Source organism: Streptomyces sp. A012304 (assembly GCF_026008495.1).
In the GTDB taxonomy this organism is placed as follows: Bacteria; Actinomycetota; Actinomycetes; order Streptomycetales; family Streptomycetaceae; genus Streptomyces.
Genome location: NZ_BQUN01000128.1, coordinates 59185 through 102837, shown reverse-complemented (window position 1 = coordinate 102837; position 43653 = coordinate 59185). Strand labels below are relative to the sequence as shown.

Sequence of the window (43653 nt, the reverse complement as noted above, 5' to 3'; positions counted from 1 at the left end):
CCGCGATCGGCGAACTGCCCTACCTGCTCACCCTCGCAGGCCACGGTTTCTACTGGTTCCGGCTGCGCGTGGAAGCCGTCTAGAACCCGGCGGCGGGGCGGTTTCCCCCGTCCCGCCCGGGGCACGCATCAGTAACACCCTGACCCCCCGGGTAAAGGAATGTGACGCCATGGCGGAAACGGTCACCCTTTCCGGCAAGACGAGCCCCAGCCTCCTCGCGTCACTGGCCCCCCTGCTGCGGGAGTGGCTGCCACGGCAGCGCTGGTTCGCCGGCAAGGGGAGTCCGGTCACCGGGTTCTCGCTGGTGGCGGCCACCGAGCTGCTGCCGGCCGGCTCCAGGCTCGGCCTGTACCACCTGCTGGTGCGCGCGCACCAGGGCATCGCACCCGGCGACTGCTACCAGCTGCTGGTCGGTGTCCGTGAGGCGCTGCCGCCGCGGCTGGCGCCCGCGCTGATCGGGCACGTGCCGGACGGCCCGCTCGCCGGGCGCACCGTGTACGACGCCCTGTACGACCCCCGGCCCGCCGAGGTGCTCCTGGAGGCGCTGCGCACCGGCGCCCGGATCGGCGCGCTGCGCTGCGAGCGGGACCCGGCGCAGGAGATACGGTCCGGCCTCGTGCCGCGCCGTGTGACGTCCGAACAGTCGAACTCGTCGGTCGTCTATGGAGATACGTTCATTCTGAAGCTTTTGCGCCGGGTGGTCCCCGGCGTCAATCCCGATCTCGAGCTGCCGCTGGCGCTGGCCCGCGAGGGCTGTCCCCGGGTGCCCGCGCCGACGGCGTGGATGCACGCGGACCTGGAGGAGGGCGCGGGCGAGTCGTACGTGCTGGGCGTGCTCCAGCCGTATGTGCAGGGCGCCACCGACGGGTGGGAGCTGGCCCTGCGGGAGCTGGCCAAGGGCGAGGACTTCGGGGCCGAGGCGCGGGCGCTGGGCCGCGCCACCGCCGAGGTGCACACGGCGCTCGCCCGGGCGCTGCCCACGGCGACCCTGGGGCACGCCCAGCTCGGACCGCTGGTGGACGGCATGGCCGGGCGGCTCGACACGGCCGCGCAGGCGGTGCCCGCGCTGCGCCCGTACGCGCCCGCGCTGCGCACCGCCTTCACGGCGCTGTCCGACCTCGCGGCCGAGGGCCGCACCTGGACCGCCCAGCGCGTGCACGGCGATCTGCACCTCGGACAGTGCCTGCGCGCGCCGTCCGGCGAGTGGGCGCTGATCGACTTCGAGGGCGAGCCGGCCCGTCCGCTGGCCGAGCGGCGGATGCCGCAGCCCACGGTGCGGGACGTGGCGGGCATGCTGCGGTCCTTCGACTACGCGGCCCACTCGGCCGCCCCGCCCGCGCCCGGCTGGGCCGAGGCGTGCCGGGCGGCGTACTGCTCCGGGTACGCCGAGGTGGCGGGCGCCGACCCGCGCACCGACCCGGTGCTGCTGCGGGCCTACGAGACGGACAAGGCGGTCTACGAGGTCGTCTACGAGGCCCGGCACCGTCCCGACTGGCTGCCCGTCCCGCTGTCCGCGATACACCGGCTCGCCGCGTCCGATCCCATCTGAGGAGGCCTCGTCCGTGACCCCCAGTCCTTCGTCCAGCGGTTCCGACCCGATGAACCCGAAAAAGAAGGCCGTGACGAAGAAGGCGGCAGCCAAGAAGACGACGGCAAAGGAGACGGTGGCCAAGAAGACGGTGGCCAAGAAGACGGCGGCGAAGAAAGCGACCGCGGCCGAGGAGACGACGGCGAAGAAGACGCCGGCCAAGAAGACAGCGGCGCAGAAGACAGCGGCCAAGAAGGCACCGGCGAAGAAGGCGACGGCCAAGAAGGTCGCCGCGAAGAAGGTCGCCGCGAAGAAGACCGGCGCGGCGGCCGCCCCCAGGGCCACCGAAGCCACGAAGGCCGCCGAGGCCGGCCCCCCGAGCCCGCTCCCCGCCACCTCGCCCGGGGTCTCCGCCGCCGACCGCGAGCGGCTGGTGCACGGCACCCATCACGACCCGCACTCCGTGCTCGGCGCGCACCCCGTGCCCGGCGGGGTCGCCTTCCGCGCCTTCCGGCCGTACGCGCTGTCGGTCACCGTCGTCACCGGGGAGGCGCGGGCCGAGCTGCACGACGACGGCGACGGCTTCTTCTCCGGGCTGCTGCCCCTGCGGGAGGTCCCGCCCTACCGGCTCGTCGTCACCTACGAGGGCGCGGTGCACGAGACCGAGGACGCGTACGGTTTCCTGCCCACGCTGGGCGAGCTGGACCTGCATCTGATCGGCGAGGGCCGGCACGAGCAGCTGTGGACGGTGCTCGGCGCGCACCCGATGACCCACCAGGGCGTGGCCGGCACCCGGTTCTCGGTGTGGGCGCCGAACGCGCGCGGGGTGCGGGTGGCCGGCACCTTCAACTTCTGGGACGGCACCGGGTTCCCGATGCGTTCGCTCGGCTCCTCCGGGGTCTGGGAGCTGTTCGTGCCGGGCATCGGGGAGGGCGAGCTGTACAAGTTCGACATCACCCGGCCGGACGGCTCGCGCACCCTGCGCGCCGATCCGCTGGCCCGCCGCACGGAGGTGCCGCCGGCCACCTCGTCGATCGTGCACGCCTCGGCCTATGAGTGGGGCGACGCGGAGTGGATGGCCGGCCGGGGCGCGATACCCGCGCACGAGGCGCCGTTCTCCGTCTACGAGGTCCACCTCCCCTCCTGGCGCCCAGGGCTGACGTATCGTCAGCTGGCCGAGCAGCTCCCGGCGTACGTCAAGGACCTCGGGTTCACGCATGTCGAGCTGATGCCGATCGCGGAGCATCCCTTCGGCGGCTCCTGGGGCTACCAGGTCACCGGGTTCTACGCGCCGACGGCCCGGCTCGGCACTCCCGACGACTTCAAGTACCTGGTGGACGCGCTGCACCGGGCCGGGATCGGCGTCCTCATGGACTGGGTGCCGGCGCACTTCCCGCGCGACGACTGGGCGCTCGCGGAGTTCGACGGGCGGCCCCTGTACGAGCACTCCGACCCGCTGCGGGCCGCGCACCCGGACTGGGGGACGCTGGAGTTCGACTTCGGCCGGCGCGAGGTGCGCAACTTCCTGGTGGCGAACGCCTCCTACTGGTGCGAGGAGTTCCACATCGACGGGCTGCGGGTGGACGCCGTCGCCTCGATGCTGTACCTCGACTACTCGCGCGAACCGGGCCAGTGGACGCCGAACGAGCACGGCGGGCGGGAGAACCTGGACGCGGTGGCGTTCCTCCAGGAGATGAACGCGACCGTGTACCGCAGGAATCCGGGTGTGGTGACGATCGCGGAGGAGTCCACCGCCTGGGACGGGGTCACCCGGGCCACCCACCACCGGGGCCCGAGCGGCTTCGGCGGGCTCGGTTTCGGGCTGAAGTGGAACATGGGCTGGATGCACGACTCACTCCAGTACATGAGCCACGAGCCGGTGCACCGCAGGTACCACCACCATGAGATGACCTTCTCGATGGTGTACGCCTACAGCGAGAACTACGTGCTGCCGATCTCCCACGACGAGGTCGTGCACGGCAAACGGTCGTTGGTGTCGAAGATGCCGGGCGACTGGTGGCAGCAGCGCGCCGACCTGCGGGCCTACCTCGCGTTCATGTGGGCCCATCCGGGCAAGCAGCTGCTGTTCATGGGGCAGGAGTTCGCGCAGGGCGCGGAGTGGTCGGAGGCGCACGGCCCGGACTGGTGGCTCCTCGACCCGGCCTACGGCGCGGAGGCCGACCACCGGGGGGTGCGGGACCTGGTCCGCGACCTGAACGCCGTCTACCGTTCGACGCCCGCCCTGTGGCGGCGCGACACCGAGCCCGCCGGCTTCCAGTGGGTGGTGGGCGACGCGGCCGAGGACAACGTGCTGGCCTTCCTGCGCCACGACACCGACGGCGCCGCGCTGCTCTCCGTCAGCAACTTCTCCCCGGTCGTCCGCCACGACTACCGGCTCGGCGTGCCCGACGACGTCCCCGCCTGGCACGAGGTCCTCAACACGGACGCGGCCCGCTACGGCGGCGGCGACGTCTGCCACCCCCATCCGATCAAGCCGGAACCACAGGGCCGGCACGGCCGCCCGGCCAGCATCCGCCTGACCCTGCCCCCACTGGCGACGGTGTGGCTGCGGCCGGCCTGACAAACCGAGGTGCCGAGGTATCACGCCTCCGGGACGCCCTTGCGCACACCGGACATCAGCCGTCGCAGCGCCGCCAGCAGTCCCCTGGCCTGTCCCTCACCGCTGGTGCAGCCGGTGAGGGACGGCGGCGTGGTTTCCGCGCGTCGCAGGGACAGGGCGTCGTCGGTCAGTTCGTAGCGCACCGGCAGGACCCGCAGGCCGCGCACCACCGGGCCGGACCGCCACGGCAGCTGGTCGTGCGGGAGGGTCAGTTCGACCTGGGCGAAGCGGTCGAAGACGCGGCCCACGGCGGTGGTCACGATCAGGGAGCCGAGTTCGCGGGCCGCCGTCGGACACTGGTGGGGGCCCGCGCCCCAGCCGAGGTGGGCGCGGGTGGAGACGGTGGAGCCGACCATGTGCGAGGAGCCGATCGCGAGCAGGTCGCGGTGGGCCGCCGCCACGGACGGGGAGACGGCGTCCCCGGCGCGGATCCAGACATTGCCGAGCCGTACGTCCCGCGCCGCGAACCGGAAGCACATGTTGGCGACCGGATGGTTGGCGAGGGCGACCCGGTTCACGGTCTCGCCCAGCTGCCCGGCGGAGAGGCTGCGGCGGACGGTGGCGTTGCCGCGCAACACCTCCAGCAGGGTGTTGAGGACCATGTTGCCGGTGATGTCGTTGAGGTAGACGGCGTTCATGAACAGCTCCCTGCCGAGCTGTTCGTCGCTGATGTCGGGGTCGGCGAGCAGCAGGTAGGACGTGAAGTCGTCGCCGGGACGGGCCCTGCGGTGGGCGGCGAGCCGGGTGAAGGCGGCCAGCGCGCGGGCGGTGGCGGGGCCCGCGTCGGGGCCGCCGTCCAGCATCCGCCACAGGTCCATGACCAGTTCGTCGCCCAGCTCGACCGGGCAGCCGAACAGCTTGGTGGTGACCATCAGCAGCAGCGGCCGGGTGTACTGCGCGCCGAGGTCGGCGAAGCCCGAGCGGCCGGACTCCGCCGCCAGCACCCCGACCAGTTCGTCGGCGTACCGGGCGACCGCCGCGCGCAGCTCCCAGCCCTCGGGGCTGCGGGCGTCCTGGAAGGGGCGCAGTGCCGCGTGGTGGGTGCGGCGCACCGCCCGGTGCTCCTCCTCGTCCATGAACATGGTCTGGCGCACCTCGTAGCCCGCCAGCAGCGGCCAGTCCGGCGGCAGTTCGCCCTGGGCCCTGGCCCGCCAGTACCGGATGTCGCGCCGCCACTGGCTCTCGTTGCGCAGCACCTCCAGCACCTCCCGGTACTCCAGCACCAGCCACACCGGTACGCCCATCAGACCGACCGGTGCGACGGGGCCGTAGGTGCGCCGCAGCCGCTCGTACACCGCGCCCGGGTCGGCGTCGAACTCGGCGGTGAGCAGCGGTTCGACGGGCAGCGATCCGAGCACGGGGGTGTCGACCGGGGCGGGGGTGTGGGGTTGGACGTCCATACCGCACACGCATACCGCACCGGCCGTGCACGCGCAGTAATCACAGCGCGAACTGTTACGTCCGCGTGATGCCCCGTTATGACAAGGTCTCGGCCAATGCCCTGGGCAGGTCGCGGCTGTGCACCACGCCCAGCCGCTGGGTGGCCCGGGTCAGAGCGACGTACAGGTCACTGGTGCCGTACTCGGCCGGCTCGACCACGAGGACGGAGTCGAACTCCAGACCCTTGGACTGGCGGGGGTCGAGCAGGACGACCGTGCGGGTCAGGTCGGGCTCGGCGCCGGCGGTCACCCCGTCCAGCCGGGCGGCCAGCGCGCGGTGCAGCGCGCGCGGGGCGATCACCGCGAGCCGGCCCTCGGCGGGGGTCAGCTCCTCGACCGCCTTGGCGACCGCGCCGGGCAGGTCGTCGGTGGCGCGGGCCCAGGGCCGTACGCCGGTGGAGCGCACCGAGCTGGGCGGCGCGAAGCCGGGGTCCTCGGCGCGGACGACGGCCGCCGCGACCTCCATGATCTCGGCCGGGGTGCGGTAGTTGACGCCCAGCCGGGTGTGCGCCCAGCGGTCCTCGACGTACGGCTGGAGGATCTTCGCCCAGGATCCGACGCCGGCCGCCTCCGCGGTCTGGGCGGGGTCGCCGACCAGGGTCATCGAGCGGGTGGGGCTGCGCCGCATCAGCAGCCGCCACGCCATCGGGGACAGCTCCTGCGCCTCGTCGACGATGATGTGTCCGAACGCCCAGGTCCGGTCGGCCGCCGCGCGCTCGGCGGCGCTGCGGTGGTCGTCCTCCTCGTGGCGTTCCGCGAAGCGTTCGGCGTCGATGATGTGGTGCGCCGACAGCACCTCGCTGGCTTCGGGGTCGTCGTCCTCCTTGTCCTCGAACTCGTAGGTGCGGGAGGCGTAGGAGACGTCCAGCACGCCCTGCGCGTACGCGATCTGCGTCGCGCGTTCGCGTTCGGCGCGGGCCCGCGCCGACCGGTCGTCCTCACCGAGGAGTTCGGCGGCCTCGTCGAGCAGCGGGACGTCCGCGACCGTCCAGGTGCGGGTGACCGGGCGGCGGATGGCGGCCGCGTCCTCGTCGCGGACGTACCCCTCGGGGTCGGCGAGGAAGTCCGCGACAACCCGCTGCGGGGTGAGCACCGGCCACAACTGGTCGATGGCGGACCATACTTCGGGGTTCTCGGCCAGCTCGTCGCGGATCTGGGTGATGTCGCTCGGGTCGAGGAGGCTGGTGCCGTCGTAGGGGTCGGTGCCGACGCGTTCGGCGTACAGCTCGGTGAGGGTGTTGAGGATGTGGCCCTCGAAGTGCTCACGGGCCGCGTTGTGCGGCAGTCGCGCGGCCCGGGTGCGCTCCCGGGCGACGCCCACCAGGCCGTCGTCGAGCATCAGCACCTCACGGTCGTGCTCGATCGCGATCACCGGGTCGGGCAGCGCCTGCCGGTCGCGTACGACGGCGGCGAGGACGTCGGCCATGTCTGCGCGGCCCTTCACGGCGGCCGCCTCCGGCGTGTCCGTGGCCGTCGCCCGCACGCCCGGGTAGAGCTCGCCGACGGTGGCCAGCAGCACGCCCGTCTCGCCCAGCGAGGGCAGCACCTCCCCGATGTAGCCGAGGAAGGCGGGGTTGGGGCCGACGATCAGCACGGCCCGCTTGGCGAGCAGTTCGCGGTGCTCGTACAGCAGATAGGCGGCGCGGTGCAGGGCGACCGCGGTCTTGCCGGTGCCCGGGCCGCCCTCGACGACCAGCACCCCTCGGTGCGGGGCGCGGATGATCTCGTCCTGCTCGGCCTGGATGGTCTGCACGATGTCGTGCATCCGGCCGGTGCGCGCGGAGTCCAGGGCGGCGAGCAGCACGGCGTCGCCGGCCGGGTCCTCGTACCCGGTGCGGGTGGCGTCCCCGAGGTCGAGGAACTCGTCGTGCAGGGCGGTCACCCGGCGGCCCTCGGTGGAGATGTGCCGGCGGCGGCGCAGGCCCATCGGGGTGTGGCCGGTGGCCAGGTAGAAGGGGCGGGCGACGTCGGCCCGCCAGTCGACGAGGACCGGGGTGTGCTCGGCGTCGTCCCGGCGCAGACCGATCCGGCCGATGTGGTGGCTCACGCCGGAGGACAGGTCGATGCGGCCGAAGCACAGGGAGCCGTCGACGGCGTTCAGCGCGGCGAGCAGCCCGGAGCGTTCCGCGACGAGGATGTCGCGCTCCAGCCGGGCCTGCATCGGCTTGTCGCCCTGGGCGAGCGCGTCGGCGACCGAGGCCTCGGTGTCGCCGCGCAGCGCGTCGACGCGGGCGTACAGGTCGTCGATGAATTCCTGTTCCTGCCGCAATTCGCTGTCTTCGCTGTGTGGAAAGCCGGTGTTTGACAATTCCGCTCCCGCCCGGATATACTGTGCGCATTGAACTTCTCTGCGACCCGATTGACCGGAAGTCGCGAACCATCGAATATACGCACAGAAATCCCCCGGGCGCAATGCCCGGGGGATTTCTTTGTCAGAGCGCGTCGGACAGCACGTCGGACAGCTCCTCCAGCAGCCGGCGCTTGGCCCGGGCGCCCACCATCGACCGCACGGGCTCGCCGTCACGGAAGACCATGAACGTCGGCATCGACAGCACCTTGTAGGCGTTGGTGGTCGCCGGGTTGGCGTCCACGTCCAGCTGCACCACCTTCAACCGGTCCGCCTCCTCCACCGCCAGGGCCTTGAGCACCGGCCCCATCTGCCGGCACGGCGGGCACCAGTCGGCGGTGAACTCCACCAGCACCGGCAGCTCGGAGCCGATCACCTGCGCGGCGAAGTCCGCGTCCGTCACCTCGGTCACCATGTGTGGCCTCCCAGTTCGCACCCGGGTTCCGGACCCCCCGGAACCCCCGCCTCGGCGGCCAGCCCGTCCCGCGCCCGCTCCGCTCGCTCGAGCTGCCCGGCGACCTTCCCGCGCACCGCCCGCAGCTCCCCGATGAGCTCGTCCAGCTCGTCCAGCTTGCGCCGGTAGACCGCGAGCGACGCCGGACAGGAGTCGCCCTCGGGATGCCCGGCCCGCAGACACTCCACGAAGGGCCGGGTGTCCTCCAGGTCGAACCCGACGTCCCGCAGCGTCCGTATCTGCTGCAACAACCGCAGGTCGCGCTCGTCGTACGCGCGGTGGCCGTGGTCGTCGCGCCGCGCGGGCAGCAGGCCCCGCGACTCGTAGTACCTGAGCGTCCGCGTCGTGGTCCCGGCCCGTGCGGCCAGCTCGCCGATTCGCATGTCGATGACCGTACGGCTTGACGCCGACGTCAAGGCAAGAGCGGTTTGTGCTCCACCGGCGAGGTGAGCACGATCGACGTCGTCGTGCGGCCCAGGGCGGAGACCTCCTCCAGGACCTCCTCCAGATGCACCGTGTCCCGGACCGCGACCTTGAGGATCCAGCAGTCCTCCCCGACCACGTGGTGCACCTCGATGATCTCGGAGCGCTCCATCAGCTCCAGGGTCCTCGGGTGCTTCAGGTTGTAGCCGCCATGCGGATCGACCCGGACGAACGCCTGGATGCCGTAGCCGAGCCGGGCCGGCACCACGCGGGCGCCGTAGCCGCTGATCACGCCGGCGGCCTCCAGTCGCCGCACCCGCTCGGTGACCGCGGCCGGGCTCAGCCGGACGCGGCGGCCCAGCTCGCTGAGCTTGATCCGGCCGTCCGTCTGGAGCAGCTGGAGGATCTGCCGGTCCAGCGCGTCGAAGGCCACCGAGGTTTCGTTGGCGGCGGGGCGCAGATGCCGTGGTTCTTTCGGCGTCGCGGCCGTAACTCCCATGGTTCCCCCTTCAAGATGTGCGTGTACACCGAGAGAATTATGGCCATGGAAAAGCGCGCGGAAAAGACACGCGAGGCGGACGCCGACGGGGCGAGCGCCGGTCGGGCGAAGTCCCGTGAGGTATTGGTCATCGGCGGGAACCGGTATTTCGGGAAACGGCTGATCGAACGGCTGCTGAACGCCGGGGACCGGGTCACCGTCCTCAATCGCGGATCGTCCCCGCCGCCCCCGGGCGCGTTTCACCTCGTCGCCGACCGGAATGACGAGGAATCGCTGAACGCGGCGCTCGGCACCCGCGCCTTCGACGTCGTCGTCGACCAGGTCTGCTACACCCCGCGCCAGGCCGAGCTGGCCCGCCGTGTCCTCGCCGGCCGCACCCGCCGCCATGTGATGACCTCCACGGTCGAGGTGTACGAGTACGAGGACTCGATCACGCCCGTGCGGGAGGCGGAGGTCGACCCGAGGACCGTCCACGTCGACCTGGCGCTGCCCTGGGACGACCCGGAGTTCCTGGAGGCGCACTACGGCGAGGGCAAGCGGCAGGCGGAGGCCGTCCTCGCGGCGGACCCCGCGTTCCCGTACGTCTCGGTGCGGGTGGCCCATGTGCTGGGCGGCGCCGACGACTTCACCGGCCGGCTGCGCCACTACGTGGACCGGGTCCGCGCCGGTGAGCCGATCGCCGTCCCCCCGGTGAACCGTCCGGCGACGTACATCCACGTCGAGGAGATCGCCGACTTCCTGTTCTGGGCGGTGGGCCAGGACTTCACGGGCCCCGTCAACGCGGCGTCGCACGGGCCGCTGACGACCGAGGACGTCTGCGCGGCGGTGGCCGCGCGGCTGCCCGGGGGCAAGGTCCTCTTCCAGGAGGTGGAGGTCGGCGAGCTCTCGCCCTTCGCCTTCACCCGCTCCTACGCCATGGACAACTCCCGCGCCACCGGCCTCGGCTTCGTCTTCGGCCACACCGGGCACTGGCTGCCGCGAGCGGTGGCCGAGACCCTCGGAGAGGACGACTGACATGCGTCACCGCAGCCTCGGCGGGCTCGCCGTGAGCGCGATCGGGCTCGGCGCGATGCCCCTGTCCATCGAGGGCCACCCCGACGACGCCCGTGCCCTGGCCACCGTGCGCGCCGCGCTCGACGCGGGCGTGACCCTGCTGGACACGGCCGACTCCTACCACCTGCCCGGCGCCGAGCCCGGCCACAACGAACGGCTCGTGGCCCGCGCGCTCGCCGGCCGCGGCGGCGCCACGGACGAGGTGCTCGTGGCGACCAAGGGCGGCCGGGGCCGGCCGGCCGGCGCGGACTGGACCGTGAACGGCGACCCGCGCCATCTCAAGGCCGCCGCGGAGGCCTCCCTGGAGCGGCTCGGCGTCGAGGCGATCGGCCTCTACCAGCTGCACAAGCCGGATCCGGCGGTCCCCTTCGAGGAGTCGGTGGGCGCGCTGCGGGACCTGCTCGACGAGGGCAAGATCAGACTGGCCGGCGTCTCCAACACGACCGCCGACCAGATCCTGCGGGCCCACGCGATCCTCGGCGACCGGCTCGTCTCCGTGCAGAACCGGTACTCCCCGGCCGTGGGCGACAGCGAGCCCGAGCTGCGCCTGTGCGCGGAACTGGGGCTGGCCTTCCTGCCCTGGAGCCCTCTGGGCGGCATCTCCCGCAGCTCCCTGGACGGGCCGTCCCGGCTGCACCCGGGCGAGCGGCGCCTCGCGGCGTTCCACGAGATCGCCGCCGAGCGCGGAGTGAGCCCTCAGCGGGTCTGCCTGGCCTGGCTCCTGTCCCGCTCCCCCACGGTGATCCCGATCCCGGGCGCGAGCCGCCCGGAGACGGCACGGGACTCGGCCCGGGCGGCGGACCTGGTGCTCGGGGAGGAGGAGCTGCGGCGGCTGGAGGCGGCCGTGCGGCGGGAGCGGGTCACCCGGCCGGAGCAGCCGGTGCGACCGGACGATGAGCTGCCGATGACTCCGATGGCGTGACGTTTCGCCGAGGTCGCAACCGGCACGGGCCCCGCGGCGCTCCTGTCCAGCAGATCCGCACAACACCGCAGGAGGAGAGACGTGACCGCCATCGCCGTCGAGCACAGCTCGCCCCGTACCTTCGTCGACCCCTACGCCGTGGACACCCCCGCCCCCGTCTGGCCGGCCGCCGCCGGTCAGTACCAGGACGCGGACGGCGACCACCCACTGCCGCCGCCGGACCCGGCCGAGCGTCTGAGCCTGCCCATCGACCCGCGCGACCGCCGCCGTCTCGACCTCCACGCGGCACTGACGGCGGCGGGCATCCCGCCCCGCCCCGACGACCGGGAGGCGATCGACCAGCTCAGCGCCCTTCCCGGCAGCGTCAACGCCGCCCTCCAGCGCTGGCTGCGGCACACCACCGCCTGACGGCGGCGGGGCCGGGCCGCCGGGGATGCGGCCCGGCCCCTCGTCACGCGGCGGCGGACGCCGCGTGGATCCGGGCATCCTGGATCTTCCTCATGGCATCACCTTCTTGCCCCAGGGATCGTCGCCGCCGACGCCCTGCCACTGGGGGATGGCGTCCACGATGGCCCGGTGCAGGTCCATCTCCGTCATGTCGGAGCCGTACTTGTCGTAGAGCCGGATGCCCACGTCGATGGACATGTCGTCGCCGCCCCCCTCGTCCGTCGCGCCGAAGGCGGCGCCCGTACCGTGCGAGCCGACGATCAGGGTGGCGCGGTCGAAGCCCGCGGCCCGGCCGACGTAGCCGTAGTGGATGTTCGACCAGACGTCGTAGAGGATCCGGCCGCCCTGCCCGTTCTTCAGGATGTCGGTCCGGTAGCCCGTCGCGTCCAGGCCGAACTTCTCGGCCAGCACGGGCTTGTGGTCCCACTCCCCGCCGGACTGCACGAGCCAGCCGAACTGGCTCAGGGCCGCGCCCTTCGCCGCATTCTCGTCCTGGGATCCGAAGGGAAGCCCGAAGATGAGGTTCCTCAGCATGACGGCGGACCTCTGGGCGGAGTTGCCGATCATGCCGACGGCCTGGCAGCGCTTGTAGTTGTTGTGGCACCGCATGGTCTTGACCTCGTCGCCCTCCACGTTCGTCATCATCTCCTGGAACATGAAGTGCAGGATGTCGGCGTAGACGTCGCCGAGGACCTCGACGGCCTGCCGGCTCTGCTGAAGGTAGATCGCCTGCACGCAGGCGCTGTCGCAGTAGTTGCCGGCGCTGTCCTTGTGGACCCTCTCGGGCTGGCCGAGGGTGATGCCGTTGCCGTCGTGGGTGGCGGGTTCCGGCATGGGGTCGCCGTCGTCCGGGCAGGCGGGCTCGTCCTTGCCGCCGCACAGCAGCGCCAGGCCCGAGGGGTCGGAGCGGGTCACGGGGTTCTGCGCGGCGTAGCTGTAGCCGTTCAGGGTCTGCGGCAGCTCCACCTGGAGCACCGGGTCGACGCTGATGAACTGGCCGGTGGTCGGGTCGTAGGCGCGCGCCCCGACATGGGTGAGGCCGGTGGAGGCGTCGGCGGACTTGCCGAGGAAGCCCTTGTCGTCGGGCCAGACGCCGGTGGTGGCGCCCCGGCCCGCGCCGAACGGCGTGCTGTGGCGCTTGCTGAGCGCCTGCGCGGCGTCCGCGGTCACCGCGACCGAGCCGGTGCCGTGGTGGTCGGCGCCGAGGAAGCTGAGCTTCTCCGTGCCGGACTGGTTGGTGCGCAGGGCGAGGGTGGTCCCGGCGGCGCTGTAGTACCGGTTGGCCCACTTCTGGCCGGCCTTCAGGTGCACCTCGGTGGAGCCCAGGTACAGGACGGTCTCGCCCGAGGCGGAGCCGTCGCGGCGGATGAGGAGTTCGCCGTCGGCGTCGTACAGGTAGCCGGTGCTGGTCGTGCCCTCGGTGACCGCGGCGAGCTTGCTCTCGCTGTTCCACGTCAGGCTCTGGCTCGTGGTGGAGCCGGCCTTCTCGACGCGCTTCTCGGTGTTGCCGGTGTCGTCGTAGGTGTACTGGGCGGCCACGCCCGTGCAGGTGGTGCCGGTGGTGGTGGCGGTCAGGGCGTGCGGGCGGGTGGTGTCGTTGTAGCAGAAGGTCGTGGTGACCGGCGTCGCGGTGTTCTGCCTCTCGGTCCTGCGCTGCCCGGCGCCGGTGTAGGTGTACGACGTCCAGTACGGCGCCGGCCCGCCGAGGTTCGCGACCGTCCGCCCGGAGGCCGCGCAGTCGGCGGTCTTCGGCGTCCAGGCCTCCGTCAGGCGGCGCTGGCCGTCGTAGGCGAAGCACTGGTGGTCCCGGCCGGTGCCGAGGTCGGCGGTGTCGCCGAGGGAGGTGACGTTGCCGGCCTGGTCGTAGCCGTAGGCGAGGTCCTGCACGGGGCCGCGGGTCTGGTCGTCGACCGCGGCGTTCAGCAGCCGTCCGGTGCCCTTCTCCCAGGTGTTGGTGAGGAAGACCCGCTTGGTGCCGGCCGCGGTGCCGAGCTGGAGCTGCCCGACCTGGCCGAGCGCGGTGTAGTCGGCGGCCAGCAGGTAACCGGTGGCGCCGGACAGCTCGTTGGGCAGGCCCGCGCTGTTGTACCGGGTCTCCACCGTCTCCGCGGCCAGTCCGCCCGCGGCCGGTTCCTTGGTGCTGCCGACCGTGCCGTCGAGGCGGTACGTCGTCGCGAAGGTGCTGGTGGCCGCGATCGCTCCGGAGGTGACCAGCGCGTCGTCGGAGGGCAGCGTCAGGGTGGTGGCGGTGGCCCGGCCGAGGGCGTCGTAAGCGGTGATCTCCCGGGTGTAGGCCTTGCCGCCCTCGTAGCGGGTGGATCCGGTGGGCAGGCCCTTCTGGACGCTGTCGAAGGTCCACACCGCGAGCTTGTTGGCGTCGGTGCGGTCGGTGCGCCACTTGGCGGTGGTGCGGCCGAGTTCGTCGTAGCCGTAGAGCAGCACCCGGGTCTCGGCGTCCGTGACCGTGTCGACCTGGTCGAGCGCGGTGTAGGCGGTGCGGGTGGTTCCCTTGTCGGGGTCCACGGACTTCACCTGCCGGCCGAACAGGTCGTAGGTGTAGGACCACGTGGCGTCGTCCGGACCGGTGACCGTCTCCTGCTTGCCGTCACGGGTCCAGGTCTGCTTGACCCGGGTGTACGGCGTGCCGGTGGCCGCGCCGTACTCCGTGTCGTCGGGTGAGGTGCCGGAGTAGGTCCGCGTCTCGGTGGTGCGGCCGTAGGCGTCGGTCACGGTGCGGGTGGCGTTGCCGCCCTGGACGCCCGTGACGGCCGTCGAATCGCCGGTGTGGGTGGTGGTGGTCGACCACTTCTTCACCCCGTCCACCAGCAGCGTCGAGGTGGTGGCGCGGCCGGCGCCGTCGTACTCGGTCTGGGTCTGTCTGCCGCCGCCGTAGGGCACCTGCGCGTAGGTCCCGTTGGGCGCGGTGGTGTTGTCGTAGACGTCGGCGTACGTCTCGTACGCCAGGCCCCGGCTGTCGTAGCGGGTGTCGGTCAGGATCCGGCCGCCCAGGGGCGAGGGGACCTGGGTCTGGAGCTCCCGCAGGTGCGAGTCGTACAGCGAGTACCGGGTCCGGTAGGTCGTGCCGTCGGCCTTGAGGGTGGACACCGACGTCCATGGCGCCTTGTTGCGCTGGAAGCCGTAGCCGAAGGTGGCGTTGGCGCTGTCGCCGCCCGACTTGGAGCGGTTGGGCAGCCAGGTCGCGGTGAGCCGGCCGAGGGCGTCGTAGGTGTGCTCGGTGCGCCTGAGGTTCTGGTCGAGGACGTAGCTGACGGTGCCTCGGGCCGGTTCGTGCACGGTGGTCGTCTGGTGTGCCTGGCCGTTGGAGGCCAGCTTGGGCTTGGTGACGACCATGGTGACCAGCGGGCCGGCGGCCGCCGGGAAGTAGGCGGTGGTCGTCTTGTTGCCCTTGGCGTCCGTCGCCGTCAGCGGGCGGCCGAGCTTCGCCGCGGCCGTGTCGTACGTCGTGGTGGTGACGGTCTGCCAGCCGGTCGTCGCCGACGGGTGGCGCTCGGCGGTGCCGGAGGCGGCCGGGTAGGCCTTCGCCCGGCCGGTCCAGGTGGGCAGGCCGAGGGTCGGGACCTGGTCCGGGCTCCAGCCGGTCGCGGACGGGTTGTCGAAGACGGTGGCCGTGTCGGTCAGGACGTCGCCGCGGGTCTCGGAGGTCGCGGGCAGGCTCAGCGAGGCGTCCGTCGTGGCGCAGGCCCGGGCGACCGTGCGGGTGCGAGAGACCAGCTCGGTCAGGCCCTTCGCGGCGTTGCGCGCGTACCAGGTGCGGGTGCAGGTCTCGTCCCCGGTGACCGACCAGTCGCCGTGGTTCTCGACCGACGTGACCATGCCGTACGTCGGGTCGTAGGTGGAGGAGGACGCGGTGACCCGCCACTTCCGGGCGGCCGTGAGATAGGTGTCCTCGTAGGTGCGGGCGGACCTGACGAAGTACGCCTTGATGTGGGCGTACGACTTCTGCTGGCTCGCGGTCTGCTCGGCCCACAGGTTGTTTACGACGGTCGAGATCGCGGTGGCGCCCGAGTAGACGACCTCCTGACGCAGCCGGCCCGCGTAGTGGTCGTGGTCGGTGACGTCGGCGACGTCGAGGTTGTCGGTGGTGACGGCGGTGGTGTTGTCCAGGTCGAGGCCGGCGACCGTGGCGGACCGGGTCGTTCCGTCCTTGCGCCTGTCGCCGTTCATGCCCTGGTGGAAGAGCTTCACGGTCTTGGAGCGGGTGGCTCCCGCCTCACCGGTGTAGGTGGTGACCTTCTGGTAGCCGCGCCAGACCGACCAGGTGCGCTCCTTCTCCTTGGTGAAGGGGTCGTCGTCGTAGTGCCAGCCCGGGGTGGCGTACTCGTACGACGTCTGCGTGCCCGGGTTGCCCGCGGCGGGGTCGTTGGCGGTGACCGCGGTGACCCGGTACTTGTGGAACCAGTCCAGCTGGGGGTCGCCGCCGTTGATCCCCCAGTACACCGGGTAGCAGGACAGGTCGTTGTCGTCCTCGGCGGCCGGCATGCGGCTGCCGCGCACGCACTCCGGCTCCGAGAAGGTGACGGAGGTGATCGCGCCCGTCTCGGAGACGATCGAGGCGATGCGCGGGCGGGTCAGCGCCAGGATGTCGTCGCTGGTGGAGTCGACGCGGTTGGGGCGCTGCTGGTAGGTGAAGTCGACCGGCGGGACGGTGATGTCCGTGCCGTTCTTCCCGGTGCGCTGCACCGACTTCAGCACCAGGACCTGGTCGGAGCTGTTGCCGATGTCCTGCCCGTCGAAGAACTCCTGCTCCAGCGTGTAGGCGTCGACCGGCTGGAAGGCGTCCGGCTCGGCCGCCCGGGACCAGAAGTACGTGTTGACCGCGGTCAGGCGCTTGCGGGTGAAGAACCCCGGCCCGGTGGCCTTGCAGTCGTCCTCGTCCGCCGTGCACAGGGCGTCGAAGGGGACGTCGGGCCAGTTGTCGGCGGTGTCCGCGGTCAGCGAGGAGCAGTCGGAGGCGGTGCAGCGCTCCTTGTGGGTGAAGGTCACCTTGTGGGAGGCGGGGGCGGTGAAGAGCGTGTCGGCGCGCTGGCCGTAGCGGATCTCGTCGAGGTGGCCGCCGCGGGTGTAGGAGGCGAGGGCGGTCTTGTCGCCGTTCTTGGCGTAGTGGTTGGTCTCGGCGGTGTACCAGTACGTGGAGGCGTTGCCGTGGACGTCCTCGACCAGGTCGAGGTTCCAGCGCCAGGCCTGGGTCTCCGCGCGGTCCTTGAACTCGTTGCCCTTGCTGTGGCCGGGCTCGCCGCTGTCGTCGCCGAACACCGGGACGGTCCACACGGAGCGGGTGCGCTCGGTGCCCGCGCCGGGGAGCTTGTTCAGACCGAAGGTGTAGGTGGTGCCGTTGCCGGTGACGACCTTCCAGTACTCGCCGTCGGCGTCGCCGTTGTCGGCGTCCGTGAGCCGGGTGACCTTGGAGGCGTCGTCGTCCTTCAGGCGCCACTGGCCCGTGGTGTCGTCCTTGACCAGTTCGGTGGACTTCCCGTTGAGGACGAGCGAGGCGTTGTCGTACTTCCAGCACTGGTCGTGCTTGTCGGTCTGTCCGTCGTCCTCGCACGAGCCGTACTTGCGCTCGACGTACGACGAGGAGGTCAGCTCGAAGCCCTCGCCCACCAGGGACGACTGGTTGTTGGTGTTGGCGGTGCGCCCGTCGACGCCGCCCGAACCGTAGGAGAGCTCCAGGGCCGGCGCCGGGCCCGCCGCGGCGGGCGGTGTGGTGATCGGGTACGACCAGGAGAACGCCCCGGAGGAGGCACCGGCCTGCCAGCTCGACGACGCCGACAGCGGGGTCGCCTCGAAGTCGCCGGAGCCGGCCGTGGAGGTGGTGGCCGACGTGGCGGTCAGGGCCATGACCGTGGGGGCGGTCGCCGAACCGGCCGGGACGCGGGAGGTGACCTTCTCCGCGGTGACGTCGTTGTCCGACACCACCGCGGTGGTGGTGCGGCAGGCGGCCTTCGCGGGGGTCGTCAGGGCGCACCCGGGCAGCCGGACCAGTCCGAGGCGCGAGGCCCAGTTGCCGCCCACGGCGGAGGCGAACGAACTGTAGTCGAACGTCACTTCGGCCGCGCCCGGACGGCCCGCCGCCACCGTGAACAGCACGCCGGTCACGCCCGCCCGGCGGGCGGCCGCCTGGTCCAGGACGGTGACCTTCGCGGTGCCGGAGGCGGCGGCCCCGGTGCCGGCCCGCACCGGTTCCACCGCCACCGGGGTCCTGCTCCGCGTCGGCGCGGACAGCTCGGTCGTCGACACGGACGCCTTCGGCCAGGCGACGTCGCGTTCGGCGCGGGCGGACTCCACGCGGCGGGCGTCGGCCTTGCGCTGACGGGCCACCTGCGCGCGGGCCGCCGCGGCCCGAGGGGTGGTGACGGCTTGCACGCGGGTCGGTTCGACGGCGGGCACGTCGGGGCGGCCGGGCGCCTCGGCCGCCGCGGCCAGGGGGGTCAGGGAGGCGGGCACGGACAGCACCACCGTCAGCAGAACGGTCAGCGCGCCACGCCGGGCCCGGGGGCCAGGGGGGTACGAGCGAGAGGACACGGGGTTCTCCAGGAAGCTGAGGGGAGGCCGCGGTGCCCGTCCCGCCCCGGTCGCGGAGGGGGACGGGCGGGACGGGCACCGCGCGGAGGGCTCAGTAGCCGATGAGGTTCTCGACCTGGGTGGCGTCGGTCACGGCGCCCGCCCACAGGCGGATGTCGGTGATCCGGCCGGGCAGGTGGTGGCCCCAGGCGCCGCCGACGTAGCCCTTGCCCGCGGCGAACTCCCCGGTGCCGGCCGACGCGGTGTAGGCGAGCGGGTCGCCCTGCCGTGTGCTGCCGACGAACAGGGTGATCTCCCGGGTGCGGGCGTCGTACGCGCCGACCAGGCCGACCTCGCTGTCCAGGACGGCCGCCTCGTCGCTGACGACGGAGGTCCCGCCGCCGTCGGCGGTGAGCCGGCCGAAGTGCCAGCGGGCCACGGCGACCGTGGTGGTCTGCGGGACGCCGTTGTCGTCCAGGACCGGGTTGCCGTCGTCGTCGAGCACCGGCTCGCTCAGCGTGCCGGTCTTCTCCACCCACAGGCTCCACGAGGAGCCGGTGGCGGTGCGCTGGCCGAGCACCTGGGCGCGGTAGCCGTCCGGCTTGCCGGTGAGCGCGGCGGTGTCGACGTTCACCGTGGTGGCCGCGGTGAAGGAGCCGCCGTCCGCGACCAGGGGCCGCGACGCGGTCGCCGCGCCCGCGGCGCCGTCGAGGACCAGGGCCTCCCCGTCCAGCGAGGCGCCGGAGCCGGACAGGGTGAGGGTGTTGCCGTAGCCGGAGGTGTCGGCGAGCGTGGTGCCGGTGGCGCCCTCGGGGCTGTACTGGGCGACGAGTTCGGCGTACGCCTTGCCGTCCGCGCCGACCGGGCTCGCCTCGCGGGCGATCGCCTCGGGCAGTTTCGCCTCCTGCCACATCGCGACCTCGTCGACCTCGCCGGGGAAGTGGTCGACGTATCCGCCGCGGTACTTCACCCGGCCGATCTGCAGCGCGCCCGCCGCCGACCAGGCGCCGGTGGTCAGGGTGTCGGTGCCCTGCGGCACCCCGTTGACGTACAGCGTCAGGGTCTTGGCGGTGGTGTCGACCACGGCGGCCAGGTGGGTCCACACCTTGAGCTGGGGGGCCTCCACGGAGTTCACCCGCTGGTTGTCCAGTGAGGTGGTCGCCGCGTCGGCGTCCGCGAGCCGCAGGCACCACCGGTTCGCCGTGGCGCAGTAGCCGAGGAAGAAGGGGCTGTAGTGGGTGCCGTCCTGGCCGAGCACCGTGGCATTCGCCGCGGTGGCGTCCAGCCGCACCCAGGCGGCGGCGGTGTAGGAGGCCTGGGTCTCCAGCACCTTGGCCGCGGTCGCCGCGTACGACGTGCCGCCGACCTTCAGCGCCTTGTCCTCGCCGGTCGCGCCGTTCTCGGTGACCACACCGCGCCGGCCCGTGGTCACCCGGGTGGCGCCGCTGAGGGTCGCGTCGTCGCGCAGGGCGGTGGTGGTGGCGGACACGTCGACCGCGGCACCGGACGCCTCGTTGAACGTCCACCGGCCCACCGGGCCGTCGCCCTCGGCGACCAGGAAGCGCACCTTGTTGCTGCCGTAGCGGCCCTGTGCGTCCTTGGCCCGTACCTCCAGCGTCATGGTGCCCGAGTCGATCGGGGTGATGGTCTCGGTGACCGTGGCGCCGCTCTTGAACGGCCGCCAGGTGCTGTCGGTCGACAGCTTGTAGTCGTAGCCGACGTTCGTGTCCCCGCTCGCCGGTCCGAACGTCACCGTGCCCGACCTGCCCGGGGCGCCGGAGGGGGTGCAGGCGCCCGGTTCGCACGCCGTGTAGGTGGTGTTGAAGGTGATCGTCGGCGGCTTGGGGGCGCTGCTGTCCACCGTGAAGTAGCAGAACGGTGTGGCCGCACTGGCCAGGTGGCTGTCGCCGCTGTTGTAGTACGACTGGGTGAAGGCCCGGTAGCGGTACTGCTTGCCGTCGGTGAGGGTGGCGTCCCAGGTCTTGTTCCGGTCGACGCCGTCACCGACGTAACCGCTGGTCGGGCTGAGCGACCCGGTGGTGGGTTCCTTGGCGTCGGACCAGGTGCCGTCGGTGTTCTTCACGTCCAGGTCGAAGTACACGCGCAGGGAGGCCCCGGACTCGCCGCCGGCGACCGTCTGCGGGGTGGCCGCCAGGTTGGGCGTCGGGTCCGACCACATCGTCGGCGCGGTCGCGCTCTTGGAGCAGATCTGGTTGGTGCCGGTCTCCAGGCCGTACTCGGTGGGCACGGCCGGCTTGCCGACGTAGACCACGTCGATGACGGCGTCGTCGTCGAACCGCTTCCACGCGATCGGGTCCGACTCGTCCTTCGCCTTCAGCATCAGGGTGAGCGTGGAGAACTTGCCGTCCGCGAACGCCTTCACCGTCGACGTCAGGTTCTCGTCCGTCTCGTCCGGGTTGTCGTTGAACTCGATCGGCGCGCGCGGCTGCGACGGACTGCACGCGTCGCCGCGTCCCGCCGACACGTACCGGTCGCCCATCTGGTCCCAGGAGTTGTCCGACTTCGGGCCGCCGGGGCCCGGCCACTTCGTCGACGAGGAGATGCCGTCCGTGCGTTCCAGGTCCACCCAGCGGGCGTCGCACGAGAACGACCAGGTCTCGGTCACCGCGAAGGTCGCGTCCAGCACCTGCTTGCCCTTGAGCTTGCCCGGCGTGAACTCGAAGTACATGCGATTGGTGTAGGCGCTGCCGGTGGTGCAGTAGTAGCGCACGCCGCCGATCAGGGCCGAACTGCAGCGGCCCACGCTCATGCCGTTGTCGCCGCCGGAGAAGTTGTAGAAGACGTCCCCGTCCGAGGAGAGCACCGTCCGCTCGGACTCGTTCATCTCCACCGACGGGTCGATGTACAGGGGCAGTTCGGCGCTCGTGGTGTCGGCGATCAGGTCCGCGTCGGGGGTGACGGTGACCTGCGTCGGGGTCACGTCCACGGCCATCACGGCCGCCTCGTCACCGAGGCCGGGACCGGCGAGCGGGTCGCCCTCCTCGACCGGGCCGGCCGGACGGGCCCCGGCCGGGGGTGCGCCTGGGGCGGGGCTCGCCGCCGCCGGCGGGATCGTTTCATCGGCGGACGGGGTCGCATCGGCCGCTGTGACGGCCAGGGGGCGCCGCACCGAGGCTCTGCGCGCTCAGGCCCTCGCCGTCCCGCGCCTGCCCCGCCGAGTTCCACATCCGTGCCGACGGCGAGCGGAAGACGACGTTGCCGTTGCCGTCCAGGGCCTCCATGCTTCCGGCCGAGCCCTCCCGCACGCGCAGGCCCTCGACGTCCATCGCGTAGGTCAGCGACGCCAGCGCGGGGTCCTTGGCGGCCTTGAGCGTCTCGACCTCCAGGAGCTGCCGGAAGCCCTCCACGGTGGCCGTCAGGATCAGGTTGACGTCCGGGCGGACGTCCTCGTAGACCGCGCGGGTGCCCTCCAGACGGGGTGCCGGCAGCTTGCCGGGCCAGCCGAGGGTGACCGAGCGCCCGTCCTCGGCGATGGTGACCAGTTTCTTGCCGTCGCCCCCACCGGAAAAGGACAGATCCACCGCGGCCGCCCGGGGCCCGACGGAGCCGTCCGCGCGTTTCACGAGCGTGGCGTCGGGGTTCGTCCAGCCACCGTCGTCCTTTTTGACCCGGACCGGGACGACCGATTTACGAAGGGTGAAAGTGCGGCCGTCGGGATTGGCGAACACCGTCTCGTGTTCGGTGCGCTCCTGCGGGATTTCGACCTGTTCACCCGATGCGGCCGCCTGCGCGAGGGCCCGCCCGGAAGCGGACCGATCGCTGCTCTCGGCGGCAATCGCCGTCTGTGGCGCCAGGAGCGGCCCCACCGTCACAACCGTGCCCAGCACGGCAAGCGCTGTAAGCCCGGCCAGACCGGCCCGGCGTCTTCCGTCCCCCACGGACTCACCCTTCGCTCACACGATCGTTACAGGCGGGGACATCCCACAGCCGAGGGAAACAGCCCGTCAAGAACAAGCCAACGGGAATCAACGGAAACGGCTTCGGCTTCCCTGGGATTCCTGAAATAAACCATGAGAGGGCAAGAAATAAGCCAATGTTCTTCGGCAGGTTTGACGCCTTTAACCGCCCATGAATGCCGGATCACGGAGAAAGAAGCGGCTTGGCCCGGGTTGGGCAAAAAAGAGACCGGGCGGCTGAGCTACGGGGGAGCACTCAGCCGCCCGGAGTCGGTGGGGCGGGTACAGCGGGGGGTACGGCCGGATGCCCGGCCCCGGTTCAGGCGGGGCCGGACACCCGGAGTCGGGGAGCCGTCAGGCCTTGGCGAGTTCCTTCTCGCCGCCCTCGCGCTGCTCGGGCAGGTCCGCCTCGGCCGCCGGGGCGGAGCCGTGGCCGTCGTCGAGGAGGGTCTTCTCGTCGAAGGGCGCCGCGCCGGCGAGCACCTGCTGCACGCGGGCCTTGTCGATCTCCTTCGTCCAGGTGCCGATCAGGACAGTGGCGACGGCGTTGCCGGCGAAGTTGGTCAGGGCGCGGGCCTCGCTCATGAAGCGGTCGATACCGACGATGAGGCCGATGCCGTCCACCAGGGCGGGCTTGTGCGACTGGAGGCCGCCGGCCAGCGTCGCGAGGCCGGCGCCGGTGACACCGGCGGCGCCCTTGGAGGCGACCAGCAGGAACAGCAGCAGCGGGATCTGCTCGCCGACCGACATCGGCGTGCCCATGGCGTCGGCGATGAACAGCGAGGCCATGGTCATGTAGATCATGGTGCCGTCGAGGTTGAAGGAGTAGCCGGTCGGGACGGTGATGCCGACGACGGGCTTGCTGACACCGAGGTGCTCCATCTTCGCGATGAGACGCGGCAGCGCCGACTCGGAGGAGGAGGTGGAGAGGATCAGCAGGAACTCACGGCCCAGGTACTTGAAGAGCGTGAGGATGTTCAGGCCGGAGACGATCTTCAGCAGCGCGCCGAGGATGATGAACACGAACAGCACACAGGTGACGTAGAAGCCGAGCATCAGCACCGCGAGGCTCTTCAGCGCGTCGACGCCGGCGGAACCGGTGACCGCGGCGATGGCGCCGAAGGCACCGATCGGGGCGGCCCACATCACCATGGCGAGGATGCGGAAGACGAGCCGCTGGATGTGCTCCACACCGCGCAGGATCGGCTGCCCGGCCGACCCCATGGCCTGGAGGGCGAAGCCCGCGAGCAGCGCCACGAGCAGGGTCTGGAGGACCTCGCCGCCGGTGAACGCGGAGACGATCGTGGTGGGGATGATGCCCAGCAGGAACTCGGTGGTGTCCTTGGCCTCCGCCGACACCTGCGCCTGGCCGGTCTCCTTGACCGCGTCGGTGATCGCGAGGCCGGTGCCCGGCTCCAGGATGTTGCCGACGACCAGGCCGATACCCAGCGCCACCAGCGACATCACCGTGAAGTAGGCGAGGGCGATACCGCCGACTGCGCCGACCTTGGCGGCCTTGCGGACCGAACCGATGCCCAGCACGATCGTGCAGAAGATGATCGGCGAGATCATCATCTTGATCAGGTTCACGAAGCCCGTGCCGATGGGCTTCAGCTCGACCGCGAAGTCCGGCGCGATCAGGCCCACGGCGATGCCGATGGCGACCGCGACGATCACCGCGATGTACAGGTAGTGGGTGCGGTCCCGCCGGGCGGCGGGTGCGGCAGGTGCCGTATCGGGGGTGCTGCTGGCGGCCACGGCTGCCCTCCTTGACGTCTTCGTCGGCATCACCGGCGTGCGGCTCACGTCCGGGGAGATATGGGGAATGCAGGGACTATCTCCCGGAGTGTGAGGGCGGTCACCCTTCCGTTCATTTAGTTCACGCTTAACCACGGGGGCACACTGACGACATGCGCATCCCCGTCCCCGGACCCCGCAGCCTGGCCGGCCAGCTGTTCGCCATGCAGGCGGTCCTGATAGCGGTGCTCGTCGCGGGGTACGCGCTGTTCACGTACGTCAGCGACCGCGCCCAGGCCGAGGAGGCCGCGGGCCGGCAGGCCACGGCCGTGGCCCGCTCGGTCGCCGACTCCCCCTCGGTGCGGGAGGCGATCGGCACCCCGGACCCGACCGCGCTGCTCCAGCCGTACGCGCTGCGGGTCATGCGCGACACCGAGGTCGACTTCGTCACGATCATGAACCCGTCCGGCATCCGCTGGACCCACCCCGACGAGAACGAGATCGGCCGGCACTTCCGCGGCAACACCGCGCGCGCCCTGAAGGGCCAGACCTTCACCGAGACCTACACCGGCACCCTCGGCCCCTCCGTCCGCGCGGTCACCCCCGTCGAGGACGACGACCGGCGGATCATCGGCCTGGTCAGCGCGGGCATCAAGGTCGAGGCGATCAGCAAGCGGGTGTCGGACCAGGTGACGGCGCTGTTCGGGGTGGCGGCCGGCGCCCTGGCCCTGGGCGCGGTGGGCACGTACGTGATCAACGCCCGGCTGCGCCGCCACACCCACGGCATGAACGCGGCCGAGCTGAGCCGGATGCACGACTACCACCAGGCCGCGCTGCACGCGGTGCGCGAGGGGCTGCTGATGCTGGACGGCCAGTACCGGGTGGCGCTGGTCAACGACGGCGGGCGGGACCTGCTGGGCGTGTCGGAGGAGGTGGTGGGCCGGTCGGTCGCCGAACTCGGTCTGCCGGCCCCGCTCACCGGCGCGCTGCTGTCCTCCGAACCCCGGGTGGACGAGGTGCACCTGACGGCGGACCGGGTGCTGGTGGTCAACACCTCACCGGTGTCCGGCGGAGAGCGCCGCGGCACCGTGGTGACCCTGCGGGACGTGACCGAACTCCAGTCGTTGATGGGCGAGTTGGACTCCGAGCGGGGTTTCACGCAGGCGCTTCGCTCACAGGCCCACGAGGCGGCGAACCGCCTGCACACGGTGGTCTCGCTGATCGAACTGGGCCGCGCGGAGGAGGCGGTGGACTTCGCGACGGCCGAACTGGAGCTGGCCCAGGCCCTCACCGACCAGGTGGTCGCGGCGGTCAGCGAGCCGGTGCTGGCGGCCCTGCTGCTGGGCAAGACCGCCCAGGCGAACGAACGGGGCGTGGAGCTGGTGGTGTCGCAGGACAGCAACCTCGACGACGGTGTGCTGCCCGAGTCGCTGCCGGCCCGTGACCTGGTGACGATCCTCGGCAATCTCATCGACAACGCGGTCGACGCCGCCCAGGGCAGCGTGCGCGCCCGGGTGACGGTGACGGCCGCCACCGAGGACTCGGGCCTGGTGCTGCGGGTGACGGACACCGGCTCCGGGGTGGACCCCGCGCACGCCTCGCAGGTCTTCGAACGCGGCTTCTCCACCAAACCGGCGGGCCCCGGTGGCAGGGGCCTCGGACTCGCCCTGGTACGACAGGCCGTGCACCGTCACGAAGGCACGCTGGCGGTGGCACAGGCCGAGGGAGGCGGAGCGGAGTTCGTGGTGCGGTTGCCGCTGCGGGCGACGACGGCCGCCGTCGCTCCGGTCCCGGGAGGCGAGAGATGACGGGCGGGACGGGCAAGGAGCCGATCCGGGTGCTGGTGGTCGAGGACGATCCGGTGGCCGCCGACGCCCATGTGATGTATGTCGGCCGGGTCCCGGGGTTCGTCGCGGTCGGAAAGGCGCACACGGGCGCTGAGGCCCGGCGCCTCCTCGACCGCACCCCGGTCGACCTGCTGCTGCTCGACCTGCATCTGCCGGACGGGCACGGTCTGCAACTGGCCCGCTCGCTGCGGGCGGCCGGCTACCACGCCGACGTGATAGCGGTGACGTCCGCACGGGATTTGACGGTGGTGCGGGAGGGCGTGTCGCTCGGTGTGGTGCAGTACGTCCTCAAACCGTTCACGTTCGCGACGCTGCGGGACCGGCTGGTGCGGTACGCGGAGTTCCGGGGCGCGGCGGGCGAGGCGAGCGGCCAGGACGAGGTGGACCGCGCCCTGGCGGCCCTGCGCGCCCCGAGCCCGGCGGCGCTCCCGAAGGGACTGAGCGCACCGACCCTGGAACGGGTGACGAGCGCCGTCCGGGACACGGAGGAGGGGCTGACGGCGGCGGGCGTCGCGGAGGCGGTCGGGATCTCCCGGATCACCGCCCGCCGCTATCTGGAACACCTGGTGGACGCGGGCCGCGCGGAGCGCAAGCCGCTGTACGGCCAGGTGGGCCGGCCGGAGCTGGTCTACCGCTGGGTTCCCGGCGGCCGGGGCCGGTGACGGGACCGTACGTCCGTCGGACCGTACAGGCCCACCACCGGTGACGTGGCCGGAACAGCCCGTGGTCACCGCCGCGCACCCCGCGCACCGGTCAGAAGACCGACTCGGCCTCGTCCATCCGGTCCTTCGGCACCGTCTTCAGCTCGGTCACCGCCTCCGCCAGCGGCACCATCACCACGTCGGTGCCGCGCAGCGCCGTCATCCGGCCGAACTCGCCGCGGTGCGCGGCCTCCACCGCGTGCCAGCCGAAGCGGGTGGCGAGGACCCGGTCGTACGCGGTGGGCACACCGCCGCGCTGGACGTGGCCGAGGATGACCGGCCGGGCCTCCTTGCCGAGCCGCTTCTCCAGCTCGAACGCCAGTGCCGTGCCGATGCCCTGGAAGCGCTCGTGGCCGAACTTGTCGATCGCGCCCTTGCCGTAGTCCATGGTGCCGTCGGCGGGGTGGGCGCCCTCGGCGACGCAGATCACCGCGAACTTCTTGCCGCGGGCGAAGCGCTCCTCGACCATCTTGACCAGGTCGGCGGGGTCGAAGGGGCGCTCGGGCAGGCAGATGCCGTGGGCGCCGGCGGCCATGCCGGACTCCAGGGCGATCCAGCCGGCGTGCCGCCCCATGACCTCCACCACCATCACGCGCTGGTGGGACTCGGCCGTCGTCTTCAGGCGGTCCATCGCCTCGGTGGCGACGCCCACCGCCGTGTCGAAGCCGAAGGTGCGGTCCGTGGAGGAGATGTCGTTGTCGATCGTCTTCGGGACGCCCACCACCGGCAGGCCCGCGTCGCTCAGCATGCGCGCCGCCGTCAGGGTGCCCTCGCCGCCGATCGGGATCAGCGCGTCGATGCCGAAGTCGTGGATCATGTCGCCGGCGCTCTCGCAGGCCTCGCGCAGCCGGTCGCGCTCCAGCCGTGAGGAGCCGAGGATCGTGCCGCCGCGGGCCAGGATGCCGCTGACCGCGTTCAGGTCGAGGGTGCGGTAACGGCCGTCGAGGAGACCGGCGTAGCCGTCCTCGAAGCCGATGACCTCGTCGTCGTAGTTGTCGACCGCTCGGTGCACGACCGACCGGATCACTGCGTTCAGCCCGGGGCAGTCGCCGCCTGCGGTGAGAACTCCGATACGCATCGTGCTGTGTCTCCTGCTCGCTGTTGATACCGGTGAGCCACTCCGATTGTTCCACGCTGTCGAGGGCAGTGTCTCTTGACGGGCGCCTTATCCACAGATCGGGGTATTGTCAAGAGGGTTCTGCTCACCTCGGTGGGCGATTTTTGCACTCGGCCACATGACCCGGCCACCGGCCGTACGACCCGGCCGACGGCACCGTGAACCCGGCCGTCGGCCCAATGAAGGGAAGAGCACACGTGACGCGCAGCGTGTACGTCACCGGCATCGACCGCGGCGACGGCCGCCAGGTCGTCGAGCTGGGGGTCATGGAACTCCTGACCCGGCAGGTCGACCGGGTGGGCGTCTTCCGCCCCCTCGTCCACGACGGCCCCGACCGGCTGTTCGAGCTGCTGCGCGCCCGCTACCGGCTGTCCCAGGACCCCGCGACCGTGTACGGCCTGGACTACCACGAGGCCTCCGCCCTCCAGGCGGAACAGGGCGCGGACGAACTGGTCTCCACCCTCGTCGACCGCTTCCACCGCGTCGCCCGCGACTACGACGTCGTCCTCGTCCTCGGCACCGACTACGCCGACACCCAGTTCCCGGACGAGCTGTCGCTCAACGCCCGCCTGGCGAACGAGTTCGGCGCCTCCGTGATCCCGGTCGTCGGCGGCCGCAAGCAGACCGCGGAGTCCGTGCTCGCCGAGACCCGCAACGCCTACCGCGCCTACGAGGGGCTGGGCTGCGACGTCCTGGCCATGGTGACCAACCGCGTCGCCCGCGAGGACCGCGAGCAGATAGCCGAGCAGCTCGCCGGCCGGCTGCCGGTGCCCTGCTGGGTGCTGCCCGACGAGCCCGCCCTGTCCGCGCCGACGGTCGCGCAGGTCAGCCACGCCCTGGGCGCGAAGGTACTGCTCGGCGACGACTCCGGCCTGGCCCGCGACGCGCTCGGTTTCGTCTTCGGCGGCGCGATGCTGCCGAACTTCCTGAACGCCCTGACCCCGGGCTGCCTGGTCGTCACCCCGGGCGACCGCGCCGACCTGGTCGTGGGCTCGCTGGCCGCGCACAGCGCCGGCACCCCGCCGATCGCCGGCATGCTGCTCACCCTGGGCGAGGTCCCCAGCGACGAGGTCCTCACCCTCGCCGCCCGGCTGGCCCCCGGCACGCCCGTGCTGTCGGTGGCCGGCAACAGCTTCCCCACCGCCGAGCAGCTGTTCTCCCTGGAGGGCAAGCTGAACGCGGCCACCCCGCGCAAGGCGGAGACCGCGCTCGGCCTGTTCGAGCGGCACGTCGACACCGCCGACCTGCTGAAGCGGGTCTCCGCGCCGAGCAGCGACCGTGTGACGCCGATGATGTTCGAGCACAAGCTCCTCGAACAGGCCCGCTCCGACCGGCGACGCGTCGTGCTGCCCGAGGGCACCGAGGAGCGGGTGCTGCACGCCGCCGAGGTGCTGCTGCGCCGCGGCGTCTGCGACCTCACCCTCCTCGGCCCGGTCGACCAGATCCGCAAGAAGGCCGCCGACCTCGGCATCGACCTGGGCGACTGTCAGCTGATCGATCCGGCGACCAGCGAGCTGCGCGACGGCTTCGCCGAGCTGTACGCCGGCTTCCGCGCCCACAAGGGCGTCACCGCGGAGCTGGCCTACGACGTCGTCTCCGACGTGAACTACTTCGGCACGCTGATGGTGCAGGAGGGTCTCGCGGACGGCATGGTTTCGGGTTCGGTGCACTCCACGGCCGCGACCATCCGCCCGGCGTTCGAGATCATCAAGACCAAGCCGGACGCCGACATCGTCTCGTCGGTCTTCTTCATGTGCCTCGCCGACAAGGTGCTGGTGTACGGCGACTGCGCGGTCAACCCGGACCCGGACGCGGAGCAGCTCGCGGACATCGCCGTCCAGTCGGCGGCGACGGCCGCCCGGTTCGGCGTGGAGCCGCGGATCGCGATGCTGTCGTACTCCACGGGCACCTCCGGCTCGGGCGCCGACGTCGACAAGGTGCGGGAGGCGACGGAACTCGTGCGTTCCCGCCACCCCGACCTGAAGATCGAGGGCCCGATCCAGTACGACGCCGCCGTGGAGCCGTCCGTCGCGGCGACCAAGCTGCCGGGCTCCGAGGTCGCCGGGCAGGCCAGCGTGTTGATCTTCCCCGACCTCAACACCGGCAACAACACCTACAAGGCCGTGCAGCGTTCGGCCGGGGCGATCGCCGTCGGACCGGTGCTCCAGGGTCTGCGCAAGCCGGTCAACGACCTGTCGAGAGGCGCCCTCGTCCAGGACATCGTCAACACCGTCGCCATCACGGCCATCCAGGCCCAGTCCCCGACCGAGAAGGCAACCGCCCAGTGAGCTCCACGCGCGTCCTCGTCCTCAACTCCGGCTCCTCGTCGGTGAAGTACCAGCTGCTCGACATGAGCGACAGCAGCCGACTGGCCGTGGGGCTCGTCGAGCGCATCGGTGAGCAGTCCTCCCGGCTCAAGCACACCCCCCTGCACGGCGGCGGTGAGTCCCGTGAGTGGACCGGCCCGATCGCCGACCACGACGCCGCGCTGAAGGCCGTCGCCGAGGAGCTGGCCAAGGACGGGCTGGGCCTGGACTCGCCGGAGCTGGCGGCGATCGGGCACCGGGTGGTGCACGGCGGCAGGCACTTCACCGAGCCGACGGTGATCGACGACACCGTCCTCGCGGAGATCGAGCGGCTGATCCCGGTGGCCCCGCTGCACAACCCGGCCAACCTGACCGGGATCCGCACCGCGCAGGCGCTGCGGCCCGACCTGCCGCAGGTCGCGGTGTTCGACACCGCCTTCCACACGACGATGCCGGAGTCGGCCGCCCGCTACGCGATCGACGTGGAGACGGCCGACGCCCACCGCATCCGGCGCTACGGCTTCCACGGCACCTCCCACGCCTACGTCTCCCGGGCGACGGCGAAGCTGCTGGGCAGGGCGCCCGAGGAGACGAACGTCATCGTGCTGCACCTGGGCAACGGGGCGTCCGCCTCCGCCGTGCGCGGCGGGCGGTGCGTCGACACCTCCATGGGGCTGACGCCTTTGGAAGGGCTCGTGATGGGTACGCGCTCCGGTGATACCGACCCGGCCGTCATCTTCCATTTGGCGCGTGTTGGCGGAATGTCCATCGATGAAATCGACACTCTTCTCAACAAGAAGAGCGGGCTGATCGGCCTGTGCGGCGACAACGACATGCGGGAGATCCAGCGGCGGATCGACGAGGGCGACGAACAGGCGAAGCTCGCCTTCGACATCTACATTCACCGCCTGAAGAAGTACATCGGCGCCTATTACGCCGTGCTCGGGCGGGTGGACGCGGTGGCGTTCACCGCCGGGGTCGGGGAGAACGCGGCGCCGGTGCGCGAGGCGGCCGTCGCGGGCCTGGAGACCCTGGGCCTGGCGGTGGACGGGGAGCTGAACGCCGTACGGAGCGACGAGCCGCGGCTGATCTCGCCGGCGGACGCGCGGGTCGGGGTCGCCGTGGTGCCGACGGACGAGGAGCTGGAGATCGCCACGCAGACCTACGCATTGGTGGGACACACAAACTGAGCCGGAAAGCAACTGAGCACCGGCCGCCTCATTTGTATCTTCCGCCAGACGGAATATTCCGTAGCGAAACAAACCGATAGGATCGCCCCATGCGCCGTTCGAAAATCGTCTGTACTCTCGGCCCCGCGGTCGACTCCCACGAAATGCTCGTGTCGCTGATCGAGGCCGGGATGAACGTGGCCCGCTTCAACTTCAGCCACGGCACGCACGCCGAGCACCAGGGCCGGTACGACCGGGTCCGGGCCGCCGCCAAGGAGACCGGCCGGGCCATCGGTGTCCTCGCCGACCTCCAGGGTCCGAAGATCCGCCTCGAGACCTTCGCCGAGGGGCCGGTCGAGCTGGTGCGCGGTGACGAGTTCACCATCACCACCGAGGACGTCCCCGGCGACAAGACGATCTGCGGCACCACCTACAAGGGCCTTCCCGGCGACGTCTCGCGCGGCGACCAGGTGCTCATCAACGACGGCAACGTCGAATTGAAGGTCCTGGACGTCGAGGGTCCGCGGGTGCGGACGATCGTCATCGAGGGCGGTGTCATCTCCGACCACAAGGGCATCAACCTGCCCGGCGCGGCCGTCAACGTGCCGGCGCTGAGCGAGAAGGACATCGAGGACCTGCGGTTCGCGCTGCGCATGGGCGCCGACCTGGTCGCGCTGTCCTTCGTCCGGGACGCCAAGGACGTCGCCGACGTCCACCGGGTCATGGACGAGGAGGGCCGCCGCGTCCCCGTCATCGCCAAGGTGGAGAAGCCGCAGGCGGTGGAGAACATGGAGGACGTCGTGATGGCGTTCGACGGTGTGATGGTCGCCCGTGGTGACCTCGCCGTCGAGTATCCGCTCGAGAAGGTCCCCATGGTGCAGAAGCGCCTGATCGAGCTGTGCCGGCGCAACGCCAAGCCGGTGATCGTGGCGACCCAGATGATGGAGTCGATGATCACCAACTCCCGCCCGACCCGCGCCGAGGCCTCCGACGTGGCCAACGCGATCCTGGACGGCGCCGACGCGGTCATGCTCTCCGCCGAGTCGAGCGTGGGCGCGTACCCGATCGAGACCGTGAAGACGATGTCGAAGATCGTCGCCGCCGCCGAGCAGGAACTGCTCTCCAAGGGCCTCCAGCCGCTGGTGCCGGGCAAGAAGCCGCGGACGCAGGGTGGTTCGGTGGCCCGTGCCGCCTGCGAGATCGCCGACTTCCTCGGCGGCCGGGGTCTGGTGGCCTTCACGCAGTCCGGCGACACCGCCCGCCGGCTGTCCCGCTACCGCGCCGCCCAGCCGATCATCGCGTTCACCACGGACGAGGGCACCCGCAACCAGCTGGCGCTCAGCTGGGGCGTGGAGTCGCACGTCGTGCCGTTCGTGAACAGCACCGACGAGATGGTCGACCTGGTGGACCAGGAGATCACCCGGCTCCACCGCTTCGAGCCGGGCGAGATCGTCATCATCACGGCCGGCTCGCCGCCCGGTGTCCCCGGCACCACCAACATGGTCCGTGTCCACCACCTGGGCGAGGGCTCCCGCAACTGAGCCCCGCGGGCCGTCGGTGCCCGCGTGCAGCACCGAGGGCGCCTCCTGTGACAGGAGGCGCCCTCGGCGTGCGTCGGGTCCGCGGACCGGCCGGCTACTTGTCGGTGGTGTACACCTGCATGCCCGGGATGTGCAGGGTGCCGCCGAACTGCGCGGCCTGGGTGACCTTCACGTTGGTGAAGTAGATCAGCGGGATGTTCAGCGGCGGCGGGTGCTCGGGGCTGAACGTGACCGGGATCAGGCCGAACAGGTTCCCCGAGATGCTCTCGGTGTACATGATCGTGTCGCCGTCGCGGATCGTCGAGGTCGAGCCCTTGGCGGCCTGCACGTGGTAGACCTTGCCGGAGTTCTTGTCGTTCACCAGCTGGTGCAGATCGCCGATGTCGGTGCCGTCGGAGATGACGTACTTCAGCACCTTCTTCTTGGCTCCGCCGGACGTCTTCACCTCGACGACGCCCTGGTAGTCCGAGCCCTTGAGCAGCAGCGAACTGGCCTGGAGGTACCACGGGTCGTCCGCCACGGGCACCTTGTTGTCCACGCCGCCCTCGTCGTCCGTGGCGGCGAGGCAGTCCTCCGGGGCGGTGCTGGAGCCGGCGGAGGGGCTGGGCGAGGCGGTGGCCTGCTCGGCGGTCTCCTCGGCGGCCTTCGCGGCGTCCTCCGCCGCTTCCTCGGCCCCCTCGACGGTGTCCTTCACCTTGTCGGTGACGGCGTCGGTCGTGTCCTTGACCGTGCCCCCGGCGGAGTCGTCCTTGCCGGAGGTCTCCGAGGAACCGGAGGAACCCGAGGAGCCGGAGTCCGACGACCCGCCGGCGGACGCCGAGGGGGAGGCGGACGGCGACGGGCTCGCCCCGGAGGCCGTGTCCGCGGAGTCGTCACCGTCGAAGACGTCCTTGATGGCGTCACCGATGGTCTCCAGGACGTTCTTGCTCGTCTCGGAGGGCGAGGGGCTCGCCGTCGTGGTGTCGCCGGCGGAGGGCGACGTCGGCTTCTCCTGCGAGGGGGCGGGCGCCGAGGACGCCGACGGCTCGGGCTCGGCCTTGTCGTCGGAACCTGAATCCGACGAGGACCCTTCCGACGCGCCGCCCTTGTCCGCGGAGTCCTGGGAACCCGACGCGTCGTCCGCGGAGTCGTCCTGGGAGCCGTCCTCGGACTCGCTGGGGCTCTCGGAGGCCGAGGGTGAGGGCGAGGGCGAGGCGGACGCGTCCGCGCCCTCCAGCGCCGCCACACAGTCCTTGTACTCGTCGGCCAGCTTGCTGTTCGTCGTCGGCTGGTCGTCGGCGACGGCGAGCGTCGGCGTGAACCCCATGCCCATGAGGACGGCCGTGGGCATCGCGGCCATCGCTATCGCCTTGCCGGCCGGCATGTGGAAGCGGGTGAGCAGCGGCTTCTTCGGCGCCGCGTGGCGCCCTCCGCCTCTCGGCCGGTCGGGAGAGGCCGAGCTGTTGCCGCGGACCTCGTCAGCCGACACGGTGCACCCCGTTCGGCTCCTTCGCCTCGTCGGCGTGCGGGTCGCCGCCCTCGGCCCGCTCGTTCCAGGGCTGAGGTGCGACCGGCTCACCGGCGACGGCCCGCGGGGCGGGGTCCGGGACGCCGTCCGTGGTGGGCGCGGGCTCGGCGCCCTGCGGCACGGCGCCCTCGGCGGCCGGCTTGCCGGGCACCCAGGAGAGAGCGAGCGCCCCGCCGATCAGCGCCAGCAGGAAGCCGACGATGAAGCCGCCGATGTTGGCGACCACCAACGACACCAGCGCGAGGAGGATCGACGCGATACCGGCGAAGACCCGGGTGGCCTGCTGGAACCACATGGTCAGGCCCAGCGTGATCAGCAGTACGCCGATGATCAGCGAACCGGCACCGGCGGTGGTCGACATGGCGATCGACATGGTGCCCAGCTTGAGCGTGGCGTACGGGAAGTAGGCGATCGGCACCCCGCCGAGCAGGGTGAACAGGCCTGCCCAGAACGGCCGGGTGCCCCGCCAGTCACGGAAGCGCAGACGCAGCCGGGCGAAGCTCCCGGCGCTCTGGACCGGAGTCTCGGCACTCATGGAAAACAGCTCCCTGGGTCCGGTGGAAGTACGTACCGGCTCGGCCGTATGCGTGGAGAAGCCGGAAAGTCTGAGAGGGCGAAGGTGCCCGGCTCAAGGGCCGGGCGGGCCCGCGGGGCGGAGAAGCCGCCGGCTCCCCCGCCCCTGGCGGATTCCCCTGGGGCGGCTCAGCCACCCCGGGACACCCCGGTGACGGAAGCCGTCAGTAGCACTCCATCTTGGCGTCCGTGCCGAGGCGCATCGACAGGCCGCTCAGCTTGAACGTGCCCGCCGTGGTCGCCCACGCCGTCTGCTTGACGCCGTAGAGGTCGGCGGTCTCCGCCTGCTGGGCGAAGCCGCCCGGCAGGGTGGTGGCCTCGTCCCTGTTGGCCGGGCCACGCGTCTTGTCCTTGACCGCGACGCCGATGTCGATGTTCTTGAACTCCGCGTCGGCGTCGAGCTGGGCGACGTCGATGTAGAGGTTCTCGGCAACGACCGGCTTCTGGGCGTTGTTGCCGGCCTCGAGACGGAGGTAGATCGTCTTCCCTATGAGGGGAATCTCCGTCTTGACCGACTGGCACATCTTGGTGATCGTCGCGTCGTCGAACGACGAGATCGCGACCGGAACCTGCGTCTTGGTCTTGCCGTCGGTCGACGTGTAGACGCTGTCGATGCCGCCGTACTGGGCGAAGCCCTCACCGTGCAGGTGACCGGCCGTCACCTTGAACTGCTGGCCGGAGACGCTGAACGACGCCGCGAGGGCACCCTGCGCCAGGCCTATACCCACACATGCTGCGGCGGCGACGCTGGGCACCATCACCACAGCGAACCGCTTCCATCTGGTCCCGCCACGCACTTGGGACTCCATATTTCCTCCTTCTCGGACGTACATCTCCTGATCCCGGTTCACCGCCGGAATACGGCGGGTCGGCCGGGCAGGGATGGGAGAAGTGCTACGTCCTCGGGAAGGAGAGCGCCCGCACTCGGAGGCGCGAACCGCGCCCGAATCACCGGCGATCACCCCCGAGCGACAACCACTGGTCGCGCCTGACACGCATCACGCACAACCTTGCTGGACAGGCTTCGCCGTGGCGAAGACCCCCCTGCCCAAGAGCCGGCGTCACTGCCGTCCGGCCCTGCTCGGTGGGGACCCAGGAAAACCCGTTGACCCAACCGGCTGTCGGGGTACGGGAATGGACCGAGCGTGGCCGATCGTGGTGCATTCTCGCCGCCCGCACAAGGGGGTTCGTTACTCGCTAGTAACGGCCGGATAACCGAACAACGACCCACAGGTCTCGGCCGACGACGCTCGGTGTCAGCCATGCCCAGGACAAAAACGGGGATCGCTGGACACAATCCGACAGATCAACGTCGTCGACTTACTACGAGTAACAGCGGCCGCGATTACCAAGATTTGGTAAAGCGCGGCCGCATCGGCACGGTGTCGGCAGAACTTTCACCCGGGCGTCACAGGCCCCGGCGTTTAGCGACTGGTCAGAACCGGCCCCCCGACCCGGATCAGAAAAGGGCCCGCGCCAGCGCCCGCCGCGCCGCGGTCACCCGCGGGTCCTCGGGCCCGACCACCTCGAACAGCTCCAGCAGCCGCAGCCGTACGGCGTCCCGCTCCTCACCGGCCGTGCGCTGCACGGTCTCGATGAGCCGCCCGAACGCGTCCTCCACATGACCGCCCACCAGATCGAGGTCGGCGGCGGCGATCTGGGCCTGCGCGTCCTTCGGCTTCTCGGCGGCGTCCTTGCGCACCTGCTGCGGGTCCATGCCCTGCACCCGCTGGAGCAACTCGGCCTGCGCGAGCCCGAGTCGGGCCTCGGTGTTGCCCGGGTCGTCCGCGAGCACGTTCTGGTACGCGCGCACCGCGCCGCCGAAGTCACCGGCGTCCAGCGCCTGTACGGCGGCTTCGAGCAGGGCGTCGTACGGGCCGGCCTGCACGGCCTGGGCCTGGGCGGGGCCGCCGGGCTCGGCGTCGGGGTCGACGGTCAGGCCGGTCAGCCCGAAGCGCTGCTCGGCGACCTGCACCAGCTGGTCGAGGGTCTGCCGGATCTGCGCCTCACCGGCCGCGCCCTGGAAGAGCGGCAGCGCCTGCCCGGCCACGACGGCGAACACGGCCGGGATCCCCTGGACCCCGAACTGCTGCATCAGCATCTGGTTGGCGTCGACGTCGATCTTGGCCAGCAGGAAGCGCCCGTCGTACTCGACGGCGAGCCGCTCCAGCACCGGGCTCAGCTGCTTGCAGGGCTGACACCACTCGGCCCAGAAGTCGATGACGACGGGCACCTCGGCGGACCGCTGGAGGACGTCCCGCTCGAACCCTGCCTCATCGACGTCGATCACGAGGTCGGCCGGCGACACGGCCCCCGTCCCGCCCTGCCGGGCGGCTTCGGCCCGCGCCTGCTCCGCCTTCGCCTTGGCCTCCTGGGCCGCCTTCACCGCGGCGAGGTCGACGACTCCGCTCATGGACATGTTCCGTGGCTGCATGCGTCTATCCTCCCCCGTTCCCGCGTGTGCGTGAAAAGCGATCCGAAATGTGCGCCGGGTCCCCACCCCGCGCCGGGGGATCGCTCGCCTGCGGACGTCCGCCACAAGCTTTCGCTACGCGTCGTAGCGTAATGCTCCGAGGGCTGTCCGCGGGCCGACTCCCCGGTGATCTCCCTCACTGCGACCCTGCTTTCCCCGGATATGGTCGAAGAATGCAGAGCCGCACCCCTGCCGCCCGCGCGGGCCGTCCGCGCAGCGCCGCCGCGGACGCCGCGATCCTGGCCGCGACGCGGGAGGCTCTGGTCGAGCAGGGCTGGTCCAAGCTCACCCTGGGAGACGTGGCGACGCGCGCCGGGGTTGCGAAAACCACCCTCTACCGCCGCTGGGCCGGCAAGAACGAACTCGTCGTCGACGCGGTGGCCGAACTCTTCGGCGAACTCGAACTCCCCGACCGCGGCAGCCTCGCCGCCGACATAGAGGGCGTGGTCCTCCAGTTCGCGGCGATCCTCGCCCGCCCGGAGGCCAGGAGCGGCCTGATGGCGGTGATCGCCGAGGCCACCCGCGACGACGCCCTGCGCGACCGCATCCGCGCCTCCATCGTCGAACCCCAGAAGGGTCTGGTGCTGGAGGGCCGCGCCCGCGCCCAGTCGCGCGGCGAACTCCCCCCGGAGACCGACCCCTCGGAATCCACCCGTACGGTTGACCTCATCTTCGACATGGTCGCGGGCGCGGTGGTGCACAGGACCCTGGTGAGCGCGGAACCGGCGGACGAGGAGTGGGTACGGGGCTTCACCCGGATCCTGCTCTCCGGCCTGGGCTAAGTCCTGGGCCGACGGGCGCCGGCCTGCGCACCGGCGCCCAGGCCGGCGCGCAGCGGCCCCGACGGCTCAGAACCCGGCCGGCTCCGTGTACACGCCCCACTCCTCCCGCAGCGCGTCGCAGATCTCCCCCAGCGTCGCCTCCGCGCGCACCGCGACCAGCATCGGCTCGATCATGTTGGCACCGGACCGGGACGCCTCCACCATGCCCGCGAGGGCACCCCGCACCGCGTCCTCGTCCCGCGCCGCCCGCCGCTCGGAGAGCACCCGCACCTGCTCGCGCTCCACCTCGTGACTGACCCGCAGGATCTCCAGGTCCCCGGTCACCGACCCGGTGTGCGCGTTGACGCCGACGACCTTCTTCTCGCCCTTCTCCAATGCCTGCTGGTACCGGAAGGCCGACTCCGCGATCTCACCGGTGAACCACCCGTCCTCGATCCCCCGCAGGATCCCGGACGTGACCGGTCCGATCGGGTGCCGCCCGTCGGGGTGCGCCCGCAGCCCCCGCTCCTTGATCTGCTCGAAGATCTTCTCGGCGTCGGCCTCGATCCGGTCCGTCAGCTGCTCGACGTACCAGGAACCGCCCAGCGGATCCGCGACGTTGGCGACGCCGGTCTCCTCCATCAGGACCTGCTGCGTGCGCAGCGCGATCTCCGCCGCCTGCTCGCTCGGCAGCGCCAGCGTCTCGTCGAGGGCGTTGGTGTGCAGGGAGTTGGTCCCGCCGAGCACGGCCGCGAGCGCCTCCACCGCCGTACGCACCACGTTGTTGTACGGCTGCTGGGCCGTCAGCGAGACACCCGCGGTCTGCGTGTGGAACCGCAGCCACTGCGCCTTCTCGGTCCTCGCCCCGTAGACGTCCCGCATCCAGCGCGCCCAGATGCGCCGCGCCGCACGGAACTTGGCGATCTCCTCGAAGAAGTCGACGTGCGCGTCGAAGAAGAAGGAGAGCCCGGGCGCGAACACGTCGACGTCCAGCCCGCGGCTGAGCCCCAGCTCGACGTACCCGAAGCCGTCCGCCAGCGTGTACGCCAGCTCCTGCGCGGCCGTCGCGCCCGCCTCGCGGATGTGGTAGCCGGAGACGGACAGCGGCTTGTAGGCGGGGATGCCGCTCGCGCAGTACTCCATCAGGTCACCGATGAGCCGCAGGTGCGGCTCGGGCGGGAAGAGCCACTCCTTCTGCGCGATGTACTCCTTGAAGATGTCGGTCTGGAGCGTGCCGTTGAGGACGGCGGGGTCGACGCCCTGGCGCTCGGCGGCGACGAGGTACATGCAGAAGACGGGCACGGCCGGCCCGCTGATCGTCATCGAGGTGGTGACGTCCCCGAGCGGGATGTCCTTGAACAGCACCTCCATGTCGGCCGCCGAGTCGATGGCGACCCCGCAGTGCCCGACCTCACCGAGCGAGCGGCGGTCGTCGGAGTCGCGGCCCATGAGGGTCGGCATGTCGAAGGCGACGGACAGGCCCCCGCCGCCGTTGGCGAGGATCATCTTGTACCGCTCGTTGGTCTGCTCGGCGTTGCCGAACCCGGCGAACTGCCGGATGGTCCACGTGCGGCCGCGGTAGCCGGTCGGATACAGCCCGCGGGTGAAGGGGTACTCCCCGGGCCAGCCGATCCGTTCGAACCCGTCGTACGTGTCGCCGGGCCGGGGCCCGTACACCGGCTCCACCGGGTCTCCGGAGAGCGTGGTGAAGTCCGCCTCGCGCTTGCGCGCGGCGTCGTACCGGGCCTGCCAGCGTCGGCGGCCCTCCTCGATGGCGTCAGCGTCCATGCTTCAAATTTACTAGGACGTCCAACTAAATGTCGATGGCAGACCGCCGCACGCGTGCCGTACGGCGGTCGGACTCAGGCCTTGGCGACCGCGGGGGAACCCTCGGCGATACTGGCCTCGAGCTCGCGGCTGACCTTGCGCTCGACGAAGAAGGCGGCGGTCGGGATGGTTCCGGCCAGCAGCACCCACAGCTGGCGGGCGACCGGCCACTTCGCCTTGGAGCCCAGGTCGAAGGCGAAGACCAGGTAGACCACGTACAGCCAGCCGTGCGCGATGCCCACAACGCTGGTGAAGCTCTCCGCGCCGTCCATCTTGAGCAGGTACTTGGCGATCACGCCCAGGGTCAGCAGGACCAGCAGCACACCGGTGACGTAGGCCATGACGCGGTAGCGGGTCAGCACGCTCTTCTTCATGCCGTCGAGCGTAACCACCCGTTCCGGTAGATCTTGCGCCGGGTCGGCCCTCTTCGAAGCCGGTCGGCTGTCCCCGAAGCCGGTCGGCTCTCTTCGAAGCCCGTCAGCTCTCCTCGAAGTCGTGCGCGGCGATCCGCAGCGGTCGCAGCATCGCGAAGATCTCCGCGCACTCCTCGGCGTCGTACACCCCGAGGCCGAAGTCCATCGCCATCAGGTCGCGGGTGGCGGCCTCGACGACCTCACGGCCCTTGTCGGTGATGGAGGCGAGGGTGCCCCGGCCGTCGTTGGGGTTGGGGCGCTTGTCGACCAGTCCGGAGCGCACGAGGCGGTCGATGGTGTTCGTCACGGACGTGGGGTGGACCATGAGCCGCTCGCCGATCTTCGACATCGGCAGCTCGCCGGCCTTGGCGAAGTTCAGCAGCACCAGCGCCTCGTAGCGCGCGAACGTCAGCCCGTACGGCTTGACCACCGCGTCCACCTCGGCGAGCAGGATCTGGTGGGCGCGCATGATCGAGGTGATCGCGGCCATGGAGGGCACGTTGCCCCAGCGCTGCTTCCAGAGTTCGTCGGCGCGGGCGATGGGGTCGAAGGGAAGGCTGAGCGGCTTCGGCACGGCACCAGACCCTACCCGCCGGTCATATCCCGGTCAGCCCCGTCTCGTCTTTCGGTCCATGGGCCGACCGGAGGCCATGCACCCGGCACCGGGCCCGGCCCGTGGCGCCGGGCGCCGGGGCTCAGTAGATCGCCCGCAGGCCCAGCACGTCCCCCTTGCCCAGCGTCCGCGCGGTCGTGGTGCACACGAACGAGTTCGTGTACATGGTCTGGGCTTCGTGTCCGGAGCCGACGTGCGCCAGGCCGAAGACATGGCCCGCCTCGTGCGTGGCGACGCTGCGGATGTCGTAGGCGTTGGTGCAGGCGCCGGTGGGGTTGTTGGTGAAGGTGTACGCGCCCGTGTTGAAGCGGACGTCGGCCTCCTTCAGCCAGTCCGGGCCGCCGGCGACCGGGCGGCTCCAGGTGCAGGTCGTGGCGACGACCGCGCTGGTGAGGGGCCCGGCGTCCCAGACGCTGAACCCGTCCCGCGCCTGGCAGCGGGCCTCTCGGTCGATGTCGGCCTCGTGGTGGGTCATGGAGTGGTAGGCGGCCCGCGCGCCGACCCCGTCGCCGTACCCGCAGTCGTTGCGGTTGGTGATGATGGTGTTGATGGCGTCCCCGAAGGCGCGTCCGGCCTCTGCCCGGGAGATGCCGCCGGGCAGGGCGTCGTCGCCGATCCACCAGTCGTAGGTGCCGTACTCCTTGTGGTCGGCCACGGCGTAGGAGCTGTCGGCGCAGGCGGCCCGGGCGCCGGCGACCGGGCCGGCGGCGGGGGCCTGCGCGTGCGCGTGGCCGGGCTCGGTGGTGCCGGTGTCGTGCGGCAGGTCGTAGGAGACCGTGCCGTCCTCGGCGACCGCCAGGGTGAAGCCGTGCCGCGAGCCGTCGACCGTGAGCGCGTCGACGCTGACCTTCGTGCCGGGCTCGGGGACGGTCACTCCGGCGCCGCCGTGGGTGACGAGACGTCCGACGGCGGCGCACTCGAGCACCGAGGCACCGGCGGGCAGGTCGGCCACGGTGAGCGTCCCCGGCGCGAGCCCGCATCCGTGTCTCTCCACGCCCCCCGCGCGCGTGGGCGCGTCGGCGCCGCCCGCCGCCGACAACGTCGCCGCGAGGGCGATCGCCGTGATCGCCCTGCCCATGGATACCGGCCCGCGCCGCCCTGCCACTTCGCCTCCGTCCGTCTGCCCGCCCGCCGGGCGGCTTGATCGGTCCCGATGAGGCTAGCCCTCCGGCCCTCGGCGAAAACCCCACCCCCGTCACCCGTTTGAGCGATCGCTCAAACGGGTGTACTGTCCCGCCCAGAGAGTTTGAGCGATCGCTCAATACCGCCTCGACCTGGGGGAATGAGATGGGGCTCTACATAGAGGCGCGCATCCGCGCCGATCTGGACGACCTGTGGACCCGTACACAGGAGCCCAAACAGCACCAGCGTTGGGACCTGCGTTTCACCGAGATTGCCTATCTCCCGCGCACGGAGGGCGAGCCGCAGCGGTTCCGGTACGCCACGCGCGTGCTGCCGTTCCTCACGGTCGCCGGAACCGGTGTCTCGGCGGGGGAACGGCAGCGGCCCGACGGCACGCGCACCTCCGCCCTGCGCTTCGCCTCCCCGCATCCGCTGTCGCTGCTCGCCGAGGGCAGCGGCTACTGGCGATACGTGCCGGACGGCGACGGCGTCCGCTTCCTCACCGGCTACGACTACCGACCCCGCTGGGGCGTCTTCGGCGCGGTCGCCGACCGGCTGGTCTTCCGGCCGCTGATGGGCTGGGCGACGGCCTGGTCCTTCGACCGGCTGCGGCTGTGGCTGGAGCGGGGCATCACCCCGGAGCGCGCGCTGCGGAACTGGCTCGCCGAGCTGGCCGTCCGCGTCCTCGTCGTCGCCCTCGCCTGCACCGGTCTCGGCCGGGAGTCCCTGCTGCTCCTGCTCGGCCCGTTCGCGGCGTCCACGGCGTACCTCTGCCCGCTGCTGCTGAGTGTCCTGGTGTGCCTGGCTCTGTTCAAGGCACCCCTGTCCGGCACGCCGGCGGCCCGGCGCTGTCTGCGCACCCCACCGGCACGCACGCGTGCCCCGCGTCTGCTGCACACCCTGGAGGACCCGCGATGACGTCGATCTTCCGTACGGCGATGGGGGCCGACTTCGACCGTCTGCACCCACGGCTGCGGCAGCGCTTCTCAGTGGGGCTGGAGAGCGGTCTGGCCTGCGTGGGGCGGGGCGTGATGGACCGCATCTGGCACGGACCGGCGTTCGTGAAGCCGTTCCTGGCGCTGGGCGGCACCCGCAACATCCTCGTCCCGCGCGCGGGACGCCAGGTGCCCTTCGTGATCGAGAACGTGCCGTACACGGACACCTTCGGCCGTGAGACGGTGAGTTTCGTGCGTACCTTCGATCTGCCCGGCCGGGCCCGCCGGTTCGACGCCCAGATGGTGCTCGGCCCACGCGGCGACCGCATACTCGACTACCTGGGCACCCACCAGCACCTCGCGACCGACCTGCACTTCCGTGCCGAGCCGGACGGCTCGCTGCTGATCCGTTCCGGGGAGCACCGCTTCCGGGAAGGCCCGGTGGACGCGCGCGTGCCCGAGCTGATCGGGGCCACGGCCGAGGTGCGGGAGTCGTACGACGACGCCGCGGGCCGCTTCCGGATCAGGGTCCGGGTGGTCAACCGGTACTTCGGCCCGCTGTTCGGCTACGAGGGCTCCTTCACCGCCGCGTACACGGACGTCCGCGCCTGCGGTGTGCGGCCGGGGCTGCGACCGGTGCGCGAGGAGGCGCGCGCGTGAGTCCGGAGACGGCCAAGTCGCTGGAGACGAAGACCAAGCTGATGGAGGGGGCGCTGCGCACCCTCATCGAGCAGGGCATCGCCAGGACGTCGGCCCGTTCGGTCGCGGCCACCGCGGGGGTGAACCAGGCGCTGGTCTTCTACCACTTCGGCTCGGTCGACGAACTGCTCGCGGCGGCGT

The 43653-nt window shown here is 71.4% G+C and carries 32 protein-coding genes (1 of these 32 only partly in view); 14 read left to right on the top strand and 18 right to left on the bottom strand.

Annotation, left to right across the window (positions count from 1 at the left end):
• The first annotated feature begins 169 nt into the window (after positions 1 to 169).
• Positions 170 to 1549, top strand: a complete 1380-nt coding sequence (locus tag ALMP_RS32945) for a maltokinase (RefSeq protein ID WP_264935108.1) — start codon at positions 170 to 172, stop codon at positions 1547 to 1549.
• Between the two features lie 13 nt (positions 1550 to 1562).
• Positions 1563 to 4109: a 1,4-alpha-glucan branching enzyme gene (gene glgB, locus ALMP_RS32940; RefSeq protein WP_375803558.1), complete on the top strand. Its 2547-nt coding sequence runs from the start codon at positions 1563 to 1565 to the stop codon at positions 4107 to 4109.
• 20 nt (positions 4110 to 4129) lie between these two features.
• Here the strand turns inward: glgB and ALMP_RS32935 are convergent, their stop codons facing one another.
• From ALMP_RS32935 to ALMP_RS32915, 5 genes are all read right to left on the bottom strand, one after another.
• Positions 4130 to 5548 (bottom strand): cytochrome P450, encoded by a 1419-nt coding sequence (locus ALMP_RS32935; RefSeq protein WP_264935106.1) that lies wholly within the window; start codon positions 5546 to 5548, stop codon positions 4130 to 4132.
• Between the two features lie 76 nt (positions 5549 to 5624).
• Entirely contained in the window at positions 5625 to 7856 is a 2232-nt protein-coding gene (locus ALMP_RS32930) for a UvrD-helicase domain-containing protein (protein WP_264935105.1), read from the bottom strand.
• A gap of 163 nt (positions 7857 to 8019) precedes the next feature.
• Positions 8020 to 8346 (bottom strand): co-chaperone YbbN, encoded by a 327-nt coding sequence (locus tag ALMP_RS32925; protein WP_264935120.1) that lies wholly within the window; start codon positions 8344 to 8346, stop codon positions 8020 to 8022.
• Entirely contained in the window at positions 8343 to 8771 is a 429-nt protein-coding gene (locus ALMP_RS32920; protein ID WP_264935104.1) for a MerR family transcriptional regulator, read from the bottom strand. Before ALMP_RS32920 ends, ALMP_RS32925 begins: the two co-directional genes overlap by 4 nt.
• Positions 8772 to 8800: 29 nt before the next feature.
• A complete protein-coding gene (locus ALMP_RS32915) occupies positions 8801 to 9310 on the bottom strand; it encodes an Lrp/AsnC family transcriptional regulator (protein ID WP_264935102.1) in 510 nt (169 codons plus the stop codon).
• Positions 9311 to 9355: 45 nt separating this feature from the next.
• Here ALMP_RS32915 and ALMP_RS32910 point away from each other — a divergent pair, with 45 nt between their 5' ends.
• The 3 genes from ALMP_RS32910 (at position 9356) to ALMP_RS32900 (ending at position 11693) form a co-directional block, all read left to right on the top strand.
• Entirely contained in the window at positions 9356 to 10324 is a 969-nt protein-coding gene (locus tag ALMP_RS32910) for an NAD-dependent epimerase/dehydratase family protein (RefSeq protein ID WP_264935100.1), read from the top strand.
• A 1-nt stretch (position 10325) separates the two neighbouring features.
• Positions 10326 to 11285 carry an aldo/keto reductase gene (locus tag ALMP_RS32905; protein WP_264935098.1) on the top strand — a complete coding sequence of 320 codons (960 nt, stop codon included), beginning with the start codon at positions 10326 to 10328 and terminating at the stop codon, positions 11283 to 11285.
• 81 nt (positions 11286 to 11366) lie between these two features.
• Positions 11367 to 11693, top strand: a complete 327-nt coding sequence (locus tag ALMP_RS32900) for a hypothetical protein (protein ID WP_309299570.1) — start codon at positions 11367 to 11369, stop codon at positions 11691 to 11693.
• Between the two features lie 90 nt (positions 11694 to 11783).
• Here ALMP_RS32900 and ALMP_RS32895 read toward each other — a convergent pair whose 3' ends face one another.
• The 4 genes from ALMP_RS32895 to ALMP_RS32880 form a co-directional block, all read right to left on the bottom strand.
• On the bottom strand, positions 11784 to 18275 hold the full coding sequence (locus ALMP_RS32895) for an RHS repeat-associated core domain-containing protein (RefSeq protein WP_264935097.1): 6492 nt from the start codon (positions 18273 to 18275) through the stop codon (positions 11784 to 11786).
• Positions 18276 to 18366: 91 nt separating this feature from the next.
• Complete coding sequence (locus ALMP_RS44520) at positions 18367 to 21384, bottom strand: LamG domain-containing protein (protein WP_375803557.1); 3018 nt, start codon at positions 21382 to 21384, stop codon at positions 18367 to 18369.
• A complete protein-coding gene (locus ALMP_RS32885) occupies positions 21332 to 22102 on the bottom strand; it encodes a hypothetical protein (RefSeq protein ID WP_264935096.1) in 771 nt (256 codons plus the stop codon). Before ALMP_RS32885 ends, ALMP_RS44520 begins: the two co-directional genes overlap by 53 nt.
• Before the next feature lie 423 nt (positions 22103 to 22525).
• Positions 22526 to 23959 carry a cation:dicarboxylate symporter family transporter gene (locus tag ALMP_RS32880; RefSeq protein ID WP_264935117.1) on the bottom strand — a complete coding sequence of 478 codons (1434 nt, stop codon included), beginning with the start codon at positions 23957 to 23959 and terminating at the stop codon, positions 22526 to 22528.
• A 122-nt stretch (positions 23960 to 24081) separates the two neighbouring features.
• Here ALMP_RS32880 and ALMP_RS32875 point away from each other — a divergent pair, with 122 nt between their 5' ends.
• Positions 24082 to 25716, top strand: coding sequence for a sensor histidine kinase (locus ALMP_RS32875; RefSeq protein ID WP_264935095.1), 1635 nt, complete (start codon positions 24082 to 24084; stop codon positions 25714 to 25716).
• A complete protein-coding gene (locus ALMP_RS32870; RefSeq protein WP_264935094.1) occupies positions 25713 to 26417 on the top strand; it encodes a response regulator in 705 nt (234 codons plus the stop codon). Before ALMP_RS32875 ends, ALMP_RS32870 begins: the two co-directional genes overlap by 4 nt.
• Positions 26418 to 26508: 91 nt before the next feature.
• Here the strand turns inward: ALMP_RS32870 and ALMP_RS32865 are convergent, their stop codons facing one another.
• Positions 26509 to 27534, bottom strand: coding sequence for an ATP-dependent 6-phosphofructokinase (locus tag ALMP_RS32865; protein WP_264935093.1), 1026 nt, complete (start codon positions 27532 to 27534; stop codon positions 26509 to 26511).
• 236 nt (positions 27535 to 27770) lie between these two features.
• Between ALMP_RS32865 and pta the strand changes: the two genes are divergently transcribed.
• From pta to pyk, 3 genes are all read left to right on the top strand, one after another.
• A complete protein-coding gene (gene pta / locus ALMP_RS32860; protein ID WP_264935092.1) occupies positions 27771 to 29861 on the top strand; it encodes a phosphate acetyltransferase in 2091 nt (696 codons plus the stop codon).
• Complete coding sequence (locus tag ALMP_RS32855; RefSeq protein WP_264935091.1) at positions 29858 to 31069, top strand: acetate kinase; 1212 nt, start codon at positions 29858 to 29860, stop codon at positions 31067 to 31069. The genes pta and ALMP_RS32855 overlap by 4 nt, the downstream gene beginning before the upstream one ends.
• Before the next feature lie 89 nt (positions 31070 to 31158).
• Entirely contained in the window at positions 31159 to 32589 is a 1431-nt protein-coding gene (gene pyk, locus ALMP_RS32850) for a pyruvate kinase (protein ID WP_264935090.1), read from the top strand.
• Between the two features lie 94 nt (positions 32590 to 32683).
• Here pyk and ALMP_RS32845 read toward each other — a convergent pair whose 3' ends face one another.
• The 4 genes from ALMP_RS32845 to ALMP_RS32830 form a co-directional block, all read right to left on the bottom strand.
• Positions 32684 to 34057 (bottom strand): hypothetical protein, encoded by a 1374-nt coding sequence (locus ALMP_RS32845; RefSeq protein WP_375803556.1) that lies wholly within the window; start codon positions 34055 to 34057, stop codon positions 32684 to 32686.
• Complete coding sequence (locus ALMP_RS32840) at positions 34047 to 34631, bottom strand: DUF6114 domain-containing protein (RefSeq protein WP_264935089.1); 585 nt, start codon at positions 34629 to 34631, stop codon at positions 34047 to 34049. Before ALMP_RS32840 ends, ALMP_RS32845 begins: the two co-directional genes overlap by 11 nt.
• 202 nt (positions 34632 to 34833) lie before the next feature.
• A complete protein-coding gene (locus tag ALMP_RS32835; protein WP_264935087.1) occupies positions 34834 to 35478 on the bottom strand; it encodes a DUF6230 family protein in 645 nt (214 codons plus the stop codon).
• A 650-nt stretch (positions 35479 to 36128) separates the two neighbouring features.
• Complete coding sequence (locus tag ALMP_RS32830; protein ID WP_264935085.1) at positions 36129 to 37103, bottom strand: tetratricopeptide repeat protein; 975 nt, start codon at positions 37101 to 37103, stop codon at positions 36129 to 36131.
• Positions 37104 to 37315: 212 nt separating this feature from the next.
• On the opposite strand from ALMP_RS32830, the gene ALMP_RS32825 reads away from it, so the two are divergent.
• On the top strand, positions 37316 to 37924 hold the full coding sequence (locus tag ALMP_RS32825) for a TetR/AcrR family transcriptional regulator (RefSeq protein ID WP_264935084.1): 609 nt from the start codon (positions 37316 to 37318) through the stop codon (positions 37922 to 37924).
• 66 nt (positions 37925 to 37990) lie between these two features.
• On the opposite strand, the gene ALMP_RS32820 is transcribed toward ALMP_RS32825, so the two are convergent.
• The 4 genes from ALMP_RS32820 to ALMP_RS32805 form a co-directional block, all read right to left on the bottom strand.
• Positions 37991 to 39691 carry a methylmalonyl-CoA mutase gene (locus ALMP_RS32820; RefSeq protein WP_264935083.1) on the bottom strand — a complete coding sequence of 567 codons (1701 nt, stop codon included), beginning with the start codon at positions 39689 to 39691 and terminating at the stop codon, positions 37991 to 37993.
• 74 nt (positions 39692 to 39765) lie between these two features.
• Positions 39766 to 40104 carry a DUF3817 domain-containing protein gene (locus tag ALMP_RS32815; RefSeq protein ID WP_264935082.1) on the bottom strand — a complete coding sequence of 113 codons (339 nt, stop codon included), beginning with the start codon at positions 40102 to 40104 and terminating at the stop codon, positions 39766 to 39768.
• A 103-nt stretch (positions 40105 to 40207) separates the two neighbouring features.
• A complete protein-coding gene (locus tag ALMP_RS32810) occupies positions 40208 to 40717 on the bottom strand; it encodes a MarR family winged helix-turn-helix transcriptional regulator (RefSeq protein ID WP_264935080.1) in 510 nt (169 codons plus the stop codon).
• Positions 40718 to 40838: 121 nt separating this feature from the next.
• Positions 40839 to 41861: a matrixin family metalloprotease gene (locus ALMP_RS32805; protein WP_264935078.1), complete on the bottom strand. Its 1023-nt coding sequence runs from the start codon at positions 41859 to 41861 to the stop codon at positions 40839 to 40841.
• Between the two features lie 182 nt (positions 41862 to 42043).
• On the opposite strand from ALMP_RS32805, the gene ALMP_RS32800 reads away from it, so the two are divergent.
• The 3 genes in view from ALMP_RS32800 to ALMP_RS32790 are tightly spaced (each overlapping or abutting the next) and all read left to right on the top strand, a layout consistent with a single transcriptional unit that may run on beyond the window.
• A complete protein-coding gene (locus ALMP_RS32800; protein ID WP_264935076.1) occupies positions 42044 to 42796 on the top strand; it encodes a hypothetical protein in 753 nt (250 codons plus the stop codon).
• Positions 42793 to 43473 (top strand): DUF4166 domain-containing protein, encoded by a 681-nt coding sequence (locus ALMP_RS32795; protein ID WP_264935074.1) that lies wholly within the window; start codon positions 42793 to 42795, stop codon positions 43471 to 43473. The genes ALMP_RS32800 and ALMP_RS32795 overlap by 4 nt, the downstream gene beginning before the upstream one ends.
• Positions 43470 to 43653, top strand: the 5' end (the start) of a protein-coding gene (locus ALMP_RS32790) for a TetR/AcrR family transcriptional regulator (protein ID WP_264935073.1). 470 nt of this gene lie beyond the right edge of the window; 184 of the gene's 654 nt are visible here — the first part of the coding sequence; the start codon lies at positions 43470 to 43472; the stop codon falls past the right edge of the window. The genes ALMP_RS32795 and ALMP_RS32790 overlap by 4 nt, the downstream gene beginning before the upstream one ends.

Bases quoted from the DNA above. Each gene is read 5' to 3' on its own strand.
- ALMP_RS32945 (WP_264935108.1), top strand. From the start codon at position 170: ATGGCGGAAACGGTCACCCTTTCCGGCAAGACGAGCCCCAGCCTCCTC.
- ALMP_RS32935 (WP_264935106.1), bottom strand. From the start codon at position 5,548: ATGGACGTCCAACCCCACACCCCCGCCCCGGTCGACACCCCCGTGCTC.
- ALMP_RS32920 (WP_264935104.1), bottom strand. From the start codon at position 8,771: ATGCGAATCGGCGAGCTGGCCGCACGGGCCGGGACCACGACGCGGACG.
- ALMP_RS32915 (WP_264935102.1), bottom strand. From the start codon at position 9,310: ATGGGAGTTACGGCCGCGACGCCGAAAGAACCACGGCATCTGCGCCCC.
- ALMP_RS32910 (WP_264935100.1), top strand. From the start codon at position 9,356: ATGGAAAAGCGCGCGGAAAAGACACGCGAGGCGGACGCCGACGGGGCG.
- ALMP_RS32905 (WP_264935098.1), top strand. From the start codon at position 10,326: ATGCGTCACCGCAGCCTCGGCGGGCTCGCCGTGAGCGCGATCGGGCTC.
- ALMP_RS32880 (WP_264935117.1), bottom strand. From the start codon at position 23,959: ATGCCGACGAAGACGTCAAGGAGGGCAGCCGTGGCCGCCAGCAGCACC.
- ALMP_RS32875 (WP_264935095.1), top strand. From the start codon at position 24,082: ATGCGCATCCCCGTCCCCGGACCCCGCAGCCTGGCCGGCCAGCTGTTC.
- ALMP_RS32870 (WP_264935094.1), top strand. From the start codon at position 25,713: ATGACGGGCGGGACGGGCAAGGAGCCGATCCGGGTGCTGGTGGTCGAG.
- ALMP_RS32865 (WP_264935093.1), bottom strand. From the start codon at position 27,534: ATGCGTATCGGAGTTCTCACCGCAGGCGGCGACTGCCCCGGGCTGAAC.
- pyk (WP_264935090.1), top strand. From the start codon at position 31,159: ATGCGCCGTTCGAAAATCGTCTGTACTCTCGGCCCCGCGGTCGACTCC.
- ALMP_RS32840 (WP_264935089.1), bottom strand. From the start codon at position 34,631: ATGAGTGCCGAGACTCCGGTCCAGAGCGCCGGGAGCTTCGCCCGGCTG.
- ALMP_RS32835 (WP_264935087.1), bottom strand. From the start codon at position 35,478: ATGGAGTCCCAAGTGCGTGGCGGGACCAGATGGAAGCGGTTCGCTGTG.
- ALMP_RS32830 (WP_264935085.1), bottom strand. From the start codon at position 37,103: ATGCAGCCACGGAACATGTCCATGAGCGGAGTCGTCGACCTCGCCGCG.
- ALMP_RS32825 (WP_264935084.1), top strand. From the start codon at position 37,316: ATGCAGAGCCGCACCCCTGCCGCCCGCGCGGGCCGTCCGCGCAGCGCC.
- ALMP_RS32820 (WP_264935083.1), bottom strand. From the start codon at position 39,691: ATGGACGCTGACGCCATCGAGGAGGGCCGCCGACGCTGGCAGGCCCGG.
- ALMP_RS32815 (WP_264935082.1), bottom strand. From the start codon at position 40,104: ATGAAGAAGAGCGTGCTGACCCGCTACCGCGTCATGGCCTACGTCACC.
- ALMP_RS32800 (WP_264935076.1), top strand. From the start codon at position 42,044: ATGGGGCTCTACATAGAGGCGCGCATCCGCGCCGATCTGGACGACCTG.
- ALMP_RS32795 (WP_264935074.1), top strand. From the start codon at position 42,793: ATGACGTCGATCTTCCGTACGGCGATGGGGGCCGACTTCGACCGTCTG.